Raw genomic sequence first — 57671 nt, 5'->3', positions numbered from 1 at the left:
GCGCTCGCGCTCGGGCTGCTGCGCGGGCTGTCACCGTGGCTGATCGGCGGCGCCTACGCGGCGACCGTGCTCATCGCCGTGCTGGCGTTTCGGGCTTCTCGCGCCCGCGAACTCAAGCGCGGCTTCGACGGCCTGCGCGACCTCACGATCAGCGACGAAGGCATCCGCCTCCCCGCCGGCACGCTCAGCACCCGGCTGGTCCCGTGGGGTCAGATCGCCGACATCTCCACCCGGCGCTCGGCCCGCTTCGGCGACGGCTACGTCCGCGACGCCCTCTGGCTCGACCTGGTCACCGGCGGCGGAATCGAGAGCTCGGTCCAGCGGTACACCCCACGCGGCCGGCTCGAGCCCGCGCCGCCGCAGCGAAGACAGTTCGAGCAGACGGCGATCCTCGCCCCGGCCCTGTTCGACGCGGTGGTCGAGCGGCTCCGCAAGGAGCTCCGGCACCGGCAGCTGCACGCCCAGCTCCGCAGCACCCGCCTCCGGGAGTACTGACGCAGGTCAGCCCGAGCCGCTCAGCACCATTACCTGAACATCCAAACCTGCCCCCTCCTGCCGCCGAGACTCCTGAGCCGATTCAGCCGAGCCGGCCCAGCAGTTGCCTGGGCACGATCCGCACCGGGAACGGCCGCTCGAGTTCGGCCGCCTCGTCGCCCGCAGCCTTGGCCACCTGCTGGTAATGGCCCTCCTCGTCCAGTTCGAAGACCGTCAACGCCGGTTCAGCCGGGTCGATCACCCAGTAGCTGCCCGTGCCGAACCGTTCGTAGACCGCCTTTTTGAGGTTCAGGTCGTAGATCGCTGTGCTCGGCGACAACACCTCGACCGCCAGCACCGGTGACGCCGGGAGGTCCTTCTCGGTGAAGTCTTCGTCCCGGCCGACCACGACATCCGGCTGCAGCTCCGTGTCGTCGCCCGAGTGCACCGCGAACGGCGCGCCGACGACCTCGAAGTCGGGCGGGCACGCAGCCTCCAGTACGCCATAGAGCCGGTAGGCGATCTTCTGGTGTCTGAGTCCCGGCGCGGGGCTCACGATGAGCACCCCGTCGATGAGTTCACGGCGGCGGCCATCGTCCGGCATCCCCTCGAGGTCGTGCACCGTCAGGGGGCCCGAATCGGCGGGATGCTCGATGTCTGCCATGACCGTCATGGTGCTCTCCTTTCGCTCTTCGCACCAGAGGAAACCAGAGACCACCGACAGAAACCACGTCGAACACGTGATCGGCGCCCATATTCACGCGGTGGCGTGAATATGGGCGCCGATGTCACATCAGCAGAACAGCTATTTCTTCTTCCCGGAGTCCTCAGTGGACAGTGCGGCGACGAAGGCTTCCTGCGGGACCTCGACCCGGCCGACGGTCTTCATCCGCTTCTTGCCTTCCTTCTGCTTCTCCAGCAGCTTCCGCTTCCGCGAGATGTCACCGCCGTAACACTTGGCGAGCACGTCCTTGCGGATCGCGCGGATCGTTTCGCGCGCGATGATCCGCGAGCCGACGGCCGCCTGGATCGGGACTTCGAACTGCTGACGCGGGATCAGCTCGCGCAGCCGCGTCGCCATCCGGTTGCCGTAGCCGTAAGCCGCGTCCTTGTGCACGATCGCCGAGAACGCGTCGACGGTTTCGCCCTGCAGCAGGATGTCCACCTTGACCAGATCCGCGATCTGCTCGCCCGCCTCTTCATAATCGAGAGACGCGTAGCCGCGCGTACGCGACTTCAACGTGTCGAAGAAGTCGAAGATGATTTCCGCGAGCGGAATGTTGTAGCGCAGTTCGACGCGGTCCTCGGACAGGTAGTCCATGCCGAGCAGGGTGCCGCGCTTCGTCTGGCACAGCTCCATGATCGTGCCGACGAACTCCGACGGCGCGAGGATGCTCACCTTCGACACCGGCTCGTGCACCTCGGCGATCTTCAGCCCGCTCGGCCAGTCGGACGGGTTGGTCACGACCACCTCACTGCGGTCCTCCAGCACGACGCGGTAGATGACGTTCGGCGCCGTCGAGATCAGGTCGAGGCCGAACTCGCGCTCGAGCCGGTCGCGGGTGATCTCCAGGTGCAGCAGGCCGAGGAAGCCGCAGCGGAAGCCGAAGCCCAGCGCCACCGACGTCTCCGGCTCGTAGTCCAGCGCGGCGTCGTTCAGCTGGAGCTTGTCCAGGGCCTCGCGCAGCTCGGGGTAGTCCGAACCGTCCACCGGATACAGTCCGGAGTAGACCATCGGCTTCGGTTCCCGGTAACCCGCCAGCGCCTCCTTGGCGCCGTGCCGCTCCGACGTCACGGTGTCGCCGACCTTCGACTGGCGGACGTCCTTCACGCCGGTGATCAGGTAACCGACCTCGCCGACGCCGAGGCCCTTGCTGGGCTTGGGCTCCGGCGAGATGATCCCGACCTCCAGCAGCTCGTGCGTGGCGCCGGTCGACATCATCTTGATCTTTTCGCGCGGCGTGATCTTGCCGTCGACGACGCGGATGTAGGTGACGACACCGCGGTAGGTGTCGTAGACCGAGTCGAAGATCATCGCGCGGGCCGGCGCGTCGGCGTCGCCCTGCGGCGCCGGGACCTGCTTGACGACCTCGTCGAGCAGCTCGCCGACGCCCATGCCGGTCTTGGCCGAGACGCGCAGCACGTCCTCCGGCTCGCAGCCGATGATGTGGGCCAGCTCACCCGCGTACTTGTCGGGGTCGGCCGAGGGCAGGTCGATCTTGTTCAGCACCGGGATGATCTGGAGGTTGTTCTCCAGGGCGAGGTAGAGGTTGGCCAGCGTCTGGGCCTCGATCCCCTGCGCGGCGTCGACCAGCAGGATCGCGCCTTCGCACGCCTCCAGGGCCCGGGAGACCTCGTAGGTGAAGTCCACGTGGCCGGGCGTGTCGATCATGTGCAGGACGTGGTCCTGCCCGCCGACCTGCCAGGGCAGCCGGACGTTCTGCGCCTTGATCGTGATGCCGCGCTCGCGCTCGATGTCCATCCGGTCGAGGTACTGGGCCCGCATGGCGCGCTCTTCGACGACGCCGGTGAGCTGCAGCATGCGGTCGGCCAGGGTCGACTTGCCGTGGTCGATGTGCGCGATGATGCAGAAGTTCCGGATCAGCTCCGGCGGCGTGAAGGTGGTGTCGGCGAACGTCGTCACTCGAATGAGTCCTCGGAAAGTCGGGGATGGCCACCTCTATGTTCCCATGACCCTCCGGGTGCGGGTGGGGGTCATCCCCGATGCGGGCCGATCCGAGAAGTGGTGCCCTCGAAGTATGAGCACTCCGCACCAGCCGGCACCTCCTCCCCAGCCGGATCCAGGCGGCTTCGCCCGCGTCCTCGACCGGGCCTTCGGCCACCCGTCCGGCGCACTCGGCCGCCTCGGCGGCTGGGTGATGGCGAGGGGCAACGCCGCCACCGAACACCGCATCGTCGACCTGGCGAAGATCGAGCCGCACGAGACCGTCCTGGTGGTCGGACCCGGCCCCGGCGTCGGCCTGGAGGCCGCCGCCCGGCTGGCCGGGCGCACCGTCGGCGTCGACCCCTCCCCCGAGATGCTCGGGCTCTGCCACGAGCGCTGCGGCGACCGCGCCGAGCTGCGCGAAGGGTCGGCCGCGCACACCGGTGAGCCGGACGCGTCCGTCGACGTCGTGCTGAGCGTGAACAACGTCATGCTGTGGGACGACCGCGCGGCCGGGTTCGCCGAGCTGTTCCGGGTGCTGCGCCCCGGCGGCCGCCTGCTGCTGTCCGCGCACGAGAAGTGGCTGCCCGTGAGCAGGCACGTCCTGGCCGACGAAGCCGCCGCGGCGGGCTTCACCGACCTGCAGACGTGGACGTGGGAGCCGCCGGGCTTCGCGGCCCTCGCGGCGCAACTGCGCGCCGGCAAGCCCGCCTAGCGCGTGTCCGTGCGGATCGGGTGGCCCTCGGGCACCTCGACCAGCACGATCCGCGTGCCGTCCGGATCGGCGATCCAGGCTTCGTCGAGGCCCCAGGGCTCGCGCCGGGCGTCCCGCACCGGCTCCAAGCCCTTGGTCTTCAGGTCGGCCAGGGTGCCGGCGAGGTCCCGGACCTGCAGCCAGAGCACCAGATCGGGTGACGCGCCGGTCTCGCCCGTACCGGAGACCTCCAGGGAGCCGTGGCCGAGAAAGAACACGGTGCCGCCCGGGAACTCCCGCTCCACGGCCAGGCCGAGGGTGTCGCGGTAGAACGCCGTGGACGCGGCGGCGTCACGCGGCCGGATCAGCACCCGGCTCTTCAGGATCTCCATCCGACCATCCCTACCGGACGGGCTCAGGCGGCCGCAATCGCGGCGATGCCGGACAGCACGATCACCGCCCCGGCCAGCCGCCGCCCGGCGTCGCGCTCGCCCAGCACCAGCCACGCGGCGAGGCTGCCGAGCACGATGCTCAGCTCCCGGGCGGGGGCGACCAGGCTGACCGGCGCCATGGTGAGGGCGAACAGCACGAGGACGTAGGCGACCGGCGACAGCACCGCGACGACGAGCACCTCACGGCGCTGCTCGCGCCAGAGCCGCGCGACTTCGGCCCGATCGGCCAGCGCACCGGGCACGAGCAGGACGCTCTGCAGTATCGAGCCGAGGCCGAAGTAGACGACCGGCGGCACGCCGAGCCCGGTGACGGAATGCGCGTCCCAGAGCGTGTAGCCCGCGATGACGGCGCCGGTCAGGAGGCCGTAGAAGACGCCGGCCTTCACCGCCTGCGGGTCTTCGGCCTGGCGGCCGGTGCTGATCACCAGCACTCCGACGATGACCAGGAACGCCCCGGCCAGGCCCAGTGGGCCGGGGCGTTCCCCGAGCACCAGGACGGCGGCCAGCACGGACAGCAGCGGCCCGGTCCCGCGCGCGACGGGGTAGACGACGGAGAGGTCGCCGACCCGGTACCCGCGTTGCAGCACGACACCGTAGGCGACGTGCAGGATCGACGTACCGATCGCGGCGCCCAGCCAGCTCCACTGTGGACGGTCGTTTTCGACGACGAGCAGCACGACCGTGACCGGCAGCAGCAGGACGGCACCGGCGGTGTAGTAGAGCCAGACGAACTGGGTCCCCCCGGAGGTGACCCGCTTGGCGGCGAGGTTCCAGGCGGCGTGCACGACGGCGGCGACGAGGACGAGGGACAAGGCGGTGGCGTTCACGGGACCCCTTCGGGTTTTCGCGCGCGCGAAAACCGGGTCCTCCAGGCTTTTGCCCCGTCAGATGAACGGCAGGCCGTCCGGGCCCGCCGACGGTGCCGCTCGGACCAGCCCCGCCGGCCCTGGTTGTGGGCTGCTGGAACGGGCCGGCGACGGAACCCTAGGCACTACCACCGCCCACCGTACTCCGGCCGCGGGCCCGGCTGTTAGAGTGGACGCTCGCTGCCCGTGCGGCATTCCGTCATGGAGGAAACCCGGCATTTCCGGGGCCACTTCAGCGCGGCGGCGATCTCACCGAGTGAAACAGGAGTTGCCCTATGGCCAACATCAAGTCGCAGATCAAGCGCATCACGACGAACGAGAAGGCGCGTCAGCGCAACCAGGCGATCCGGTCCTCGGTGAAGACCGCGATCCGCAAGGTCCGCGAAGCCGCCGACGCCGGCGACAAGGCCAAGGCCGCCGAGCTGCAGCGCGACGCCGCCCAGAAGCTGGACAAGGCGGTCTCGAAGGGCGTCATCCACGCCAACCAGGCCGCGAACAAGAAGTCGGCGCTGGCGAAGCGCGTCAACGCGCTCTGAGCTGGTTGATTTCTGGGAAGGCCCCGGCTTCGGCCGGGGCCTTCTTTTTTGTGTGACGCCAGGCCGGCCGGGTGGTTCGGGGGTTGGTCCGGCTCGCGGTGGCGATCTTCTGCACCGGCAACCCTCGCCAGCGCCGATCGGCGGTCACGTTCCGCGGCCGCCGCACCGGCAACCCCTCGTCGGCGCTCCTCAGCGGTCACCTTCCGCGGCTATCGCATCGCGACGCTCGTCGGCGCTCCTCAGTGGTCGCCTTCCGTGGTCAGCGGTCGCCCTTGGCTGCCGCTACCTCGAGGACCGCGCGCTCCAGGGCGTAGCCCGGGTCCGCTGCCGCTCCCTTGACCTCGGCGTTCAGGCGGGCGACCACGCGCATCGCCGTCGCCAGGCCGTCCGGGTTCCAGCCGCGGGACTGGCCCTGGGCCTTGCGGATCTTCCACGGCGGCATGCCCAGCTCGCCCGCCAGCTGGTTCGGGTTGCCGCGGCCGGCGCCCGAGACCCGGGCGATCGTGCGGACCGCGTCGGCCAGGGCGTCGGCGACCAGGACGTGCGGGACGCCCAGCTGCATCGCCCAGCGCAGGGACTCCAGCGCCGCCGCGCGATCGCCGCTGACCGCCTTCTCCGCCACCGCGAACCCGGTCACGTCGGCGCGGCCGCGGTGGTAACGGCGGACCGCGTCGGCGTCGACCGCGCCGCCCGTGTCCGCGACCAGCTGCGTCGCCGCGGAGGAGAGTTCACGCAGGTCGGAGCCGACCGCGTCGATCAGCGCCGCCACCCCGGCCGGGTCGATCTTGCCGCCCACCCGGCGCACCTCGTGGCGCACGAACTGCTCGCGCTCGGCCGGCTTGGTCAGCTTCGGGCACTCCGTGACCTCGGCCCCGGCCTTCTTCAGCGCCGCCGGGAGCGACTTGCCCGCCTTGCTGCGGCCACCGCCGGTGTGCACGACGACGAGCACGACCCCGTCCGCCGGGTCCTTCAGGTAGCTCGCCACGGCGTCGGCCAGCTCCTGCGAGATGTCCTGGGCCGACTCCAGGACGATCACCCGGCCCTCGCTGAACAGCGAAGGGCTGACCAGTTCGGCCAGCTCGGGGGCTGTGAGATCGGACACCCGGACCCGGGTCAGCTCCGCCGTCGCGTCCGTCGCGCGGGCGGCCGCGAGCGTCTCGCGGACGGCCCGCTCGATCAGCAGTTCTTCCTCGCCGAGCACCAGCTGCAGCGGGGCCGGGGCGGTGGCTTGCGCGGTCACCCCGGAATCTTCTCACTTGCGCTGTCGTGCCCCCGCTCCGGTGATGTCGACCGGCCACCGTGGCACGGCCCGCGCGCGATGTCGTACGGTGTAGCCGAGGCAGCCGCCCCGGACTATCCGGTGTGCGCGCACCGACAACCGAATACCGCTCATCCAGAGGGGCAGAGGGAACGGCCCGACGAAGCCCCGGCAACCGGCGTACAGCCCGTCATCCCGCGATCGCGGGGTAGCTGACGACCACGGTGCCAATTCCGGCCCGCTTCGGCGGGGCAGATGAGGAAAGGAACCTCGCGATGACCGCAACCCTCGGCACGACCTCCACCACGAAGACCCCGGATCTCGGACCCGCCGTCGAACTGGTGTCGAAGGAAGAGGGCCACCGGCAGCCGCTCGCTCCGGAGTTCGTCTCCGCCGAAGACTTCTCGCCGCTCGAGGTCGCCTACGACTTCGGCCGCGTCCGCCGCGAGGACATCGAGGCGGGTCCCAAGAACATCTGGCGCTACAAGAAGCTCCTCCCGGTTCCGTCCAACGTCGAAGAGATCCCGAACACCGAGCCGGGCGCCACCCGCCTGGTCCGCGCCGACCGCCTCGCCAAGGAACTCGGCCTCAAGCGCGTGTGGGTCAAGGACGACACCGGGAACCCGACGCACTCCTTCAAGGACCGCGTGGTCGCGGTCGCGCTGGCCGCGGCCCGCGAGTTCGGGTTCGAGGTGCTCGCGTGTCCGTCGACCGGCAACCTGGCCAACGCGACGGCTGCCGCCGCGGCCCGCGCGGGCTGGCGGTCGGTCGTGCTGATCCCCAAGACCCTCGAGCGCGCCAAGATCCTCACCACCGCGGTGTACGACGGCGACCTCCTCGCCATCGACGGCAACTACGACGACGTCAACCGCCTCGCCACCGAGCTGGCCGGTGAGCACCCGAAGTGGGCGTTCGTCAACGTGAACGTCCGGCCGTACTACTCGGAAGGCTCGAAGACGCTGGCCTTCGAGGTCGCCGAGCAGCTCGGCTGGCGCATCCCGCCGCAGATCGTCGTCCCGATCGCCTCCGGTTCGCAGCTGACCAAGGTGGACAAGGGTTTCCGCGAGCTGGGCCAGCTCGGCCTCGTGGAAGCCAGCCCGTACAAGGTGTTCGGCGCCCAGGCGACCGGCTGCTCGCCGGTGTCGGCGGCCTTCCGCGAAGGCCACGACGTGGTCCAGCCGGTGAAGCCGGACACCATCGCCCGTTCGCTGGCGATCGGCAACCCGGCCGACGGCCCGTACGTGCTCGACATCGTCAACCGCACCGGCGGCGCGATCGAGGACGTCTCGGACGAAGAGGTGGTCGAAGGCATCCGCCTCCTCGCCCGCACGGAGGGCATCTTCACCGAGACGGCCGGCGGGGTCACGGTCGCCACGGCCAAGAAGCTGGTCGAGACGGGCAAGCTGGACCCGGACGCGGAGACGGTCCTCCTCATCACCGGCGACGGCCTCAAGACGCTGGACGCGATCGAGAACCACGTAGGCCCGAAGGCGACGCTGCCGCCGTCGGCCGCCGCGGTGAACAAGGCCCTCGGCTACTGAGCCGCCGTCCGGGGCGGGCGGTGGCCCGCCCCGGACGCTCAGCGCCGCGGCGGGCCCCGGGGCTCGCCGCGGCGGGCTATGGCCGCTCCGGCGACCACCGCGGTGTCGCCGTCGACGTCGGTGCGGGTCACCCGGGCGCCGAGCGCGGCCAGGGTGTCCAATGTGGACTTGTTCGGATGCCCGTACGTGTTTCCCGCGCCCACGCTGACCATGGCCACCCGCGGGGCCACCGCCGCGAGGAACGACGGCAGCGAGTAGCGGCTGCCGTGGTGGGGCACCTTCAGCACCTCCGCTCTCAAGTCGCCGACGTCCGCCAGCAGGTCCGCCTGTGCCGCCAGCTCGACGTCACCGGTCAGCAGGACCCGGCCCGCCGCGGTTTCCGCCCGCAGCACCACGGAACTGTTGTTGATCGTGGTGCCGTCCGGCTGTTCGGCCACGCGAGCGGGTACGTAGCGCGGTCCGAGGACATCGAGGGTCAGGCCCGGCCAACCCAGCCGCTCCCCCGGGTTCAACTCCACGAGCGGTACCGCTTGCCGGGCGGCCTCGGCCGCGACCTGGCGCCACGCCCACGCCGGCGACCGCCCCGGGCCCACGGCGATCGCGCCGACCGTGCGGCCGTCGAAAACCGAGCTGAGCCCACCGATGTGGTCGGCGTGCAGATGGCTCAGCACCAGCAGCGGGATCCGGTCGACGCCGAGCCGGTGCAGGCACTCGTCGACCGGCCCCGGCTCGGGTCCGGCGTCGACCACGACCGCGCGCCCGGGTGACGCGGTCGCCAGCACCACGGCGTCGCCTTGGCCGACGTCGCACTCGACCATCGCCCAGTTCCGCGGCGGCCACGCCGGCGCCAGCACCCGGACCGGCACGAACACCAGCAGCGCCCCGACGACGAGCACCGCCATGAGCACCCGCACGCACCGGCGCCGGGCCGCGAGCACCAGCACACCGAGGACGGCGGCGGCGAGGAGCCCGCCCACCCAGCCGCCGGGCCAGGTGATGACCGCGCCCGGGGCTCGTGCGCCGTGCCGGGCCACCGTGATCAGCCACCGGGCCTCGGGATCGGCCAGGTGCACGAGGACCTTCCCGGCGCCCGGCCACCACGGACCGGTGAGCGTCGCCAGCACGCCCAGCACGGTCGCCGGGGCCACCACGGGCGCGGCGAGGACGTTGGTCAGCACCGAAACCAAGCTGACCGAACCCGCCATGCCCGCGAGGACCGGCGCCGTCACCAGGAAGGCCGCCAGTGGGACGGCCAGCCCCTCCGCGAAGCCCGGCGGGAGCCCACGGCGGACCAGCACCCCGGCCCAGCGTGGCGCGAGCAGCACCAACCCGCCGGTGGCGCACACCGACAGCGCGAAGCCGAAGTCCGTGGCCATCGCCGGATCCGCCACCACCAGCAGGCACACCGCGAACGCGAGCGCGGGCAGCGCCGACCCCCGCCGTCCCAGCGCCAAGGCCAGCAACGCCACGGCCGCCATGACGCCCGCGCGCAGCACGCTGGGCTCCGGGCCGACCAGGACGAGGAACCCGGCCAGGCACGTCCCGGCCGCCGCGGCCGACAGCCGGGGGCCGAGCCGGAGCAGGCGCAGCAGGAGCAGCACCGCCCCGCAGACGACCGCGAGGTTGCCGCCGCTGACCGCGGTGAGGTGCGCGAGACCCGCGGTGACGAACTCCTGCTCGACACGCGGCGACAGCGCACTCGTGTCGCCCAGGACCAGCCCCGGCAGCAGACCGGCGGGTTCGTCGGGCAGGACCTGGCACAGGTCGTGCAGACCGGTGCGCAGCCCGGCCGCCGCCCGCTGCCACCACGGCGCCGGGCCGGGTTCGCCCGGCGGTCCGCGCACGGAGAGCACCGCGACGGTCAGATCCGAGCCGCGCGGCGGCATCAGCAGGCCCGTCACAGCGACGTCTTGGCCCGGTAGCAGCGAAGCCCACTGCGCGACCGGGGCCAGCAGGAGGACGCGCCCGGACGACGGGACCGGCCGTCCGTCGACCGACGCCGTGAGCACGTCGGCCGCGAGCACGACCGAGCGGGCGCCGGCCTGCCGGTCGGCGTACCCCGCGCTCCGCACGGGTTTCGGGCGTTCGGCGACGACGACCCGCAACGCCGCGGGCAGCCCTTCGGCGGCCACGGAACGGAGCTCGTCCTGCTGCGCGTCGCGGATCCGCCAGGCGACCGGTCCGGCGGCCAGCAGGCCCAGCGCCAGCAGGGCTGCCGCCGCACTGCGCACCCGGGGCCGGCCGCGGGCCCGCCCGAGCACCAGCCCGGCGAACACCGCCGACGCGAGCCCGGCCGCGACGGCCGCCCACCAGCCGAGCAGCAGGCCGGTCAGAGCGGCGAGCCAGCACGCCAGCGCGGCCGGGACCAGCCGCATGTCCTGCCGGGTGTCGGTGCTGGGGACAGTGCTCATCACGCTGCCACCTCCCGCCTGCGATCCAACGCGGCTGCACCGCCGATGCCGGCCGCAGTCAGCCAGGCCACCGTCCCCGGAAAGGGACTCATCTGGGCGCGATCTCCCGCGGGCGAGCGAATCCGCCTCCACGGGGACCGCGATGGGGCTGCGTTTCCATTGGTCGGCGAGCGGAATGAGGTAACCGTGCTGCAGGGGCGGGCCACGGGCCGCTCTTCGCGGGCCGGCCCGACACAACCGGGGAGCCGCACATCCTCTCGGAGGGCGGTCACGGGGAAGGTGCTCATCCGACCGTCACCTGCTCCCGCAATTTCTCGAACTTGCTTTCCCCGATCCCGTCGACGTCCCTCAGCTGCTCGACCTTGCTGAACCCGCCGTGGTCCGAGCGCCACTGGACGATCCGCTTGGCCATCACCTCGCCGACTCCGGGCAGCGTGTCCAGCTGGTCCGGGGTTGCCGTGTTGAGGTCGACCTTGCCCCCGGCCGCTGGAGCTCCGGGGTCCGGCGCCGCCGCCGGGACGCCGACGGCCAGCTGCTCGCCGTCGGTCACCTTGCGGGCGAGGTTCAGCGTGCTCAGGTCCGCTCCCGGCTCGGGGCCGCCCGCCGCCCGCAGCACGTCCGCCACCCGGGAGCCCTGGGGCACCGTGATCAACCCCGGCGACCGGACGCGCCCGATCACGCTGACCACGAGACCGGCCGGTGGCGCCGCGCGTGCCTCCGCCGCCGGTTTCGCGCTGGGCAGGGCGGGCGGTGGCTCGGGCGCCGGACTGCCGCCGGCGAGCGCGACCGCGCCGAGGACGATCACCACGACCGCCGCGAGGACACCGGCCAGCGCCCACCGGCGGCGGCCGGCGCCGGCCGGTCCGCCCGGCAGCCAGCGCCGGATCAGCCGGCCGCCGGGCCCGACCGTGCTCTCGTCGGGCGAGAGCTGGTCGGCCAGCCAGGTGAGCCGGTCGTTGACGGGAGGGCCCGGATCCCGGGCGGTCTGCTCGAACACACGATCGACGTTAGGGCCCGCGGGGAGTGTCCGACAGGGGTGCCGCCGCGACCTGTGGACAACCGGGGTGTTGTGGATGGATTCCCGGTGCCGGGCCCGGGATCAGCCGTTTTCGTCGTACCCGGATGGCATGCTGGCGGGTTCGGCGCGCCCATTCCCCGGCGGGACCGTGCGCTGGACGACCACGCCCAGCACGCCCGGTCCGGTGTGCGCGCCGATCACCGCGCCCAGTTCGGAGACCACGCAGCCCGCCGAGCGCGGCACGGCCTCTTCCAGCCGGTTCGCCAGCTCGACCGCCCGTTCCGGCGACGCGAGGTGGTGGACGGCGAGCTCGACGTCGTCGTCCTTCGCGGCCGCGGCGGCCAGCTCGACCAGCCGCGCGATCGCCCGGTTCATCGTGCGGACCTTCTCCAGCGGCAGGATCCGGCCGTCGGACATGTGCAGCACCGGTTTCACCGCCAGCGCCGTGCCGAGCAGCGCCGCCGCCGGCCCGATCCGGCCGCCGCGGCGCAGGTGCTCGAGGGTTTCCACGACGAACAACGTCGACGAGCAGCGGGCCGCCGTCACCGCGGCGGCCTCGACGGCGGCCGCGGAAGCTCCGGCGGAGGCGGCCGAAGCGGCGTGCAGCGCGGCGAACCCGAGGCCCATCGCGGTGGTCCGCGAGTCGACGACGCGGACCCGGTCGGGCCCCACTTCCTGCGCCGCCAGCACCGCCGCTTCCCAGGTGCCCGAAAGCTCGCGGGACAGGTGCACGGACACGATCGCGTCCGCGCCGTCCGCGAACGCCGCCCGGTACTCCGCCGCGAATTCGGTGGGGGTCGGCCGCGAGGTCGTGACGATCTTCCGCTGCTTCATCGCCTCCGCGACCGCCGCCGGCCCGGTCTCGACGCCGTCGAGCGAAACCACGCCGTCGACCAGGACGTGCAGCGGCACCACCCGGACCGCGTGCCGTTCGGCGAAGCCCTCCGGCAGGTGGGCGGTGGAATCCGTGACTACGGCGACCGACACGCCGTCAGCCTACGTGCCGGGAGGCCAGCACCGGCGCCATCAACACGGACATCGCCTCGCCCACCGCGGCGTGCCCCGGCCAGCCCCAGTGCATGCCGTCGGGGTTGCCCGCGCCGCTGAGCACGTGCTCGCCCACGACGGCTTCGAGGTCCAGCAACGGAACTCCCGCCCGTGCACCCCACGCCGCCATCGCCGCCGCCGCGGCCGGGCGCGCGGTGTGCACGCCGCCGTAGGCCGCCGCTCGGTGCACTGACGGCAGCATGCCGAAGATCGGCAGATCGGGCCGCAGGACGCGCAGCGCGCCCACGGCGGTGTCGAGGTACTGGACGGTGAGCTTGGCCGGCAGCACGGCGGGCCGGCCGCGGAACGCGACCGAAAGGCGCGGTTGCGCCGCGAGATAGGCCTTGCGGACGACGCGCCGCACCGGGTCGGGGCGCAGGTACCGCAGTCCGGTGCGCAGGTAGGTGGGCAACGGCGAGGGCAGCGTGTCCATGCTGCCGATCGCGAACACCACCGCGTCGACGTGGTGCAGGTCGGCCCAGACGCGCGGGTCGCCGGTCAGCGACCACCAGGCGTCCCGGGCGTTCCAGCCGATGCCGGCGACCAGGTCGGCGGAACCCCCGAGTGCGGCGGCCGCGACGTTCGGCCACAGCCGCGGCTCGTCCGCGGCGCAGGGTCCTTCGGGACCGTGAAAGCTCAGCGAATCGCCGAACACCAGCAGGCGCGGCCCCATCGGCTAGCCGTGCATCCCCGCGTTGTAGGCGTGCAGCCGCCACTTCCCGTCGCGGCGGCCCAGCTCGACCCAGTGGCAGTTCGAGATGCCGCCGAGCGACGGCCAGATCGCGACCGGCAGGTCCAGCAGCCGCGCGGTGAGCGCGATGATCAGCCCGCCGTGCGCGGCCAGCAGCACGGTCTCGCCCGCGTCGGAGTTGGCCTGCTGCAGGTCGGTGACGACTTCGCTCGCGCGGTCGGCGACGTCGACGCGGTTCTCGCCGCCCGGCGGCGCCCAGGTCGCGTCGGTGCGCCAGCGGTCGCGCTCGCCGGGGTAGGCCTGGTCGACCTCCTCGCCGGTGAGCCCCTGCCACTCGCCCAGGTGCGTCTCGCGCAGGCGCTTGTCGATGCGGAGCGGGACGCCGATGGCGTCGGTGAGCACGGTGGCGGTGTCGGTGGCCCGGCGCAGGTCGGAGGCGATGACGAGGTCCGGGGAGAAGCGGGCCAGCGCGGGCACCGCGAACCGGGCCTGGTTCCAGCCGCGCGGGGTCAGCGCGGAGTCCAGGTGACCCTGCATCCGCCCGGCGGCGTTGTAGTCCGTCTCGCCGTGACGCCAGAGCACCAGCCGCCGCGGGCTCACGGGACGTCCGGGTCCTCGTCGGCGGGTGGCTCCTCGAGTCCGGCCACCTCGATGCGCGGGCAGTCCTTCCACAGCCGCTCGAGGCCGTAGAACGTGCGCTCTTCGACGTGCTGGACGTGCACGACGACGTCGACGTAGTCGAGCAGCACCCAGCGCCCTTCGCGCGCGCCTTCGCGGCGGACCGGCTTGTGCCCGCTCTCCCTCAGTTTCTCCTCGACATTGTCCACGATCGCGCCGACCAGGCGCTCGTTGGACGCGGAGGCGATGACGAAGGCGTCGGTGATGACGAGCTGTTCGGACACGTCCAGCACGACGACGTCGCTGGCCTTCTTGTCCGCCGCCGCGTGGGCGGCCGCTACGGCCAGCTCTCGAGCCTCGGACGTGGCTGCCACGGTGCTCCTTTTCGGGATCGGGTTCGCCCGAGAAGGGTACCCGCAGCCACCGACAGCCGTTCAGTCGCTCTTCCGGTACAGGTCCTTTTTGGCGATGTAGCGGACTACGCCGTCGGGAACGAGGTACCAGACGGGCTCCCCGCGCTCGACCCGGTCGCGGCAGCCGGTGGACGAAATGGCCATCGCGGTGACCTCGACGAGGCTCACCTTGCCGCTGGGCAGGTGGTGCGAGTTGAGCCGGTAGCCGGGCCGGGTGACGCCGATGAAGTGCGCGAAGTCGAACAGCTCGTCGGCCTTGTGCCAGGTCAGGATCTGTTCCAGGGCGTCGGCGCCGGTGATGAAGAAGAGCTCGTCGTCGGGGTACTCGGCGTGCAGGTCGCGCAGGGTGTCGACGGTGTAGGTCTGGCCGCCGCGGTCGATGTCCACCCGGCTGACGGAGAAGACCGGGTTGGACGCGGTCGCGATCACCGTCATCAGGTAGCGGTCCTCGGCCCTGGTCACCTCGCGATCGGTCTTCTGCCACGGCTGCCCGGTGGGGACGAAGATCACTTCGTCGAGCTCGAACCGGGACTGGACCTCGCTGGCCGCGACGAGGTGGCCGTGGTGCACGGGGTCGAAAGTGCCGCCCATGACCCCGATCCGCCGTGGTGACATGACCGGAGAGCCTATACAGCCGGGAGCCGCGAGGCTGGGTGCTCTTCACCACCCCGCCCGACCGGGGAATTCCTGTGATTCAAGTCACATTACGGCCCGTATCGGCCGCGAACGCTCCGTTCGCGACGGTTCCGATTCCCGATCTGTCGGTGTCATGGGGTAGACGTGGGGACGTGGACACGACCAGCACCGCCTCAGCCCTCCGCGACCGCGCCGAGACCCTCCTCCGGGCTCTGGCCGGCGACTCGGCGAAGCTGCGCGAAGACCAGTGGACCGCCATCGAGGCCCTGGTCGCGCAGCGGCGCCGCGCGCTGGTCGTGCAACGCACCGGGTGGGGGAAGTCGGCGGTGTACTTTTTGGCCACGGCATTGCTGCGCGAGCAGGGCAGCGGGCCGACGGTCATCGTCTCGCCGCTGCTCGCCCTGATGCGCAACCAGATCTCGGCGGCGGCGCGGGCCGGGATCCACGCGGCGACGATGAACTCCGCGAACCCGCAGGAGTGGGACCAGGTCCAGGCGGCGGTGGCGGCCGGCGAGGTGGACGTGCTGCTGGTCAGCCCCGAACGGCTGAACAACCCGGACTTCCGCGACAACGTGCTGCCGAAGCTGACCGCGAGCACCGGGCTGCTGGTGGTCGACGAGGCACACTGCATTTCGGACTGGGGCCACGACTTCCGGCCGGACTACCGGCGGCTGCGCACGCTGCTGGGCGATCTCCCGGACGGCGTGCCGGTCCTGGCGACGACGGCGACCGCGAACGACCGCGTGGTCACCGACGTCGCCGAGCAGCTCGGCCTCGGCACCGGCGCGGACACCCTCGTGCTGCGCGGCAGCCTCGACCGGGAAAGCCTGCGGTTGTCGGTGTGCCGGCTGCCGACGTCGCAGGCGCGGCTGGCGTGGCTCGCGGAACACCTGGCCGAGCTGCCCGGCTCGGGGATCATCTACACGCTGACCGTCGCGGCGGCGCACGACGTCGCATCGCTGCTGAAGGACCGTGGCTACCCGGTGGCGGCCTACACCGGCAAGACGGACCCGGCCGACCGGCAGGCGGCCGAGGACGACCTGCTCGGCAACCGCGTCAAGGCGCTGGTCGCGACGTCCGCGCTGGGCATGGGGTTCGACAAGCCGGATCTCGGGTTCGTGGTGCACCTCGGCGCGCCGTCGTCGCCGATCGCGTACTACCAGCAGGTCGGCCGGGCCGGGCGTGGCGTCGAGCGCGCCGAGGTCGTGCTGCTGCCCGGCGAGGAGGACAAGGCGATCTGGGCGTACTTCGGGTCGCTGGCGTTCCCAGACGAGCTGCGGGTGACGCAGGTGCTGAACACCCTCGCCTACGCCGACCGTCCACTGTCGACGGCCGCGCTCGAACCGTCGGTCGAGCTTTCCCGGTCACGGCTGGAAATGGTGCTCAAGGTGCTGGACGTCGACGGCGCGGTCCGGCGGGTCAAGGGTGGCTGGACGAGCACGGGCGAAGACTGGCAGTACGACCGCGGGCGGTACCAGCGGGTCGCCCAGGCACGTGACCGCGAGCAGGAGGCGATGCTCGGCTACCTCGCCACCGGGGGCTGCCGGATGGAGTACCTGCGGCGCCAGCTCGACGACCCCGAGGCGACGCCGTGCGGCCGGTGCGACAACTGCACCGGGAAACACTGGGACACGTCGGTGGCCGAGGAGGTCGTCGACGCGACCCGGGAACGCCTGCAGCGGCCCGGCGTCGAGGTGGCGCCGCGGAAGCAGTGGCCCACCGGGATGTCCTCTTTGGACGTCCCGGTGTCCGGCCGGATCTCGGCCGACGACCAGGCCGAGCCGGGCCAGGTGCTCGGGCGGCTCACCGACGTCGGCTGGGGCAACCGGCTGCGCGAGCTCGTCGGTCCGCAGGCCGTGGACGCCGAGGTGCCGGACTCGGTGTTCAAGGCGTGCGTGCAGGTGCTCGCCGGGTGGCAGTGGGCGCAGCGGCCGGTCGCGGTGGTGGCGGTGCCGTCGTCGACGCGGCCGCAGCTCGTCTACAGCCTCGCGACCAGGCTGGCCGAGGTCGGCAGGCTGGACTTCCTCGGCGCGCTCGACGCCGAGGGACCGCCGCCGCGCCAGGCGAACAGCGCGCAACGGCTGGCCGATCTGTGGCGCCGGATGAGCATGCCGGCGGACCTCGCCCAGACGCTGCCGGGCGGTCCGGTCCTGCTGGTGGACGACGTCATCGACACCGGCTGGACGATGACGCTGGCCGCGCGGCTGCTGCGGCGGGCCGGGGCGCCCGCGGTGCTGCCGTTCGCACTGGCCAGTACGGCCTGAGGGAGGGAGGACCCGGACACGAACGGGGTACTCGCGTACCCAGGTGGACGACTCGCGTACCTGGAGGGTCGGCTCGCGTACCTGGAGGGTCGGCTCGCGTACTTGAAGGGTCGGCTCGGTGTGGACGAGAAACCCGGGCAGTCAGGATCTTTCGCACTGCGAACGGATGTGGCAAAGTCCCGTTCCACCTTCGGGTGACGTGGAGGCCGCCATGACCGAGTCCGCCGTCCAGGTGTCACAGCGCCACCGGCTGCCCGTGCGCAAGCTGTTCGCGGCGAGCGCCGGGAACGCGCTGGAGTGGTTCGACTGGACGATCTACGCGACGTTCAGCATCTACTTCGCCAGTGCGTTCTTCCCCGCCGGGAACGACACCCTCGCCCTGATCAACACCTTCGCCACCTACGCGCTGGCCTTCTTCTTCCGGCCGCTCGGCGGCGTGCTGCTCGGGCGGTTCGCCGACACCCGTGGCCGGAAGCCCGCCATGATCCTCACCATCCTGCTCATGGCGGGCGGGTCGGTGGCGATCGGGCTGCTGCCGACGTTCGCGCAGGTGGGGTGGCTCGCGCCGATCCTGCTGCTGCTCGCGCGCGTCGCGCAGGGGCTGTCGCTCGGCGGTGAGGTGTCGAACGCGTCGGCGTACCTGGGCGAGATCGCGCCGCCGGAGCGTCGCGGCCGGTACTCGGCGTTCTTCTACATCTCGACCGGGTCGGCGGTGCTCGTCGCGACCGTGCTCGGGTTCGTGCTGGCCCGGACGCTGGACAAGGCCCAGCTCGCGTCGTGGGGCTGGCGGCTGCCGTTCCTGCTCGGCGGCGTCTTCGGCCTGGTCGGGCTGTGGCTGCGCCGCAGCATCGCCGAGACCGAGCTGTTCGAGCAGACCAAGACCAAGGCGCGCAAGATCGAACGGCCGCTGCTTACCACGCTGACGCACCACCCGAAGGCCGTCGGCCGGCTCGTCGGCTTCACGATGCTGTCGACCCTCTGCTACTACACGTTCTTCAGCGCGCTCACGTCCTTCGCGGTGAAGAACCGGCACGCCGATGCCGACGCCGTCTTCCTCGCCCTTTCGGCCGGGACGGCGTTGTTCATCGCCCTGCAGTACCCGCTCGGGGCGTTGTCGGACCGGTTCGGGCGGAAGCCGCAGCTGCTCGTCTGGTCCGGGGCGACCGCGGTCGCCGTCGTGCCGCTGTCCACTTTGATCGGTCCGGGTGTCGGCGGGCTGCTCGTCGTGTTCTGCGTCGGGCTCGGGCTGTACACGGCGATGACGTCGATCGCGCCGGCCATCATGAGCGAGCTGTTCCCCACCGAACTGCGCGGGCTGGGCATCGGGGCCTGGTACAACCTGACCGTCGCGATCTTCGGCGGCACCGCACCCCTGCTCATCACGTTGTTCGGCGCGGTGTCGCAGACGCTCTACTTCTGGTACGTCGCCGTGGGCGCGGCGATCGCGTTCGCGGTGATCCTCACGCTGCCGGAGACCAAGGGCAGCGAGCTGCGGTAAACCCTTCGTCATCGGCCGGTCACGCTCGCTACGCTGCGGGTTCGCCGTGACCGAGCCGAAGGAGGGACACCGTGCAGACCGCCGACGTTACCGAGGAGCTGGCGCGCCGCGTGGTGGCCGCCGCCGGCCGGGCACTCGATGCAGCGCTGACGCCGGAGCAGGCGCTGGTCCAAGCGTCGCCGCGCGAAGGCGTCGACTACCAGGCCAATCTCGCGATGAGCCTGGGCAAGCAGCTCGGCCGTCCGCCGCGCGAGGTCGCCGGCCTGATCGCGGGAGCGCTGGAGCTCGACGGAATCGCCGATCCGCCGGAGATCGCGGGGCCGGGCTTCCTCAACTTCGTCCTGTGCAAGGAATGGCTGGAAACGCGCACCGGCGCGCTGCTCGGCGATCCGCGGCTCGGCGTGCCGGAAACCACGGCGCCCCGGCGGATCGCGCTCGACTACAGCAGTCCGAACGTGGCCAAGGAAATGCACGTCGGGCACCTGCGCTCGTCGGTGATCGGCGACGCGCTCGCCCGCCTGCTGCGGTTCGCCGGGCACGAAGTGCTGCCGCACAACCACCTCGGCGACTGGGGCACGCCGTTCGGCATGCTCATCGAGCACCTCCTCGACGTCTCCGCCGGGCAACGCGCGATCGCCGACCTCGACGCCTTCTACCGCGAAGCTCGCCGGAAGTTCGACAGCGACGAAGCGTTCGCGACGCGGGCGCGCACCCGTGTCGTCAAACTGCAGAGCGGGGACGAAGACACCCTCGCCGTGTGGCAGGAACTCGTCGACGAGTCGACCCGGCACTTCAACGCGGTGTACGCCCTGCTCGGGATTTCCCTGACCGACAAGGACATCTACGGCGAGAGCTTCTACAACCCGTACCTCGCCGCGGTGGTCGACGACCTCGAGAAGGCCGGACTGACCGAAGTCAGCGACGGCGCCGTCTGCGTGTTCCCCGAAGGGTTCCGCAACCGGGAAGGCGACCGGCTGCCGCTGATCGTCCGCAAGCGCGACGGCGGTTACGGTTATGCCGCCACGGATCTGGCGACCGTCCGGTACTGGACGTCGGAACGCGGCGCGACCGACCTGCTCTACGTCGTCGGGGCGCCCCAGGCGCAGCACTTCGCGATGGTGTTCGCCGCCTGCCGCGCGGCGGGCTGGCTGACCGGGCACGCCGAGCACATCGGCTTCGGCACGGTGCTGGGCGCGGACGGCAAGGCCATGCGGACCCGGGCCGGCGAGACCGTCAATCTGGCCGACCTGCTCACCGAAGCCGTGGCTCAGGCTGCCGCGGTAGTCGCCGAACGCAGCGAGCTCGACGCCGCGGGTCAGGCCGAGGTCGCCCGGGCGGTGGGCATCGGCGCGGTCAAGTACGCGGACCTGTCCGGTGACCGCGAACGCGACTACGTCTTCGCCTGGGACCGGATGCTGGCGAAGGAGGGCAACACATCGGTGTACCTCCAGTACGCGCACGCGCGGACGCAGTCGATCCTGCGGAAGGCGGGCGGTCTGCCCGACGGCGACGACGTCGTGCTCGAAGCGCCGGCGGAACGTGCGCTGGCATTGAAACTGCTTCGGTTCGGCGAAGCGCTGAAGGCGGCGACAAGCGGCTACGCGCCGCACAAGCTGTGTACGTACCTGTACGAGACCGCGGTCGCGTTCTCGCGGTTCTTCGAGGAATGCCCCGTCCTGAAGGCTTCTTCGCCGGAGTTGCGCGCGTCGCGGCTGCGGTTGACTGTGGTGACGTCGCGAACGCTCGCGCTCGGGCTTTCGCTGCTCGGCATCGAGGCGCCCGAACGGCTCTGACGGGAGAACACGCATGATCATCGTGGCCGGCTGGCTCGCGGTCGCCCCCGAGGCCCGCGACGCCTACCTCGACGGCTGTGCCGAAGCCGTGCGGCTCGCGCGAGAGGCGCCGGGCTGCCTGGAGTACGCGCTGGGCGCCGACCTGCTCGATCCCGGCCGGGTCACGGTGTACGAACGTTGGGAGTCCGACGAAGACCTGGAGCGCTTCCGCGGGTCCGGGCCGTCGGACGAGCAGGCGGCGCAGATCCTCGGCGCTTCGGTGGCGCGCTACCGGATTTCGGCGGTCGAGGCGCCGTGATCCGCCAGCAGCGTCACTAGCTCGCCGGCCAAGCCACGGCCGACCGGCTCGCGCGTCGCGAGGAGCCGGTACCAGAGTGTGCCGAAGACGACGTCGAGCACCGTGCCGGGCTGGACGCCGGCCGGAAGTTCGCCGCGCTCGCGGGCGCGGTCGACGAGCGTGCCGAGCGCGTCGCGGCGGCGATGGAGGAAGTCTTCGCGGAACCGCTTGCCGAACTCCGGGTCGATCTGGGCCTGCGCCATCAGCGCCCGGAGCGTGTCCGCGACCGGTTCCTTCTGCCCCAGCTCGAAGGTGCGGTCCAGGAACTCGGCCAGGTCGGCACGGAAGGAGCCCCGGTCGGGGAGGGGGATCTGCAGGTCCGCCTTCGTCGCGAGCGCGTCGAGCAGGACGTCGGCCTTCGACGGCCACCAGCGGTAGATCGTCTGCTTGCCGACGCCCGAGCGGGCGGCGATGCCTTCGACGGTCAGGCCGCCGTAGCCGCCCTCCGCGACGAGGTCGAGCGTGGCGGCGAGGATCGCCAGCCGGCTCTGCTCGCTGCGCTTGCGGCCGGGACGGGACTGGTCGGTCATGGGATCCGATGGTAGCGTCGATTTCGAAACGAGACGTACCGGTTCGAAATGGGGAACAAGCATGAGCATCGCTCTCGTCGCCGGCGGCACCTCGGGCATCGGCCTGGCGACCGCGCGGCGGCTGCGGCAGCGGGGTTACGACGTCCACGTCACCGGACGGGGCAAGGAACGCCTCGACGACCTCGCCTCGAGCGACCCGGAGCTGACCGGGCACCAGGCCGACGGCGGCGACGCCACGGCGATGGCCGCGCTGGCCGGGTCGCTCGGAACGGTCGACGTGCTGGTGGTGAGCCTGTCCGGCACCGAAGGCACGGGGCCGATCGGCTCGCTGGACCTGGCAATGTTGCGGCGGGCGTTCGACGCGAAGTTCTGGGCGCACCTGACGACGGTCCAGGCGGTGCTGCCACACCTGGCCGAGAACGGTTCGATCACGCTGCTCAGCGCGATCACGGCCCGGGCGGCAATGGCCGGCACGGCCGGGATCGGGGCGCTGAACGCGGCGATCGAGGCGCTGGTCAAGCCACTGGCGGTCGAGCTGGCGCCGCGGCGGGTGAACGCGGTGTCGCCAGGGGTGGTGGACACGGCGTGGTGGAGCGGGTTCCCGGCGGAGATGCGGGAGGGCTTCTTCGCCCAGACGGCGGCCTCGATCCCGGCCCGCCGGGTGGCGACGGCGGACGACGTGGCGGAGGTGGTGGCATTGGCCGCGACGAACCCGAACCTGACGGGCACGATCCTGGAAGCCGACGGCGGGGCCCGGCTGGTCTCGCTGGGCTGACGCCGCCTCGCCACGCCGGCCTACGGCCGGCCGGCTGCCCGGATGAGGTCGCGGGCCGGGCGACCGACGCGCGAGCCGGAGGCATCTCGCGTGATTGAGCGGGCATCTCGCGTGATTGAAGGGACATCACCCGTGATTGAGGGGTCGACACGGCGGCGGCCGGCTGATCGCGGGTGATGCCCGTCGGCACACGCGAGGTTCCCCGCGGCGCACGCGAGATTCCCCTTGGCGCACGCGAGATTCCCCGTGGCGCACGCGAGATTCCCGCGGCGCACGCGTGATGCCCCGCGGCGCACGGGTGATGTCCGCTCGGTTGCGTGGAAGGGTGGGTCAGCGGCGGAGGGGGACCAGGTCGTCGGCGTGGACCACCTCGCGGCGCTGGTCCTCCGGGAGCTCGTGGGTCGAGCGGCCGATCAGGTCCGGGAGTTCCGGTGCGTCGAAGGCCACTACGCCGCGGGCCACTGGGCGGTCGCGGGCGTCCACCAGGTCCACCACGTCGCCGGCCTGGAATTCGCCGTCCACGCCCGTGATGCCCGCGGCCAGCAAGGACCTGCGGCGGCGGACCACCGCCGTCACCGCTCCGTCGTCGAGGCGGAGCTTGCCCGTGGTGTCCGCCGCGTAGCCCAGCCAGAACCTGCGGGCCGACAGGCGCGTGTCCGCCGGGGCGAACGCGGTGCCCGGGGAGGCCGTGGTCAACGCCGCCGAGGCTTCCGATGCCGCGGCCAGCAGGACCGGGATGCCCGCGCCCGCCGCCGTGCGGGCGGCCGCCAGTTTGGACACCATGCCGCCCGTGCCCAGGCCCGAGCTGGACATGCCGACCGAGATTCCGTCCACATCGGACTCCGAGAGGACCTCGGTCAGCTTGCGGGTCGCGCCGTTGCGGGGGTCTCCGTCGTACAGGCCGTCCACATCGGACAGCAGCACCAATGCGTCCGCGCCGATCAGGTGGGCCACCAGGGCCGCCAGGCGGTCGTTGTCGCCGAAGCGGATTTCCTCGGTCGCCACCGTGTCGTTCTCGTTGACCACCGGGACCGCGCCCAGCGCCAGCAGCCGCGAAAACGTCCGCTGCGCGTTGCGATAGTGCGACCGGCGGACGACGTCGTCGGACGTCAGCAGCACCTGGCCGACCGTCAGCGAGTACCGGCCGAACGACTCCGCGTACGCATGCGCCAGCGCCAGCTGGCCGACGCTCGCCGCCGCCTGCTGCGTGGCGAGGTCACGCGGGCGCTTGCCCAGCGACAGCGGTGCGAGGCCGGCGCCGATCGCGCCCGAGGACACCAGCACGATCTGCGTGTCGCGGGCGACGCGCTCGGCGATCGCGTCGACCAGCGCGTCCAGCCGGACCACGTCCAGCCCGCTGCCCGCCGTCGTCAGCGCCGACGAGCCGACCTTGACCACCAACCGGCGAGCGGAAGCGATCGCCTCGCGGGTGCCGCTCACGCGTCGAGGTCCAGCTCGTCGTCGTCCTCGCCGGTGCCGTCGCGGCGGATCCGGCGGGCCTCCTTGCGCTCGGCCGCGCCGATCCGGTCGCTGCGCTCCAGCCGGACGTCGGTGCCGCGCCCGGACAGGTGGACCGCCACCGAAGGAGTCGACGGCTCCCACTCGAACTGGACGTCGCCGATCGTGACCGGGCTGCCGGGCTGCGCGCCGAGCTTCGCCAGCTCGTCCTCGACGCCGAGGCGGTTGAGCCGGTCGGCGAGGTAGCCGACGGCCTCGTCGTTGGCGAAGTCGGTCTGGCGGATCCACCGCTCCGGCCGCGCGCCGCGGACGATGAACGCGCCCTCCTCCTCGGGGTCGAGGCTGACGGTGAAGCCCGAGTCGTCGACGGCGAGCGGCCGCAGGACGATCTTCTCCGGCTCCAGCACCGGCTGCGCCTCGCGGTACTTCTCGACGATCGCGGCCAACGCGAACGTCAACTCTCGCAAGCCCTTGCGCGACGCCGTCGACACCTCGAACACCTGAAGGCCGCGGGCCTCGAAGTCGGGGCGGACGAACTCGGCGAGCTCGGCGGCCTCCGGAACGTCGATCTTGTTCAGGACGACCACGCGCGGCCGCTCTTCGAGCTTCCCGCCGAGGCTCGGCGTGTACTTCGCGAGCTCCTCCTCCAGAGCGTCCACATCGGACAGCGGGTCGCGACCCGGCTCCAGGGTCGCGCAGTCGACGACGTGCACCAGCACCGCGCAGCGCTCGATGTGGCGCAGGAAGTCCAGGCCCAGGCCCTTGCCTTCGGACGCGCCGGGGATCAGGCCGGGCACGTCGGCCATCGTGAACACCGTGTCGCCGCCGGTGATGACCCCGAGGTTCGGCACCAGCGTGGTGAACGGGTAGTCGGCGATCTTCGGCTTGGCCGCGGACAGCACCGAGATCAGCGACGACTTGCCGGCGGATGGGAACCCCAGCAGCCCGACGTCGGCGACCGAGCGCAGCTCCAGCGTCAGGTCACGGCTTTCGCCCGGCTCGCCCAGCAGCGCGAACCCGGGCGCCTTGCGGGCCTTCGACGCGAGCGCGGCGTTGCCGAGCCCGCCGCGGCCGCCCTGCGCGGCGACGAACGTGGTGCCCGGGCCGATCAGGTCGGCGACCATCTCGCCGTCCTCGGTGAACACGACGGTGCCCGACGGCACCTTCATCACCAGGGTCTCCCCCGCCGCACCGGCGCGGTTGCCGCCCTGCCCCATCTTGCCGTTGCCGGCTTTGGCGTGCGGGCGGAAGTGGAAGTCCAGCAGGGTGTGCACGTTCGGGTCGACGACCAGCAGGACGTCGCCGCCGTTGCCGCCGTTGCCGCCGTCGGGGCCGCCGAGGGGCTTGAACTTCTCGCGGTGCACCGAGGCACAGCCGTTGCCCCCGTCACCGGCGGTCAGGTGGATGACCGCACGGTCCACGAACCGGGACGCCATGACTCTGCCTCACTTCACTCAACGAAAAGGTACGAACAAACAAACGAGGGGTGGCACCGGATATTCCGGCCCCACCCCTCGTCAGAGGTCTAACGACAGACCGAAGCTCAGGCTTCGACCGGCACGATGTTGACCGTCTTGCGGCCGCGCTTCTCGCCGAACTGGACCGCACCGGCGGCCAGGGCGAACAGCGTGTCGTCGCCGCCACGGCCGACGTTGACGCCGGGGTGGAACTTGGTGCCGCGCTGGCGGATCAGGATCTCGCCGGCGTTGACTTCCTGGCCGCCGTAGCGCTTGACGCCGAGGCGCTGCGCGTTCGAGTCACGACCGTTGCGGGAGCTGGACGCACCCTTCTTGTGAGCCATAGCTCAGTCCTCTTTCTACCTAAGATCCGGAGAAGTTCTTACAGCGAGATGGCGGTGACCTCGACGCGGGTCAGCTTCTGCCGGTGACCCTGGCGCTTGTGGTAGCCCGTCTTGTTCTTGAACTTGTGGATCCGGATCTTCGGACCCTTGGTCTGCTCGACGACCTTGCCGGTGACCGAGACCTTCGCCAGCGCGTCGGCGTCCGTGGTGACATCGCCACCGTCGACGTACAAAACGGCGGGGAGGATGTGCTCGGTGCCCGGCTCGCCCTCGAGCTTCTCGACCTCGACGACGTCGCCGACGGCCACCTTGTACTGCTTGCCGCCGGTCTTGACGATCGCGTACGCCGACACGGAAGTCTCCTGCATTACTCGACAATGGGTGGGGGCTTGCGCAACCGGCCCACCCGGTGGAAACGGTGGTCCTGGACTCGCGCAGGCGACCTGCTCTGGTGGCAGGCCGTACTACAGGTTACGTGGGGTGCCCCGGTGCGTTGGCACCGGGGTCCCCCTAGTCGTTCACTGGCTCTGGTCGGAGGCGTGCACCGGCGGGCCCGCCGGCCGCGACGCCGCCCGGCGCGGACGGCGCCGGGTGGAGCGCACCGCCGGTTCGGGCACGCTGACCTCGGGGTCGGCGGCCTCCGGAGCCGCCACGGCCGCGGTGACCGGCTCTTCCGCCGGTTCCGGCGCCGGGGACTGCTCGACCTCGGGCTCGTCGTCCTGCGGCACCGGCACCTCGTCCGCTTCGGTGGTCACCGGGGTGCCGGCGACCTCCTGGGCGGGCTCGGCGGGCGGCTCGGCCGCCACCGGCGTCTCGTCCGCCTCCGTGGTCGCCGGGACGTCCGCGACCTCCCTGGCCGGCTCCGGAGCGGGCCCGTTGCCGTTCAGCGCGCCGTGGTCGTGCTCCTTGGCGGCCTTCGACGCGTTCGCCATCGCCGCCACCGCCGAGGCGATCGACTCGCGCTTCTCGGGCGGCGGGACGGCGTGCACCTCGGCCTTGGCGGCGCCCTCGGTCTCCGCCTTGGCGGCTTCGTCACCGCGGCCGCGGCCGCGCGACCGGCGGGAACTCTTCTCCCCGCCACCGCCGTTGCCGCCGTTGCCGTTCCCGCCGTGCGACTGCGCCGAGTTACCGGCCGTGCGCTGCACCTCGGTCGAGACGAGCACGCCCCGGCCCTTGCAGTGCTCGCACGGCGTCGAGAACGCCTCCAGCAGGCCGGTGCCGATCTTCTTGCGGGTCATCTGCACCAGGCCGAGCGAGGTGACCTCGGCCACCTGGTGGCGCGTGCGGTCGCGGCCGAGGCACTCGGTCAGGCGGCGCAGCACCAGCTCGCGGTTGGACTCGAGCACCATGTCGATGAAGTCGATGACGATGATGCCGCCGATGTCCCGCAGCCGGAGCTGGCGGACGATCTCCTCCGCCGACTCCAGGTTGTTGCGGGTCACCGTCTCTTCGAGGTTGCCACCCGATCCGGTGAACTTGCCGGTGTTGACGTCGATCACCGTCATCGCCTCGGTGCGGTCGATGACCAGGTAACCGCCCGAAGGCAGCCAGACCTTCCGGTCGAGGGCCTTGGTGATCTGCTCGTCGATCCGGTGATCGGCGAACGCGTCGCCGGTGCCGGTGTAGCGCTTGAGCCGGTCGGTCAGCTCCGGCGCGACGTGGCTGACGTAGCCGTTGATGGTCTCCCAGGACCGGTTGCCCTGGATCTCCAGCTTGGTGAAGTCCTCGGTGAAGAGGTCACGCACGACCTTGACCAGCAGGTCCGGCTCTTCGTAGAGCATGGTCGGCGCGCCGCCCTTCTTGCCGGAACCGGCGGCGGCCTTCTCCTTGATGACGTCCCACTGCGCCTTGAGGCGGTCGACGTCGCGGCCCAGCTCCTCCTCGCCGATGCCCTCGGAGGCGGTGCGGATGATGACGCCCGCGTCCTCCGGGACGATCCGCTTGAGGATGTCCTTCAGACGGCGGCGCTCGTTCTCCGGCAGCTTGCGGGAGATGCCGGTGGCGCCGCCCGCGGGCACGTAGACGAGGAAGCGGCCGGGCAGCGAGATCTGCGTGGTCAGCCGGGCGCCCTTGTGCCCGACCGGGTCCTTCGTGACCTGGACCAGCACCGAGTCGCCGGTGGACAGCGCCTGCTCGATCTTGCGGGCCTTGCCCTCCAGGCCGGCGGCGTCCCAGTCGACCTCGCCGGCGTACAGCACGGCGTTGCGGCCGCGGCCGATGTCGATGAACGCGGCCTCCATGCTCGGCAGCACGTTCTGGACGCGGCCGAGGTAGACGTTGCCGACGATCGAGCCGGAGCCCGACTGCGTCACGAAGTGCTCGACCAGGACACCGTCCTCGAGCACCGCGATCTGGGTGGAGTCGCCGTGCTCGACGACGACCATCGTGCGCTCGACCGACTCGCGCCGGGCCAGGAACTCGGCCTCGGACAGGATCGGGGCGCGGCGGCGGCCCGCCTCGCGGCCGTCGCGGCGGCGCTGGCGCTTGGCCTCGAGCCGCGTCGACCCGCGGACGCTGCGCACCTCGTCGCGCGCCGGGCGCTCGGCGGGCTGCTCGGCCTTCGCCTGGCGGACGTGCGTGACGGTGTTGGGCGGGTCGTCGGTGGTCTCGGCCTCGTCGCCGTCCGAGCCCTTGCGGCGGCGACGGCGGCGGCGACGGCGGCTGCCGCCTTCGCCCTCGTCGGCGTCGCTCTCGGCTTCCGAAGACGCCTCGGCGGCGTCCTCGGCCTCTTCGGTGTCCGCTTCGGGCTTTTCGTCCCCGCCGCGGCTCTTGCGGCGCGGCTGCTCCTCGGCCTGGTCGTCCTCGGTTTCGGCGGTCTCGTCGCCGCCCTCGGCGCCCTTGCCCCGGCCCCGGCCGCGACGGCCACGGCGGCGGCGACGGCGGCTGCCGGCGTCCTCGTCGTCGTCGGCCCCGGCGTCGGTGGCCGGCGTCGTGTCCTCGGCCTCTTCCTCGGCCACCTCGGGCTCGGGACGCGCCGGCGGCTCCGCGAACGGGTCGGCCGGCTTGCGAGCCGGCTTGGCCGCGGGTTCGGCCGGCTCCGGCGGCAGGAAGACCGGCGACGGCGCGGCGAACACCGGCAGGTGCGCGCGGGTCTTCTGCCGCGGGCGCGGCTTCTCGGCCTCGGCCGTCTGTTCGGTGGCTTCGCCGGTGGCGGCCTGCTGTGCGAAGGGCTGGCCGGCGCTGCCCCGGCCGGCGCGCTGCCGGGCGGGCGCGCGCTCGGCGCCGTCCTGGCCGGCGGTGTCCTGGGCGGCCGGCTGGTCCTGGCCGGTCGCGGCCGGCTCGGCGGGCTGCTCGCCCTCGGCGGGCGCGAAGGCTTCCGCGACCTTGAGCGCCACTTCCCGCGTGACGCTCGACTGCGCGCTGCGGACGCTTTCGCCCAGTTCGGCCAGCTTCGCGAGGACGTCCCGGCTGTGCGACTCGAGCAGCTTGGCCAGCGCGTGCACCCGGATCCGGGCGGGCAGGTCGGCCAGCGGGCCGCTCGGGGGTGTGGCGGGATTCCCGCCGGCGTGCTCGGCGGGTGTTTCCGCGTTCGACATGTGTCTCCTCCGCCCCCGGGCGCGTCTGCCGGTTCGCACCGGCAGGGACGCGGCCGCGCAGGGGCCCCTTTCTGTTCGTTCCGCCCTGGTGGTCACCAGCAGCGGGAATCCTTGCCCGACGACCGGGCGCCGCCCACCACCGCTTCCGGTGGCGCGCGACCCGGTCAAAGGTCTGCTCGGCGGCGTGCATAAGGCACTCGCGGCCCCCGGGCCGCCCGCCACGTCGTCCAGCCGCCCGGTTCGCGGGCGGCGACGCGCGTCGCGGGAGTCCACGCACTTCACCGGGCCACAACGCCGCAGGCAGCACCTCTCACATGCGCCCCGCGGCCCAGCGGCCACCCCGAGTATCCCACACCGGGTGACCGCTCCGGTGTACTCGGTACCCCGGCCCACGCCGCCGGGCGCGCCGCGAGCCCCACCGGCCGGGGGAACTTGGCCGCAGCGCTTGTCCGCCGGGCACGGGGTGGCTACCGTGCGGCTCGGGGTGACCGGGATCTCGCGCGCCGGCACCCGCGGTTCCTGCATCCGGTGGGAGGTCCGGTGTCCCTGCTGGCGCGGCCCCTGCGGGCGGCCGTGTGCACCGTCCTGGTGCTTTCGGGGTGCGTCACCGCCGGTCCCGCGGCGGCCGGCGAGCCCGGCTGCGCCCACGGCCGGGTCCTGCGGTACGTCGTCACCTTCGACCGCGGCACCGCCGAGCCCGCGGCCCGCTCGGAGATCGCCGCCGCCTGCGGCGCGACCACCGTCTACTACCCGCAGATCGCCGTCGCGGTCGCCACCTCCGGCGACCCGGGCTTCGGCGGGCGGATCGGCCTCGACCGGGCGTTCAGCGCCCAGGCCGAGCGGCTCGCCGCGCAGCGCGCCACCGAGGTGCGGCCGCAGCCGGTGCGGACGGCGCTGCCGGCGACCGATCCCGCGAAGGTGCCCACCGCGGACCTGAGCGGGCAGCAGTGGGACATGGCGATGATCAACGCCCACCGCGGCGACGGCGGCCGCCGGGACGTCGTCGTCGGCGTCCTCGACTCCGGGATCGACCCGGACCACCCGGACCTCGCCGGCGCGCTCGACCGCGAGGACTCGGCCGGCTGCCTGACCGGCGCCCCGGACCGGTCGGCGCCGGCCTGGGCGCCCACGACGTCGGTGCACGGCACGCACGTGGCGGGGATCATCGCGGCGGCGGACGACGCCCGCGGTGTGACCGGTGTGGCGCCGGGGGTCAGCGTGGCGTCGGTGAAAGTGATCGACGACCGCGGCTACGCCGACCCCGAAGCCGCGGTGTGCGGCCTGATGTGGGCTGCGTCACGGCACATGCGGCTGACGAACAGCAGTTTCTTCGTCAACCCCTGGACGCTCTCGTGCATCCGCGGCAACGACCGCGGCGTCGTCCACGAGGTGCTGGCGCGCGCGGTCGAGTACAGCACGTCGGCGGGGACGCTGAACGTCGCGGCGGCGACCAACGAGGCGGTCGACCTGACCCCGTCGGCGCGGTCCGGCGCGCCCGGGGCGGGCAGCGGCTGCGAAGCCCTGCCGGCCGGGCTCCGGGACGTCGTCGCGGTGTCCGCCGTCGGCGCCGACCGGGTGAAGGCGGGCTACAGCTCGTACGGGTTGGGGGTGATCGACGTCACCGCGCCCGGCGGGGAGGCGGGCGAGTGCGTGCTCTCGACGGTGCCCGGCGGATACGCGCCGCTGTGCGGGACGTCGATGGCCGCCCCGCACGTCACCGGCGTGCTGGCACTGCTGGCGTCCGCCGCGGAGCAGGCCGGGCCCCGGCAGCTGCGGCGCACGCTCGACGCGCGAGCGATGCCGATGCCCTGCCCCGCCGATTACGACCTGACCGGCGACGGGCTGCAGGACGCGTACTGCGCCGGGTACGAGGGCTACAACGGGTTCTACGGACACGGCATGGTCAACGCGCCGGCAGCCGCCGTGGCACCGGGCGGACGGCCGGATCCGGCGCGCTGACGCGTCACGTCAGGAGCAGTTTGGCGATCCGCCGCGTCGACGCCCAGAGACCCACCGCGCCCAGGACCAGCAGGTACGCCAGGTTGACCAGCATGCCGCCGGAGAGGATGCCGGTCGACAGGCCGCGCATCAGCTCGATCCCGTGGTAGAGCGGGAGGCAGCGGACCACCCACTGCAGCGGCTCCGGGTAGACCGACAGCGGGTAGAACGTCGTCGCGAAGAGGAACATCGGGGTCAGGATCAGCTGGATGTAGTCGAACTGGGCCGTCGACCGCAGGAACGTCACCAGTGCCATGCCGATCGCCGAGAAGGCCAGGCCGATCAGGAGCGCCGCCGGGACCATCAGCAGGGCCCACCACGACGCCAGCAGCCCCATCGCCGCCGCGATCGCCAGGAACGCGACCGCGTAGATGCCGCCGCGGGCGATCGCCCAGCCGATCTCGCCCAGTGCCACGTCCAGCGGGCCGATCGGGGTCGCCAGCATCGCGTCGTACAGCTTCGCGTAGCGCAGCTTGAAGAACAGGTTGTACGTCGATTCGAAGACGGCGCCGTTCATCGCCGACGTCGCCAGCAGCGCCGGCGCCACGAACGCGACGTAGCTCATCGGGCGCCCGTCCGGGCCGGCCACCTCGGTGACCAGCTTGCCGAACCCGAGCTGGAACGCCAGCAGGTAGAGGAACGGCTCGAGCGCGCCGGAGGCGAACAGCAGCCAGTTGGTGCGGGACACCATGACCGAGCGTTCCACGAGCATGCGGGCCCGGCCCGCGTACAACGCGGGCGGGAGGATGCGCAGCAGCAGCCCGGCGCGGGCCTCGACGGTCGTCATTCAGACCACCAGCCTCCGGTAGAAGGCCCGGTGCGCGAGCACCCACCCGGCCGCGAACAGGGCCGCCAGCACGGCGAGGTGCCCGAGCATCGCCCAGCCGCCGACGCCGCCGATGCTCACGCCGCGGGACAGCTGCGTGCCGTGCCACAGCGGCGAAAGCCAGGCCAGCCAGCGGATCGCGGCCGGCAGCTGGGAGATCGGGAAGAACGTGCCGGAGAACAGGGTCATCGGCATCACCACGAAGCGGAAGATCAGCCCGAAGCGCTGGCCCTCGTCGAAGGTCCGCGCGGCCAGCGCGGCCATCAGTGTGGTGCAGGCGAGCCCGGTGATGGTGCCGGCCAGGATCACCAACAGCACCTCCGGCCCGGTCCAGGCGCCGAAGAAGAGCGCGACGAACGCGTAGATCGCGCCCGCGAGGGTCAGCCGCAGGGCCGACCAGATCAGGTGGCCGCCGAAGACCTGGCCCGGTGACACCGGGGTGGCGGTGACGGCCAGGTACTCCTTCTGCCACTTGAACCCGGAGAGCACGGGATAGCTCGACTCGCCGACGGCCTGCTGCGCGGCGCCGGCGGCCAGCAGCGCGGGCGCGATGTACTGGAGGTAGGAGAGCCCGCCGGTGACCGTGCCGGGCCGCACCTGCGAGCCGAACCCGAGCCCCATCGCGGCGAGGAACAGCACCGGTTGCAGCCCGGTCGAGTACAGAGTGGACACCCAGTGGCGGCGGTACCAGGTCCAGCGGCCCTCGACCAGCAGCCAGGCGCCCCGCCACTTGCCGACCACCCGGCCGGTGGAGATCGTCGCCATCAGTCCACCAGCGTCCGGCCGGTCAGCCGGAGGAAGACGTCCTCCAGCGAGCTTCGCCGCACCAGGCTCGACAACGGCCGCACCCCGCGGGAATGCGCGTGCTCCAGGGTGTCCTCGCCTTCGTCGCTGTACAGCAGCACCCGGTCCGGCAGCACCTCCACGCGCTCGGCCAGGCCTTCCACCTGCTGGGCCGCCGCCACCTGCTCCCCCGGCGCGAACCGCAGCTCGACCACCTCGCGCGTCGAGTACCGCCGGATCAGGTCGGCCGGGGAGCCCTCCGCCGCGATGCGGCCGTGGTCCATCACCACCAGCCTGTCGCACAGCTGCTCGGCTTCGTCCATGTAGTGCGTCGTGACGATCAGCGTGGTGCCCTGGGCCTTGAGCCGGAACAGGCGGTCCCACAGCAGGTGGCGGGCCTGCGGGTCGAGGCCCGTCGTCGGCTCGTCGAGCAGGAGCAGCTCCGGGTCGTTGACCAGGGACCGCGCGATCGTCAGCCGCCGCTTCATGCCGCCCGAGAGCGGGTCGACCTTGTCCTCCGCGCGGTCGCTCAGCTGGGCGAACTCCAGCAGCTCCGCCGCCTTCCGGCGCGCCGCCGCGCGGGACAACCCGAAGTAGCGGCCGTAGATCAGCAGGTTCTCCCGGACCGTCAGCTCGACGTCCAGGTTGTCCTGCTGCGGCACCACGCCGAGGCGCGCGCGGATCCGCGGCCCGGCGACCTCCGGGTCCAGCCCCAGCACGCGCAGGTCACCGTCGGTGCGGGGCGACACGCACGCGATCATCCGCATCGTCGACGACTTGCCGGCGCCGTTCGGGCCGAGGAAGCCGAACGCCTCCCCGCGCCGCACCTCGACGTCGATCCCGCGCACGGCCTCGAACTCGCCGAAGCGCTTCACCAGTGCCTTGGCCTGCACCAGTGCCGGTTCCCGGTCCTCCGATTCGTCCACGTCCCCGACGATAGGACCCACCACCGACAAAAACCGAACGCTTTAGCCGCGCACCGTCACGACCAGCGACTGCGTCACCCCGTTGACCGTCACCGAAAGCCGCGCGACCCCCGGCCGCAGCGCGGTCAGGACGCCGGAGGCGGGATCGAACGAAACGACGCCCCACGTGGCCGTCCAGTCCGCGCTCACCGGGTACGACACCGGCACGTCCCGCGTCCCCTGCCGCAGGGACGCGCGCACCTGCGCACGTTCGCCGGGCGTCAGGGACGACGGCCCGGTGAGCGTCAGCGAGTCGACGTTCGGCCGCGTCTCGAAGCGCACCGGCTGGGCGCGGTCGGCCGGGTCCACGCGCAGCAGCGTCCAGCCGACGAACCCGCCGTCACCCGGTGCGGCCGCCGGTGCCTTGCCCGAGTTGCCGTTGACCAGGTACGGCACGCCGTCGACCCGGGACAGCGAGAACACGCCCGCGTGCGACGCCACGGCCGCAGCGGGCTTGCCCGACGCCTGCTCGAACCCGGTCAGCCACTGGGTCAGCAGGGCCGCCTCCTTGCGGTCGCCGAGCTGGGAGTTCCCGGTCGGGCTCGGGTCCTTCACCGGGTGGTGCATCGCGACGACGACCCCGCGCACGGACCGGTCGGCGGCCGCCGAGTCGAGGGCCGAGCGCAGCAGCCGGACCTGGTCGAAGCCGCCCGCGCGCAGCGAGCCGCGCGAGGAGTCCAGGAGCACGAGCCGGATGCCGTGCACGTCGACGACGCGGTGGGTCTCCCCGAAGGCGGCCTGGAAGTTGGCGAGCCCGTTGCCCGCCTCGGCCTCGTGGTTGCCCGGGACGTAGTACCAGGGCACCAGCTCGCCGAGCTCGTCGGTGATCACCTGCCGGGCGAGCACGAAGTCGGGTGCCGTGCCGCGGTCGACGAAGTCGCCGTTGATCAGCACCAGGTCCGGTTTCGCCGCGACGGCTTCGCGCAGCGCCCGCCGGGCCTGCGCGACCAGCGGCCCGGCCGGGTCGTCCGCGGTGAACTGCGCGTCGCTGACCACCGCGACCCGCAGGCCGCCGGTCAGGACGCCGTCGGTGACCAGGGCCGGGTCGTGCGGGGCCGGGTCGGCGGGCACGGCCGTCGCCGGCGCCACCTCGAACGTGAGGTCGTCGAACACGAGCCGGCCTTCGTACTGCTGGTCGGGCACGTTTTCGACGGCGTAGAACCGCGCCAGGCGCTGGCCGGCGGGCAGCCCGGCCGGAACCGCCGCCGTGACGTACCGCCAGCCCGTCCAGTCCACGCTCAGCGAAAGGTCCACAATGGACGCCACGTTCGCCGCGTCGCGCAGTTCCGCCCGCAGCCACGCGCCCTTGCCGTCGCCGTTCACCCACAGGCCGATCTTCTGCGTGCCGTCCGGGACCGGCAGCGGGGCCGACGGCGTCACGTAGGCCGCGCGGGTGGCCGTCGTGCCGGTGAGCCGGTAGTCGAGCGCGAGCCCGGCGCCCCCGTCGCGGCCGGGCGCCGCCGACAGGGCCGCGCCGACGACCGCCGGGAACACCGTCGCCGTCCAGCCCGCCGGGCCGTCCAGCGGGGACGCGATCCGCGGCACCGTGCCGACCGACGCGGCCAGGTGCGTGGTGAGTCCCGCCGCCGACGCGGTGATCGCCGTCGCGCCCGACGCGGTCAGCGCGGTCACCGCGTAGCCGTCCCCAGCCGGCTCGATCCGGACGACCGAGTGGTCGTAGTCCAGCTTGACGTCGTCGGGCTCGAGCCAGGTGCCGTAGCCGTCGGCGTCGTAGCCGTAGACCTTGAACGCGCTCTTCGCGCCGGCACCCGAGAGGGCGACCTGCTCGGTGCTCGTGCCCAGCCGGACCGGCTTGCCCAGCACGGAAAGCGCCGTCTTCCCGGACGCGCGGCCGGAGCGCGCGACGACGTCGACGGCACCCGCGCGGTGGCCGGTGACGACCCCGCGCGTGACGGTCGCCCGCCGCATGTCCGACGTACTCCACCGCGGGTCGGCGGCCACCGCGGCACCGGTTTCGTCGTGGCCGTCGGCGACCAGGTGCCTGCTCAACCCCGACAGCACGCGGTCGGCGCCGTCCGCCGCCACCGCGGGGGCCGGCGCGAACCCGGTGAGCCTGCCGCTGCCAGGCACGGTCGTGAAGCCGATCCCGTTGGGCACCAGGCGTTCCCCGCCGTCGGAGGGGGCGTTCCGGACGCTCGGCGCCGCTTCGCCTTCGTTGCGCGCCAGCAGCGTCGACGACCCGCCGCCGTCGAGGTTGATGGCGTCGTCGGCGCCGAGGCTCTTCATGTGCCGCGCCAGTTCGAGCTCGGTCATCCCGCGGCTGTCGGCCTGCCGCCCGTCCACGGTGGCCAGCCACAGCTTCCGGCCGTCGGCGGAGAAGCCGACCGCGGTCCGCGGGTGCATGGCGACGTTGTCGACCGGCTGCACCACGCCGTCGCGGAGCAGGACTTCGTTGCCGCCCACCGCAACCGCGATCTTCCCGGCGTCCGAACGCGGCGCATACGTGACTCCGACCGCGTCACCCGGCTGCAGCGCGGCGAGCGCGTCCGCGCCGGCTTCGCGGGCGAGCAGCACGGTCGTCCCGGCCGCGATCGGGCCGGGCGCCGGCTGCTCGCGCACCGCGGTGACCACCCCGTCGCGGAGTTCGACCTCCCGCACCCGGGACGCCCCCGCCACCGAGGTCGCCCGCCCGGACGCGCCCCACAACGGCGTGTAGACGCCGATCGCGTCGGGGCCGAGGACAGGGCTGTTGAAGTTGGTCGCCTGCACCGCGCCACCCGGCAGCGTCACGGTGGCTTCGAGGAAGACCGAAGCGAGCGCGGCCTTGCCCTGGTCGGTGATCGACGCGGTGAGGTTGTGCCCGGCGGCCGGTGCGGTCTGCAGCTGCCCGCGGTCGATGCCGACGCCGATCGGCGCACCGGTGGCGCTGATGTCGAAGAAGTCGCCGTTGACCCCGGCCACCGCGCCTGTCCGGGCGAGCTGCTGCGACAGCGGCGTGCGCGCGGAAACCGTGCCGGGACTCAGGTACGCCGGCTTCAGCACCTTGCTGCCCAGGTCGACGGCCAGGGTGTCGCCGCGGATCCAGCCGGCCGGGTCGAAGCGGTCGAACTGGGTGAGGTTCAGCCCGGGCGCCACTTCCGTGGTCGCGCTGCCGGTGACCAGGCCGTCGTCGGGGTCCGTGGTGGCGAAGGCGGCCGGGCCCTCGTAGGCCGACGACGCGGCGGGCGCGGCCTCGACCGGGGGCGTGCCCAGCGGTGCTTTCAGCGGGTCGGCGTGGGCGGGAACGACGAACACCGTCGCGAACAACGCGGCGAGCGGCAACGCAGTGCGTGACTTCTTCACCAGGTACCCCAGTATCGAGTGAGAGCAATCCGCATCAGCACAGCGCAGCGGCACGGCCGGGGGAAGACTTCCCGGTGAACGCCGCCTGAATGGTCTAGAACACCATCAAGGGGTGAGGGGTGCGGCGAGGAGCGCTTCAGCGGCCTCGCCGGTGACGCGCGGCTCCGGTCCGGTGCGCTTCCACAGGCGCAGCAGCAGATCGCGGGCCGGCGCTTCGACCGTCGCCCCGGACGCGGCCGGGCCCAGCGCGGGCGGCTCGCCGGGGTGCACGGTCCAGACGTCGCCGGTGTCGGTGGCGCGCAGGGTGACCGGCCCGGGCAACCGGGGCACGGCGTGCCACCGCGTCACGCGGGGCAGCATCGCACCGAGGACCTCGTCGACGCCGTCCGCGGCGACGGCCGGGTCGAGCACGTGCTCGCTGCCGAGGTCGGCGAGGTGGATGGCGGTTTCGTGGACCTGACGGCGGTACCAGAACGCCTTCGTCTTGTCCGTGCCGCCGAAGTGCCAGCAGGGATCGCCGGGCTCGGCGGCCTCGAGCTCGCCGAGCAGGAGCCGCGCGCTCTCGGCGTACCACGGCACGAGGTCGCCGTCCGCCGCGGTGGCGAAGTCCTGCGGGTGCACCTCGCCGGTGCGGACGACCGTCGCGGCCCAGCGGTGGACGTTGCCGAGGTGCGTCGCGAGGTCGGTGACGGTCCAGCCGGCGCAGTCGGGCACCGCCGCGGCCGGGTCGGCCGTGCGCAGGGCTTCGGCGAACGCGCCGGTCAGCTCCTCCAGCACCGGGAGGTAGGCGCGCGAGGCGAAGGGCATCGTCGTCATGCGGGCTCCGGAAAGGAGAACCGGGGCCACGCGGACGCGCGGCCCCGGTCCGGGAGGATCACAGGTCGGGGAACCAGAGCTTCAGCTCGCGCTCGGCCGACTCCGGCGAGTCCGAGCCGTGGACCAGGTTGTACTGGGTCTCCAGCGCGAAGTCGCCGCGGATGGTGCCCGGGGTGGCCTTCTCGACCGGGTCGGTGCCGCCGGCGAGCTGGCGGAACGCCGCGATGGCGCGGGGGCCTTCGACGGCGAGCGCGACGAGCGGGCCCGAGGTGATGAACTCCAGCAGGTCGCCGAAGAACGGACGCTCCTTGTGCTCGGCGTAGTGCTCCTCGGCCAGCGCCTGCGGAACGGTCCGCAGCTCGAGCGCGGCGAGCTTGAGGCCCTTGCGCTCGATCCGCGAGACGACCTCGCCGACGAGGCCGCGCGCGACGCCATCGGGCTTGACCAGGACCAGCGTGCGTTCAGTCACGACGGTGTTTCTCCTTAATGCTGTTTCGGGGGTCCGGGTGGCGAAGCCCCCGGCCCGGGGCGAAGCCCCGGATGTCACTGCGGTTTTCGGTGCGCGCGAGCCTAGCCGACCCTGCTCAGCGGCCTTGCGGGTGCAGCTTCTTCGACCACAGCGACGCCCCGGTGGCGTCCCGGAGGTCGACGGTGAGGTCGCCGCTCGCGCCGTCGACGTTCAGCTCGCCGAAGTGCTGGAAGCCGTCGATCGGGGCGGTGTTCGCCGCCGGCGGGGCGTGCACGAACACCGCCTCCGGGCCGAACGTCGGGTCCAGCGTGTTCGGCCCGAACGCGCCCGCGTTCAGCGGCCCGGACACGAACTCCCAGAACGGGTCGAAGTCCTGGAAGGCCGCCCGGTCGGGCGAGTAGTGGTGCGCCGCGGTGTAGTGGACGTCGGCGGTCAGCCAGACGACGTTGCGGACGCGGCGGCGCTGGATCTCCCGCAGCACCCAGGCCAGCTCGGTTTCCCGCCCGCCCGGCGCGCCCGGCAGGTTGTTGGCGACGGCTTCGATGTTGGCGCCGTCCGGGACGACCAGGCCCAGCGGCATGTCGGCCTGGACGATCTTCCACGTCGCCGTGCTGCGGCCGAGCGCGTCGGCCAGCCAGCGGGCCTGGGCGTCGCCGAGGATGTAGCCCGGCTTCGTCTGGTCGGCCGTGTTGGCGTTGCGGTAGGTCCGCATGTCCAGCACGAAGATTTCGACGCGGGAGCCGTAGGTGAAGCTGCGGTAGACGCGGCCGTCGACGGCCCGGCGCGGGTCGATCGGGTGCCACTCGTGGAAGGCCTGGTAGGCCCGCGGCGCGAGGACGTCGACGCGCTTCTCGGTGTAGGCCGGGTTGTCGAGGATCTTGCCCGGGTACCAGTTGTTCAGGACTTCGTGGTCGTCCCACTGGACGTAGGCGGGCACCTGCGCGGCGAAGCGCTTGAAGTTGTCGTCCAGCCGGTTGTAGGCGTGCTGGCCGCGGAACTCGTCCAGCGTCTCGGCGACCTTCGCCTTCTCGGGCGTGACGATGTTGCGCCAGGTCCGGCCGCCGGGGAGGGTGACCGTCTCGGTCAGCGGGCCGTCGGAGTACACCGTGTCGCCGCTGTGCAGGAACAGGTCCGGGCAGCGGGCGGCCATCGCCGAAAAGATCGTCATCCCGCCGAGAGCCGGGTTGATGCCCCAGTTCTGGCCGACCACGTCACCCGACCACAGGATGCGGGCGTCGCGGCGGCCCACCGGCGCGGTGGCGAACCGGCCGGTCAGCGGCTCGCTCGTGGCGCGCCCGTCGAGGGCTTCGGCCGTGACGCGGTAGTGGTACTCGGTGCCCGGCTGCAGCGCGGGGACGCGCACGCGGCCGGTGCCGCCGCTGTCCGGGCCCACCAGCGGGCCGGGGACGCGGCGGGCGTGCCGGAACGACGGGTCCCGCGCGATCTCGACGACCAGGCGCGACGGCCGGTCCGCGCGGGACCAGACGATCGCCGAGCCCGGTGTGACGTCGCCGGACTGGACGCCGTGGGTGAGCACCGGCCGGTCGCGGCGGACGAGGGGGACCGCGGCGAACGCCGTGGACGGCACGACGAGGCCGGCGGCCACGGCGGAGGCGCCGGTGAGCCCGGCCTTGAGGAGGGTGCGGCGGGAGTGTTCGGTCATGCGCGGTTTCTATCCCGCCGCAGCCAACACCGGCTTGCGCGCGGGTGAACGAATACCGGGGGTTTCCCCCATGTCCGGACGTCATCGCCGTCGGTAGCGTGGCGATCACGACAAGGGGGTACGAATGATGCACTTCCGGAAGGCGCTGGCCGTTTTCTCGGCCGCGCTGGGGTTGACCACACTCGGTGCCGGGGTCGCGGACGCCGGGGAGGACAGCGCGAAAGCCGTCCTGCGCTACACCGAACACGGCATCCCGCACATCGTCGCCAAGGACTTCGCCGGCCTCGGCTACGGATACGGCTACGCGGCGGCGACCGACAACGTCTGCGAGCTCGCGAAGATCTACGTCACGGTGAGCGCGCAGCGGTCGCGGTACTTCGGCCCGGACGGCGAGGGCTACCGGTCGCTGTCCGAGGCGAAGGACAACCTGCACAGCGACCTGTTCTTCCAGCAGCTCAACGACTCCGGCGTGGTCGACCGGCTGGTCGCGCAGCCCGCGCCGCAGGGACCACGCCCCGAGGTCCGGCAGGTCGTTTCGGGCTACGTCAAGGGGTTCAACAGCTACCTCGCCCGCACCGGCCGGTCCGGGATCACCGACCCGGCCTGCCGCGGCGCGGACTGGGTCCGGCCGATCACCGAACAGGACTTCTACCGCCACTTCTACGCCATCGCCGTCACCGGCGGCCTGGGCTTCGTCACCGAGGGGCTGTTCGCGACACCGCCGTCCGGCACCGCGGCCGCGAGTCCGGGCACGGCCGCGCAGCTGTCGGCGAGCCTGCGCGACGGGCTCGGCAAGGGCGGCCTGGGCAGCAACGGCATCGCGGTCGGCAGCGACGGGACCGCGGCGGGCAAAGGCAGCGTCCTGCTCGGCAACCCGCACTACCCGTGGCACGACGGACGGCGGTTCTGGCAGAGCCAGCTGACCATCCCGGGCCGGGTCGACGTGGCCGGCGCGAGCCTGCTCGGCATGCCGTTCGTGATGATCGGGCACACCGCCGACGCGGCCTGGACGCACACGGTGTCCACGCCGGTCACGTTCGGCCTGTTCGAGGTGCCGCTGACGCCCGGCGATCCGACGACGTACCTCGTCGACGGCAAGGCCGAGAAGATGACCTCCCGCGACGTCACGGTCCAGGTGCGCCAGGCCGACGGCTCGCTGAAGCCGGTCCGCCAGACGTTCTGGGCGACGCGGTACGGGCCGGTCCTGAACGACGTCGGCGGCTTCCCGGTGCCGTGGACGGCGAAGTCGGCGTACGCGCTGCGGGACGCCAACGCGACCAACATGCGCGGGTTGAACACGTGGTTCGAACTCGACCAGGCCCGCAGCACGGCCGACATCGTCCGCACGCTCAGCAGCACCCAGGGCGTGCCGTGGGTCAACACGATCGCCACCGACCGGGCGGGCAACGCCCTCTACGCCGACATCCAGGTCGTCCCGCACGTCACCGACGAACTGGCCGCGAAGTGCAGCACACCGGTGGGGCAGGCGACCTTCGCCGAAGACGGACTGCCCATTTTGGACGGTGGAAGGTCGGCGTGCCGGTGGGGTTCCGACCCGGGCGCGCTGGAGCCGGGGCTCTTCCCGCCGTCACGGCTGCCGCAGCAGCAACGCCGGGACTACGAGCTGAACACGAACGACAGCGCATGGCTGGCGAACGCCCGCGCGCCGATCACCGGCTACCCGCGGATCGTCGGCGACCAGGCCACCGAGCGCAACCCCCGCACCCGGGAAGCGTTGCTCACGGCCGAAAAGGGCGGCTTCAGCACGGATTCGATGAAGAAGATGCTCTTCACCGACCACAGCTTGATCGCCGACCTCGCGGCGGCGGACCTGGCGAAGCTGTGCGCATCGTTCCCGGACGGCCAGGCGCCGTCGTCGACCGGCCCGGTGCCGGTCGGGCCGGCGTGCACCGCGCTGGCGAACTGGGACCACACGTACTCGCTCGACAGCCGGGGTTCGCTGCTGTTCCAGCGGTTCGCGGTGCGGCTGGGCGGAGTGGCGCGGTTCGCCGTGCCGTTCGACCCGAAGGCGCCGCTGACCACGCCGAACACGCTCAACGTCGGCGATGCGGGCGTCCGGCAGGCGTTCGGGAACGCGCTCGCCGAGCTGCGTGCGGCGGGGCTCGCCCCGGACGCGCGGCTGCGCGACGGCCAGTCCGTCACCCGCAACGGTGAGCGCATCCCGATCCACGGCGCCCAGGGCCTCCTCGGTGTGCTCAACGTGATGACGCCGGTGTGGGACCCGGCGCACGGGAACACCGAGGTCGCGCACGGGTCGAGCTACCTCCAGGTGGTGGGGTTCAGCGGGCACGGGTGCCCGGACGCCTCGACGTTGCTGACGTACTCGCAGTCGGCCAACCCGGCGTCGCCGTACTTCAGCGACCAGACGAAGCTCTACAGCCGCGGTGAGTGGGTGAAGGGCCGGTTCTGCGAGGCCGACATCCTGCGCTCCCCCGCGCTGCGGGTGGTCGTGCTGCGCTGACCGTCTCGGCGGAGGCGGGCGCTCAGCCGCCTGCCTCCGCCGACAGCGCGCGCAGATCGGCGAAGGCCTCGTCGAGGTGCTCGTCCAGGCTGCGCGCGGATTCCCGGATCCACGCTCCGGCCGCGTGGTGGAAGGTGACCCAGCCGACGTGGGCGGCCAGCGCGGCGAGCCGGTCTTCGACCCCGCGCTCGCCCAGCGCCGCCGCCAGGGCATCGGCCATCGCCGCGGCCTTGGCCAGATCGCGCTCGCGCAGCGCCGGGGTCGCGGCGATGACCGCCAGCCGCGGTTCGGCGAACGCCCGGTTCCCCTCGAGGATCCCCGCCGCCTTCCGGAAGGCGCGGAACAGGACTTCGAGCGGCGGCAGGTCCTCGGGCGTGTCGGCCACCGTCCGGGTCAGGTCCGCGCGCAGGGCGGCTTCGCCGTCGAACAGCACTTCGCGCTTGTCCGGGAAGTGCCGGAAGAACGTGCGCTCGGTGACGCCGGCCCTGGCGGCGATCTCGGCCGTGGTGGTCCGGTCGAACCCGCGCTCTCCGTACAGCTCCAGGGCCGCCTGCTGGAGGCGGCGGCGCGCTTCTTCTCCGCTGCGTGGCACGGTCTCAGCCTACCGGTAGCGGCAGTGACTGACACTACGCGGTAGAGTTCGTAGCGTCAGTCACTGTCACTACCCCGGGGAGAGCCCCATGCACGTCTTCGTCACCGGCGGGTCCGGCCTGACCGGCCCCACCGTCGTCGCCGAGCTGATCGCGGCCGGCCACACCGTCACCGGCCTCGCGCGTTCGGCCGCGGCCGCCGCCCGGCTGGCCTCGCTCGGCGCCACCCCGCACCCCGGCTCGCTCGACGATCCCGGCAGCCTGCGCGCGGGCGCCGAAGCCGCCGACGGCGTCCTGCACATGGCCTTCGGCGGCGACTTCAGCGATCCCGAGGACATGATGCGCCGCGACACGACCGCCATCGAAACCCTCGGTGGCGCACTGGAGCACACGGGAAAGCCGTTCGTGAGCACGTCCGGCACGCTGGTCATGCCCGCCGGCCGGGAAAGCACCGAGCGGGACGAGCCCGACCCGGCCGGGCTCGCGGCGTTCCGGATCGCGGGCGAGCGGGCCTGCCTGGCCTTCGCCGGGCGTGGCGTGCGGGCGAGCGTGGTCCGCCTCGCGCCCACGGTCCACGGCCCCGGCGACTACGGCTTCATCGGCATGCTGGTCGACACCGCCCGCAAGACCGGCAAGTCGGCCTACGTCGGCGACGGCGCCAACCGCTGGCCGGCGGTGCACCGCCTCGACGCGGCCGCGCTGTTCCGCTTGGCTTTGGAGGCCGCGCCGCCGGGCCGCGTGCTGCACGGCGCAGCGGAGAACGTCCCGTTCCGGAGCATCGCCGAGACGATCGGCCGCGGTCTGGACCTGCCGGTGGTTTCCCTGACGCCGGAGGAGGCCGCCGGGCACTTCGCGAGCCCGTTCATGGCGCGGGTCTACGGCTTCGACGCGCCGGTCTCCAGCGCCTTGACGCGGGAGCTGCTCGGCTGGTCACCCCGCCACCCGTCGCTGCTCGACGACGTGGCCGGCGGCGACTACCTCTGACGGGTCACGGCTGGGGCTGCTGGCTCGCCAGCGTCCCGGCCGCCATCCGGCGCGCGACATCCCGGCGCAGCCACAGCAGCCACAGCCACACCGCCAGGAAGATCACGCCCAGCACCGCGATCGCCGGCAGCCAGAACACCAGCGCGACGAGCACCACCTGCAACACCAGGATCAGCGGCACCGCCCACGGGCGCTTGACGAACCCGCAGGTCACGATCAGCAGGACCGCCACCGCGATGACCGTCCAGCCGGTGCCCGTCGAGATCCCGCCGCCCAGTTTGTTCACCACCGGGAGGGCGAGGGCGACCGTGATCGCCTCCATGATCAGCGTTCCCGACATCACGCCGCGGAAGCCCTTCATCGGGTCCTTGGGCTTCTGCGCAGGCGTCGTCACGCCGGCTCCTTCCCGAAGAGCGTGCGCGCCTCACCCGCCGTGACCACCGAGCCCGTCACCAGCACGCCGCCGCCCGCCAGGGGTTCCTCCGGGTCGTCGTTGGTCTCCACCAGCGCGATCGCCGTCTCGATCGCCGTCTCCAGGTCCGTTTCGGCGACCACGCGGTCCTCACCGAACACCGAGATCGCCAGCTCGTTCAGCTCCTCCAGCGGCATCGACCGGGGCGAGGAGTTGCGCGTCACGACGATGTCCGAGACCACCGGCTCCAGCGCGTCGAGGATGCCGTGGGCGTCCTTCTCGGCCATCACGCCGACCACCGCGACCAGGCGGCGGAAGGCGAACTCCTCGGACACCGTCGTCGCGAGCGCGCGGGCGCCGTGCGGGTTGTGCGCCGCGTCGAGCAGGACCGTCGGGGCCGAGCGGACGCGCTCGAGCCGTCCCGGCGTCTCGACCTCGGCGAACGCCTCGCGCACCGCCTCGACGACCAGCTGCTTGTCCTTGCCCGCGCCGAAGAACGCCTCGACCGCGGCCAGCGCCAGCGCGGCGTTCGCGGCCTGGTGGGCGCCGTGCAGCGGGAGGAAGATCTGGTCGTACACGCCGCCGAGGCCCTGCAGCTTCAGCAGCTGCCCGCCGACGGCGATCTCCTTCTCCAGCACGCCGAACTCGCTGCCCGCGCGGGCGACCGCGGCGTCGACCTCGACCGCGCGCTCCAGCAGCACCTTCAGCACCTCGGGGTCCTGCTCGGCGATCACCGCGACCGAGCCGGGCTTGATGATGCCCGCCTTTTCGCGCGCCGCGCTCACCGCGTCGGGCCCCAGGTACTCGACGTGGTCGAGCCCGATCGGCGTGATGACGGCGACGTCGGCGTCGGCGACGTTCGTGGCGTCCCAGGCGCCGCCCAGGCCCGCTTCGAGCACCGCCGCCTCGACCGGGGCGTCGGCGAACGCGGCGAACGCCATCCCGGTGAGGATCTCGAACTTGCTCATCTCGACGCCGTCGGCCGAAGCACCGTCCACCATGGACACGTACGGTGCGATGTCGTGCCACAGCTCGGCGTAGCGCGCGGCGGAGATCGGCCGGCCGTCGAGCGCGATCCGCTCGGTGACCAGCTGCAGGTGCGGGCTCGTGTAGCGGCCGACGCGCAGGCCCATCCGGGTCAGCAGCGCGTCGATCATCCGGGCCGTGGAGCCCTTGCCGTTCGTGCCGGCCACGTGCAGCACCGGGTAGCCGCGGTTCGGCTCGCCCAGCAGCTGCGTCAGCGCCGAAATGCGGGTCAGCGACGGCTCGATCTTCGTCTCCGGCCAGCGCTGGTTCAGCTCGGCCTCGACGGCCATCAGCTCGCGCCGCGCTTCGGGGCCGTCCGGGTCGCCGTACTCGACCTGTTCGCCCTGGTCGTCCAGCTCGTGGAGCTCGGTGTCCTCGGGCACGGTGAGGTCGGGCACCGGGCCGGTGGCGAGGTTGTCGCCCAGCTGGCCGACCCCGCCGATGCCGCCGCGCGAGCCGCCGCCGGCTTCGAACGCGGTGTCGCGGACGTCCAGTTCCGGGTCGTGGTCGTCGGACTCCTCGTACCCCGACGTCCCCAGTTCGTCGACGCCCGCGAAGCTGTCCAGATCCGACAGGTCCGGCTTGCGACCTGTCTCATCCTGCGGCACTGAATCTCCTCCGGCCTGGGGTTTTCGCACTTGCCTTCCGAGTCTACGTGCGTGCGGAGGTGGCACTCTCGACGCATGCCGTTCAACCACAACGACCACTACCACCCGCTGCTGCTGGACCTGCTGCCGCCGGGGCCGGGCATCGCGCTGGACGTCGGCTGCGGCACCGGCCGGTTCGCCCGGCGGCTGGCCGCGACCGGGATGGCGGTGGAGGCGGTCGACGTCTCGGCGGCGATGGTCGAGGCGGCGGCCGGGCTGGGCTCGCCGGGGCCGGGCGAGATCGTCTACCGGCAGGCCGACATCACCACCGACCCGCTGCCCGAGGCCCACTACGACTACATCTCGTGCATCGCGTCGCTGCACCACGTGCCGTTCGCGACGGTCACCAAGCTGCGCCGCGCGCTGGTGCCGGGCGGGGTGCTCGCGGTGCTCGGCCTGGCCCGGCCGAGCACCCCGGTGGACTGGGCGCAGGCGCTCGCCGCGGTCCCGGTCAACGCGCTGGCGCGCCTGGTCGTCTACGCCGGCGAGCGGCTGAACGGCGGCCCCGAGGAGGGCCCGACCGCCCCGGTCGCCGACGACTACCCGACGCTGGCCGAGCTGCGCCGCGAGTCGGCCCGGCTGCTGCCGGGGAGCACGGTCCGGCCGCTGCTGTTCTGGCGCACGTTGATCACTTACCGTGAGCAGGGCGACGGTGACCCGGCTGACGGGTGACGTCCGTCGCGGTGACTCAGGGCGTCGAACGGACGAAGTCCAGGACGACCCGGGCGAACTCGTCCGGCAGCTCGGCCGGGGCGCCGTGCCCCGCGTCGATCTCGGCGGCACGCGCGTCCGGGATCGCGGCGACCAGCGCCCGCTGCTGGCCGGCGGTGACGATCCGGTCGTGCGCGCTGCCGAGCACGAGGACCGGCGCGGTGATGTTCCCGAGGACGGGCCGCAGGTCGACGGCGCGGTCGGCCGCGATCTGCCGGTCCGCGCCGGGCTGGATCACCGTTTCGAGGGTCTTGACGAACTGTTCGTTGCTCTCCGCGGTCGCTTGTTCCCAGTAGCGCGGGCCGAAGGCCATCAGCGGGAGCATCCGGGCGAAGGTTCCCGTTTCGAGCAGGTCCAGCCAGTAGCGGAACTCGGCGTCCTGCCGGGTGTCGGTGACCGGCCACGCGGCGTGCAGGACCGCGTTCCGGACGCGGTCCGGGTGAGTGCCGGCCAGCTGCGCCGCCACGACCGCGCCGAGCGAGTGCCCGGCGACGTGGGCGGTCCCGAACCCGGCGTGGTCCAGGACGGCCGTCGCCTGGGCGGCGAGGGCTTCGACGGTGATCGGGCCGCCGTCGTCGGTGGTCAGGCCGGAGCCGGGGAAGTCCGGGGCCAGGACGGTGAAGCCGTGCGCCTGCGCGGTCAGCGGCGCCCACTGCTCGCGGGAGGCGGCGGTGCCGTGGAGCAGGAGCAGGGCGGGGCCGTCGCCGGTCCGGTCGTAGTGGACGACGGCGTCTTCGAGGGTCACTTTCGGCATGGTCGTGTCCTTCAGGCGATCTGGCGGAGGGCGGCGGTGAAGGCGCGCGGCTTTTCCTGGTGGGGCAGGTGCCCGCAGCCGGCGAGGACGTGCACGCGGGCGCCGGGTGTCCGGGCGGCGCAGGTGCGCGGCACTTCGAGCGGGATTTCGGCGTCGAGCTCGCCGTGCAGGTAGGTGATCGGGACGGCGAGGTTCGCGAGCCGGGGCCGCGGGTCGTAGGTGGTGCACTCGGTGAACAGCTCGTCGATGTAGACGCCGGAGTCGAGCAGCTGGCGGATCGTCCAGTCGACGAGCCCGCGCGCGGTGCCGGGGGCGAACCAGTTCGGCACCCAGTCCTCGAGCGTGCCCGCCCGGTCGTCGACGAGCCGTTTTCGCAGGTCGTGGACCTTGTCGAGCATGCCGGTGCCGGGCCAGTAGCCGGGGCTGCCGACGGCGACGACACGTTCGACGAGCTCGGGCCGGGCGAGCGCCAGCTCGGTGGCGAAGATGCCGCCGATGCTCGACCCGACGACCGCGGGGGTGATACCGAGCCGTTCGATGAGGCCGGCGACGTCGGCGGCGATCCGGGCGATGGTGTTGCCCTCGGCGGGGTGGTCGGATCGGCCGCAACCGCGCCAGTCGAGCGTGACGACGCGGTGGTCGCGCACGAGGTCGGGCAGGCACGACTGCCAGACACGGGCGCTGGTCCCCCAGCCGTGCAGGAACAGCAGGGCGGGGCCGGTGCCGGCGTCTTCGTAGTGCAAGCGGGTGTGGTCGATTTCCAGGAACGGCATGCAGGTGATGGAACCGTGCTCGCTCGCGATCATCGATGAGCAATCCGCTCCTACACTGATCACGGATACTGATGAATGGGGGCGGTGTGGAGCTGCGTCAGCTGAAGTACTTCGTGACGGTGGCGGAGGAGCTGCACTTCGGCCGCGCGGCGGAGCGGCTGCACATCGTCCAGCCGGCGGTGAGCCAGCAGGTGCGGCGGCTGGAGCGGGAGCTGGGGGTGGCGTTGTTCACCCGCACGACGCGTTCGGTGGTGCTGACGGAGGCGGGGCAGCGGTTCCTGCCGGAGGCGCGGGCGGTGCTGGCGGCGGCGCGGCGGGCGGAGGATTCGGTCGTGTCGTCCCGGCCTTCGGAAGCGTTGGTCCGCCTGGGGACCAGCGAGGGACTCGGCGACCGGCTGGACGGGTTGCTTCGGGCGTTCGCGCGGCTGTGCCCGTCGGCGTCTCTGGAGTTGCTTCACGCGCCGACCCTCGACCGGCTTCAGCGGGTTCGGGACGGTGCTTTGGATGCGACGATCGTGCGGGGGTCTTGGCCCGCTTCGGGGCTTGACCTCACTCCGTTGTGGATGGACGAGGTCGTGGTGGCGTTGCCTTCAGCGCATCCTCTGGCTGCGGGCGACGTGGTCGCTTTCGAGTCACTGGCCCCGCTTCCGGCGCGGTTGAGCCCGCCTTCGCGGAACCGGCCGCTGTACGACCTGGTGATGTCCTGCTGCCGGGAGGCGGGCTTCGAGCCGGTGCTGGGCAAGGAGTTCACGACGGCGCAGGACACGTTGGGAACGCTGGGGTTCGGGCATCCACACTGGACGGTGTTCTACCGGGCGCACGCGAACCTGCTGCCGATACCGGGGGTGGCGTTCCGCCCGCTGCGGAACCCGACCCCGCGGATGCAGACGTACCTGGCAACGCCTTCGGACCGGCGGCTGACTCCGGAGCTGGTGGCGTTGATCGAAGCCGCGCGGGAAACGGAAGGGGGCTGAGCGGCCCCGTTTCCCCGCTGCTCGAGCTGACCACGACAAAGCCCGGCACCCCACGAAGGAGCGCCGGGCTTCGGCCGAACGACCTCAGGAAGCCGGCAGAGCCGCCAAGCGAGCGGTGATCCGCTCGATGTCCGCCGCCGCGGTCTCCTGGCGGGTCTTGATCTTGGCCACCACCTGCTCCGGGGCCTTCGCGATGAACGCCTCGTTGCCCAGCTTCGCCTCCGTCTGGGTCAGCTCCTTCCGAGCCGCCGCCAGGTCCTTCTCCAAACGCTTGCGCTCGGCGGCCACGTCGACCGTTCCCGACAGGTCCAGCTCCACCGTCACCACGCCGTCCGCCAGGGCCACCTCCAGGGACGCACTCGCCGCGAAGTCGTCCGAAGGCGCGGTCAACCGGACCAGCGAACGGATCGCCGATTCGTGGCCGCCCGCGTAACCCGCCAGGCGGGCCGCCACCTTCTGGCCCGGCTTCAGGCCCTGGTCCGCGCGGAAGCGGCGGATCTCCGTCACCAGTTTCTGGACGTCCGCGATGCGGGCGTCGGCCGCAGGATCCGCGTAACCCTCGAACGGGACCGGCCAGGCGGCGATCACCAGCGACTCGCCGCCGGTCAGGGCCGTCCAGAGCTTCTCCGTGATGAACGGGATGAACGGGTGCAGCAGCCTGAGCACCGTGTCCAGCACGTGCCCCAGCACCGACCGGGTCGCGGCGACCCGGGAGGAATCTCCTTGGTACAGCTGGACCTTCGCCAGCTCCAGGTACCAGTCGCACAGCTCGTTCCAGGTGAACTGGTAGAGCGCGCCCGCCACCTTCGCGAACTGGAAGTCCTCGAACAGGCCGTCCACTTCGGACACCAGCGCCGAGAGGCGGCCCAGGATCCAGCGGTCGGACTCCGTCAAATCAGCGGCAGGAGGCAGCGGCGAAGCGACCGAAGCCCCGTTCATCATCGCGAACTTCGTCGCGTTCCACAGCTTCGTGCAGAAGTTGCGGGAACCCGCCGCCCACTCGTCGGCCAGGGCCATGTCCGCGCCCGGGTTGGCGCCGCGGGCCAGGGTGAACCTGGTCGCGTCCGCGCCGTACGCGTCCATCCACTCCAGCGGGTCGATCACGTTGCCGCGGGACTTCGACATCTTCTTGCCCTGCGCGTCGCGGATCAGCCCGTGCAGGTACACGTGGTCGAACGGCTGCTTCCCGTGCATCTGGTGCACGCCGAACATCATCATCCGGACCACCCAGAAGAACAGGATGTCGTAGCCCGTCGACAGCACGCTGGTCGGGTAGAAGCGAGCCAGGTCGTCGGAAGACGACGGCCAGCCCAGCGTCGACATCGGCCACAGGCCCGACGAGAACCACGTGTCCAGCACGTCCGGGTCCTGCGTCCAGCCCTCCCCGGACGGCGGCTGCTCGTCCGGGCCGACGCACACCACTTCGCCGTCCGGGCCGTAGTACACCGGGATGCGGTGGCCCCACCACAGCTGGCGCGAGATCGTCCAGTCGTGCATGTTGTCGACCCAGTCGAAGTAGCGCTTGCCCAGCTCCGGCGGGTGGATCTTGGTCCGGCCGTCGCGGACCGCGTCGCCCGCGAGGCGCGCCAGCTCCTCGACCTTCACCCACCACTGCAGTGACAGCCGCGGCTCGACCACCGTGTCACACCGCGAGCAGTGGCCCACCGCGTGCACGTACGGCCGCTTCTCGGCGACGATCCGGCCGGCCTCCCGCAGCGCGGCGACGACCGCCGGGCGCGCCTCGAACCGGTCGAGACCCTCGAACGGCCCCGGCGCGGTGATCTCCGCACGCTCGTTCATGATCGTCAGCATCGGCAGGTCGTGGCGGCGGCCGATTTCGAAGTCGTTCGGGTCGTGCGCCGGGGTGACCTTCACCGCACCCGTGCCGAACTCGGGGTCGACGTGCTTGTCGGCCACGATCGGGATGCGGCGGCCGGTCAGCGGCAGCTCGACCTCGGTGCCGACCAGGTGCGCGTACCGCTCGTCGTCCGGGTGGACGGCGACCGCGGTGTCGCCCAGCATCGTCTCCGCGCGGGTGGTCGCCACCACGATGGCGTGGTCGCCGTCGCCGTAGCGGATCGAGACGAGCTCGCCGTCGTCGTCGTTGTGGTCGACCTCGATGTCCGACAGCGCCGTCTGGCAGCGCGGGCACCAGTTGATGATCCGCTCGGCCCGGTAGATCAGGCCCTCGTCGTAGAAGTTCTTGAACACCGTCTGGACGGCCTTGGACAGGTTCTCGTCCATGGTGAACCGCTCACGCGACCAGTCCACGCCGTCGCCGAGGCGCTTCATCTGGCCGAGGATCTTGCCGCCGTACTCGGCCTTCCACTCCCAGACGCGCTCGACGAACTTCTCGCGGCCCAGGTCGTGGCGCGAAAGGCCCTCGCCGGCCAGCTGCCGCTCGACGACGTTCTGCGTCGCGATGCCGGCGTGGTCCATGCCCGGCAGCCACAGCACCTCGTAGCCCTGCATGCGACGGCGGCGGCTCATCGCGTCCATCAGGGTGTGGTTGAGGGCGTGGCCCATGTGCAGCGAACCGGTGACGTTCGGTGGCGGCAGTACGATCGAGAACGGCGGCTTCCCCGACGAGGCGTCGGCCGTGAAGTACCCGGCCGCTACCCAGCGGTCGTACATCGGTGCTTCCTCGGCGGCCGGGTCCCAGGCACCCGGAAGGTCGGTGGTCTGCTGCGGAGCGTTCTCGGTCACAATGGACAAGTCTACGAACCCGTCACCGCGGGTCACCCAGGGGGAAGGCACTCGGGATGGCAGAGCCTCGGCAGCCGCAGGATCCGGACGACCGGCGCCTCGAAACGCACCCGGACCTGATGAACCCGGACTGGCAGAAGTACGCCGAACGGGACGCCTGGCTGGGCGCGAAGAAGGACTTGAAGAAACGCCGCAAGCGGGAGCGCCGCGCGGGCGGCTTCCGGCAGCCCGGGCCCAGCCGCTGGCCGGGCGTGCTCGCCCTGCTGATCGTGGTCGCCCTGGTCGCCGCGGCGGTCGTCGTGCACCAGCTCCAGGGCGTCGGCGTCAACGAATTCGTCTACTTCGAGTAACGCCCGTCCCCCGTCGCCGATGATCAGTCATCGACCCTGGGGGAACGCACGTGGACGAGGACAACCTGCTCGACTCGCACCCGGACCTGATGGACCCGGACTGGCGCAAGCACGCGCAGACCGACGCCTGGCTGGGCGCGAAGAAGGATCGCAAGCAGTTCCGCAGGCAGCAGAAACGCGCCGCGCGCGGCCCGCGCCGCCGGTGGTGGGTCTTCGCGGTGTTCGTGCTGATCCTGGCCGTCACGACGGCGGCGATCGTGCTGGTCGGCCGCCACCCCGCCCAGGAGGCCGCGCCGCCGAACCCGACGTCGGTGCCGGACGTCGCCCCGGTCGACCTGGCCCGGCCGTACGCGCACACCCCCGCCGACACCTGGCCGAAGGGCCTCGACGGCATCACCTCCCCGGCCGCCGCGGCGATCGGCTCCTTCAAGGCCGACGCGGTCGCTGACGCCTACGCGAAGGTCCGGCAGGCCATCGCGGCCGCGAACCTCGACCCGGCCGTGCTCTACCGCCACGACACGAGCGCCTACCTCGCCGCGTTCGCCCCCGACCAGCGCGAACAGCTGGCGCCGAGGCTCGCCGAGAAGCCGTCGAAGGACGGCGGCTTCGACGCCTACGTGACGGAGATCGCCGACGGCTACCACCTCCTCGACGCGGGACCCCGCACGTTCGGCACGCTCACCGCGCGGGCCGGCGACAAGCCCGGCGAACTGGCCGTGGAGGCCAAGTACGTCATCGCCTACGCCTTCGACAGCCCGCACCCCAAGTCGCTGAGCAGCCCGAACGAGATCGTCAGCTTCCTGCGGGTGGACGAGACCTACGCGGTGGTCACCGGGTCCCGGGTCGCGAAGTCCAGCGTGGGCCTGTGGCTCGACGGCGGGCAGAGCGCACTCTCGTCGGTCGGCTGCGCCGCCGCCAAGGAGGGCTACCTCGCCCCCGGCTACGCCAACCCGCCGTCGGCCACGCCGGCGACCGGCGATCAGGACGCGCCCGGCTACTACGACCCGAAGTACCCGGTCCCGACGCTGGACGGCTGTCCCGCCTGACTTCCCGAGATGCACAGTCTGGACTGCACAGTTAGACTGTGTGCATGGGCGAAGTACCTCCGCACGTGGCCGAGAGCGCGGGCTGGATCCGCGGGGTCGTCGGGCAGCTGCACCGACGGCTGCGCCAGGTCGACAACGCCGGGATCCTGACGCCGTCGCAGTCCGCCGTGCTGAACCGGCTCCTGCGCGAAGGCCCGGCCACGCAGGGTGAGCTCGCCGCCGCAGAGCACGTGCGGCAGCAGTCGATGGCCGCCACCCTCGGCGTCCTCGACGAGCTCGGCTACCTCGCCCGCACGCCCGATCCGGCCGATCGGCGCCGCGTGGTGATCAGCCTCTCCGACACCGGGCGCGACACCGTGCGCGGGATCCAGCAGCACCGCGACGAGTGGCTGGCCCAGGCGCTCATGGACGAGCTGTCCCCCGCCGAACTCGACGCCGTCACCCGCGTGCTGCCGCTGCTGCAGCGCGTCGCCGAGCACTGAAGACTCAGGGAGTTCTCACGACCACCGTCTCCGCCCCCGCCAAGTTCGGCGCCCGCCTGGTCACCCCGCTGGTGGCCGGCGCGGTGCTCAACCCGATCAACTCCACGCTCATCGCCGTCGCGCTCGTGCCGATCGGGCAGAGCTTCGGCGCCGGCCCCGGCAAGACCGCCTGGCTCATCTCCGCGCTCTACCTGGCCACCGCGGTCGGGCAGCCGGTGGTGGGGCTGCTGGTGGACCGCTACGGCGCCCGCCGCGTCCTGCTCGGCGGGGCGGGCCTGGTGATCGTCGCCGGGATCGCGGGCCTGATCCCGATCTCCGTCGGCTGGCTGACCGGGGTGCGGGTCGTGCTGGGCCTGGGCACGTGCGCCGGGTTCCCGGCCGCGATGGCCGTCCTGCGCCACCACGCCGAAGCGCACGGCCAGGGCGTGCCCGCCCGCGTGCTGTCGGTGCTGTCGATGTCCGCGCAGACGGTGATGGTGATCGGCCCGACGCTGGGCGGGGTGCTGATCGGGCTGTTCGGCTGGCCGGCCATCTTCGCGGTGAACATCCCCCTGGCCGGGTTGTCGCTGGTGCTGGCCCTGCTGTGGGTGCCGAAGGACGAGCGCGGCGCACGCACCGCCACCCGGATCGACGTGCTCGGCATCGCGCTGTTCTCGGCGACCCTGCTCGCGTTGCTGTTCTTCCTGATGGACCCGGGTGCCGACGTCTGGCTGCTCGCCGTCGTCGCCGCGCTCGGGACCGCCTTCACCCTGGTCGAGCTGCGCCGCGACGCGCCCTTCCTCGACCTGCGGATGCTCGCGGCCAACCGGGCGATCCTGCGGACCTACCTCCGGCAGGCGCTCAGCTTCATGGCCATCTACGCGATCATGTTCGGCTACGTCCAGTGGCTGGAGACCGCGCGGCAGCTGTCCGAGGAGGCCGCCGGGCTGATGCTGCTGCCGATGTCGGGCACCGCCGTCTGCGCCGCGGCCTTCTCGGGACGCGCGTCCGGGATCAAGGCGCGGCTGGTCACCGTCGCGGTGGCCCTGGTCGGCGGCTCGGCGCTGCTGCTGCTCGTCCACGACGGCACCTGGGTGGGCGCGCTGCTCGCCTTGGCCGCGTTGTTCGGCTTGGCCCAGGGCCTGACCAGCGTCGCGAACCAGACGACGCTCTACCGCGAGGCCCCGGCCGAGCAGATGGGCACGGCGAGCGGCCTCTTCCGCACCGCCCAGTACCTCGGCGCGATCGTGGCGTCGACGCTCATCGCGCTCTGCTACGGCTCGCACGCCGACTCCGCGGGCCTGCACCGGCTGGCCGTCGCGCTCGTCGTCATCAGCGGCCTCCTGCTCGTCGTCACCCTCGCCGACCGCGGGCTGCGCGCCGGAAAGGCGTGACCCTCGTGGCGCCACGCGATCATCGAGGCGCACGATGAACGCATGACCCGTGAAGCGCCGGCGCAGGACGTGGACGAAACCCGCCTCGAGGTGGGCAAGCCGAAGGGCTGGGCGGCCGGGATACCCGGCGTCGCCGTGTCGCTCGCGCGCAGCGTCGAGCAGATGGGCACCGGGCGGACCATCAAGGCGCTGCGGCTGCTGAACCAGCGCGAAGGCTTCGACTGCCCGGGCTGCGCGTGGCCGGAACCCCGCGAGGTCGACGGCGAGAAGCGCAAGCTGGCCGAGTTCTGCGAAAACGGCGCCAAGGCCGTCGCCGAGGAGGCCACGAAACGGCGGGTGGACCGCGAGTTCTTCGCGCGGCACCCCGTCCGGGAGCTGAAGACCAAGACCGACTACTGGCTGGGCCAGCAGGGCCGGATCACCGAGCCGTTCGTGCTGCGCGCGGGCGCGACGCACTACGAGCCAATCTCCTGGGACGACGCGTTCGAGCTGGTCGCGGGCGAGCTCAAGGCGCTCACCGACCCGAACGAGGCGATCTTCTACACCTCCGGCCGGACCAGCAACGAGGCCGCGTTCCTCTACCAGCTGCTGGTGCGCTCCTTCGGCACCAACAACCTCCCCGACTGCAGCAACATGTGCCACGAGTCCTCGGGCGCGGCGCTGTCGGCCACCACCGGCGTCGGCAAGGGCTCGGTGAGCCTGGCCGACATCCACCGGGCCGACCTCATCGTCGTCGTCGGGCAGAACCCGGGCACCAACCACCCGCGGATGCTCTCGGCGCTCGAGGAGGCCAAGGGGAACGGCGCGAAGATCATCGCCGTCAACCCGCTGCCCGAGGCCGGGCTGATGCGGTTCAAGAACCCGCAGAACGTCCGCGGCGTCGTCGGCCAGGGCACGCCGCTGGCCGACGAGTTCGCCCAGATCCGCCTCGGCGGCGATCTGGCGCTGTTCCAGGCCGTCGGGCACCTGCTGCTGGCCTGGGACGCCGAAGCGCCGGGCGCGATCGTCGACCGCGACTTCGTCGACCGGGTCACCGAGGGCTTCGACGACTACGCCGAGCACCTTCGCGAACTGGACTGGACGGCGGTCGAGCGCGCGACCGGCCTGCCGCGCGAGCAGATCGAGCGCGTCGCCCGGATGATCGCGTCGTCCGAGCGCACGATCTACTGCTGGGCGATGGGGCTCACCCAGCACAAGCACGCCGTCCCGACGATCTCCGAGATCGCCAACCTGGCCCTGATGCGCGGCATGATCGGCAAGCCCGGCGCCGGCCTGTGCCCGGTGCGCGGGCACTCGAACGTCCAGGGCGACCGGACCATGGGCATCTGGGAGAAGATGCCGCAGTCGTTCCTCGACGCCCTCGCCGCCGAGTTCGGCATCGAGGTCCCCCGCGAGCACGGCTTCGACACCGTCGACGCGATCCGGGCGATGCGCGACGGCCGTGGCAAGGTGTTCTTCGCCGTCGGCGGCAACTTCGCGTCGGCCACCCCGGACTCGGAGCTGACCGAGAAGGCACTGAGCTCCTGCTCGCTGACGGTGCACGTGTCCACGAAGCTGAACCGGTCGCACGTCGTGCACGGCACCACGGCGCTGGTCCTGCCCACGCTCGGGCGGACCGAGCGGGACGTCCAGGCGTCGGGCGAGCAGTTCGTCACCGTCGAGGACTCGATGTCGCAGGTGCACACCTCGCGCGGGCGCCTGAAGCCGGCCAGCGAGCACCTGCTGTCCGAGGTCGCGATCCTCTGCCGGCTGGCCGAAAAGCTGTTCGGCGCGGGCCACGCCGTCCCCTGGCGGACGTTCGAGACCGACTACGACCTGGTCCGCGACCGGATTTCGCGGGTCGTGCCGGGCTGCCAGGACTACAACCGCCGCGTCCGCGAGCCGGACGGCTTCGTGCTGCCGCACGCCCCCCGCGACTCCCGCGAGTTCACCGGCACCGCGAACGGCAAGGGCAACTTCACCGTCTCGGAGCTGGAGTACCCGCAGGCGCCGGCGGGCCGGCTGCTGCTGCAGACCCTGCGCAGCCACGACCAGTACAACACCACGATCTACGGGCTGTCGGACCGCTACCGCGGCATCGAGAACGCCCGCCGGGTCGTGCTGGTGCACCCGGACGACCTGGCCGCGCTCGGCCTCGCCGACGGCGCCGTGGTCGATCTGGTCTCCGAGTGGCGCGACGGCGACCGGCGCGCGCCGGCGTTCCGGATCGTGGCGTACCCGACCGCC

At 72.3% G+C, this 57671-nt stretch carries 50 protein-coding genes and 1 riboswitch (2 of these 51 only partly in view); of the genes, 19 read left to right on the top strand and 31 right to left on the bottom strand.

The annotated features are described in order from the left end of the window. Window positions 1-495, top strand: the 3' portion of a protein-coding gene (locus tag AB0J55_RS26520) for a PH domain-containing protein (protein WP_364253744.1). It extends 84 nt beyond the left edge of the window; only the last 495 of its 579 coding nucleotides appear in the window; its start codon lies beyond the left edge, outside the window; its stop codon occupies window positions 493-495. Window positions 496-577: 82 nt separating this feature from the next. Here the strand turns inward: AB0J55_RS26520 and AB0J55_RS26515 are convergent, their stop codons facing one another. Both AB0J55_RS26515 and lepA read right to left on the bottom strand, forming a co-directional pair. Beyond that, window positions 578-1147: a Uma2 family endonuclease gene (locus tag AB0J55_RS26515; protein ID WP_364253843.1), complete on the bottom strand. Its 570-nt coding sequence runs from the start codon at window positions 1145-1147 to the stop codon at window positions 578-580. 132 nt (window positions 1148-1279) lie between these two features. Beyond that, on the bottom strand, window positions 1280-3118 hold the full coding sequence (lepA, locus tag AB0J55_RS26510) for a translation elongation factor 4 (protein ID WP_364253741.1): 1839 nt from the start codon (window positions 3116-3118) through the stop codon (window positions 1280-1282). Between the two features lie 115 nt (window positions 3119-3233). Between lepA and AB0J55_RS26505 the strand changes: the two genes are divergently transcribed. Continuing rightward, window positions 3234-3854 (top strand): class I SAM-dependent methyltransferase, encoded by a 621-nt coding sequence (locus AB0J55_RS26505; RefSeq protein WP_364253738.1) that lies wholly within the window; start codon window positions 3234-3236, stop codon window positions 3852-3854. On the opposite strand, the gene AB0J55_RS26500 is transcribed toward AB0J55_RS26505, so the two are convergent. Both AB0J55_RS26500 and AB0J55_RS26495 read right to left on the bottom strand, forming a co-directional pair. Next, entirely contained in the window at window positions 3851-4225 is a 375-nt protein-coding gene (locus AB0J55_RS26500) for a VOC family protein (protein WP_364253735.1), read from the bottom strand. The two genes, AB0J55_RS26505 and AB0J55_RS26500, sit on opposite strands and share 4 nt — an antisense overlap. Before the next feature lie 23 nt (window positions 4226-4248). Beyond that, window positions 4249-5112, bottom strand: coding sequence for a DMT family transporter (locus AB0J55_RS26495; RefSeq protein WP_364253732.1), 864 nt, complete (start codon window positions 5110-5112; stop codon window positions 4249-4251). Window positions 5113-5426: 314 nt separating this feature from the next. On the opposite strand from AB0J55_RS26495, the gene rpsT reads away from it, so the two are divergent. Then, window positions 5427-5687 (top strand): 30S ribosomal protein S20, encoded by a 261-nt coding sequence (rpsT, locus tag AB0J55_RS26490; RefSeq protein WP_284742036.1) that lies wholly within the window; start codon window positions 5427-5429, stop codon window positions 5685-5687. Between the two features lie 259 nt (window positions 5688-5946). On the opposite strand, the gene holA is transcribed toward rpsT, so the two are convergent. After that, the gene (gene holA / locus AB0J55_RS26485) at window positions 5947-6927 is read right to left on the bottom strand and encodes a DNA polymerase III subunit delta (protein ID WP_364253728.1); all 981 of its coding nucleotides are present in this window, start codon (window positions 6925-6927) and stop codon (window positions 5947-5949) included. A gap of 146 nt (window positions 6928-7073) precedes the next feature. Next, window positions 7074-7207: riboswitch (SAM riboswitch) on the top strand. A 13-nt stretch (window positions 7208-7220) separates the two neighbouring features. On the opposite strand from holA, the gene thrC reads away from it, so the two are divergent. Then, window positions 7221-8486: a threonine synthase gene (gene thrC / locus AB0J55_RS26480; protein WP_103348795.1), complete on the top strand. Its 1266-nt coding sequence runs from the start codon at window positions 7221-7223 to the stop codon at window positions 8484-8486. 38 nt (window positions 8487-8524) lie between these two features. On the opposite strand, the gene AB0J55_RS26475 is transcribed toward thrC, so the two are convergent. The 7 genes from AB0J55_RS26475 to nadD all read right to left on the bottom strand — a co-directional run bounded on the left by AB0J55_RS26475 (window position 8525) and on the right by nadD (window position 15275). Beyond that, complete coding sequence (locus tag AB0J55_RS26475; protein WP_364253725.1) at window positions 8525-10897, bottom strand: ComEC/Rec2 family competence protein; 2373 nt, start codon at window positions 10895-10897, stop codon at window positions 8525-8527. Window positions 10898-11180: 283 nt separating this feature from the next. Further along, window positions 11181-11894 (bottom strand): ComEA family DNA-binding protein, encoded by a 714-nt coding sequence (locus AB0J55_RS26470; protein WP_364253722.1) that lies wholly within the window; start codon window positions 11892-11894, stop codon window positions 11181-11183. A gap of 102 nt (window positions 11895-11996) precedes the next feature. After that, window positions 11997-12902 (bottom strand): DegV family protein, encoded by a 906-nt coding sequence (locus AB0J55_RS26465; protein WP_364253719.1) that lies wholly within the window; start codon window positions 12900-12902, stop codon window positions 11997-11999. A 4-nt stretch (window positions 12903-12906) separates the two neighbouring features. Beyond that, window positions 12907-13635: a diglucosylglycerate octanoyltransferase gene (gene octT / locus AB0J55_RS26460; protein WP_364253716.1), complete on the bottom strand. Its 729-nt coding sequence runs from the start codon at window positions 13633-13635 to the stop codon at window positions 12907-12909. Between the two features lie 3 nt (window positions 13636-13638). Beyond that, on the bottom strand, window positions 13639-14253 hold the full coding sequence (locus tag AB0J55_RS26455; protein ID WP_364253713.1) for a histidine phosphatase family protein: 615 nt from the start codon (window positions 14251-14253) through the stop codon (window positions 13639-13641). Beyond that, window positions 14250-14645 (bottom strand): ribosome silencing factor, encoded by a 396-nt coding sequence (rsfS, locus tag AB0J55_RS26450; RefSeq protein WP_003067112.1) that lies wholly within the window; start codon window positions 14643-14645, stop codon window positions 14250-14252. The genes AB0J55_RS26455 and rsfS overlap by 4 nt, the downstream gene beginning before the upstream one ends. Before the next feature lie 60 nt (window positions 14646-14705). Next, window positions 14706-15275, bottom strand: coding sequence for a nicotinate-nucleotide adenylyltransferase (nadD, locus tag AB0J55_RS26445; protein ID WP_364253840.1), 570 nt, complete (start codon window positions 15273-15275; stop codon window positions 14706-14708). A 197-nt stretch (window positions 15276-15472) separates the two neighbouring features. Between nadD and AB0J55_RS26440 the strand changes: the two genes are divergently transcribed. The 4 genes from AB0J55_RS26440 (at window position 15473) to AB0J55_RS26425 (ending at window position 21173) form a co-directional block, all read left to right on the top strand. Further along, on the top strand, window positions 15473-17584 hold the full coding sequence (locus AB0J55_RS26440) for a RecQ family ATP-dependent DNA helicase (protein WP_364253710.1): 2112 nt from the start codon (window positions 15473-15475) through the stop codon (window positions 17582-17584). Window positions 17585-17795: 211 nt separating this feature from the next. Continuing rightward, on the top strand, window positions 17796-19082 hold the full coding sequence (locus AB0J55_RS26435) for an MFS transporter (protein WP_364253707.1): 1287 nt from the start codon (window positions 17796-17798) through the stop codon (window positions 19080-19082). Between the two features lie 71 nt (window positions 19083-19153). Then, window positions 19154-20875, top strand: coding sequence for an arginine--tRNA ligase (gene argS / locus AB0J55_RS26430; protein ID WP_364253704.1), 1722 nt, complete (start codon window positions 19154-19156; stop codon window positions 20873-20875). A gap of 13 nt (window positions 20876-20888) precedes the next feature. Further along, complete coding sequence (locus tag AB0J55_RS26425; protein WP_364253701.1) at window positions 20889-21173, top strand: antibiotic biosynthesis monooxygenase family protein; 285 nt, start codon at window positions 20889-20891, stop codon at window positions 21171-21173. Here the strand turns inward: AB0J55_RS26425 and AB0J55_RS26420 are convergent. After that, on the bottom strand, window positions 21143-21742 hold the full coding sequence (locus AB0J55_RS26420) for a TetR/AcrR family transcriptional regulator (protein WP_364253698.1): 600 nt from the start codon (window positions 21740-21742) through the stop codon (window positions 21143-21145). The genes AB0J55_RS26425 and AB0J55_RS26420 overlap by 31 nt on opposite strands. 61 nt (window positions 21743-21803) lie before the next feature. Here AB0J55_RS26420 and AB0J55_RS26415 point away from each other — a divergent pair, with 61 nt between their 5' ends. Beyond that, the gene (locus tag AB0J55_RS26415; protein ID WP_364253695.1) at window positions 21804-22517 is read left to right on the top strand and encodes an SDR family oxidoreductase; all 714 of its coding nucleotides are present in this window, start codon (window positions 21804-21806) and stop codon (window positions 22515-22517) included. 330 nt (window positions 22518-22847) lie between these two features. Here the strand turns inward: AB0J55_RS26415 and proB are convergent, their stop codons facing one another. The 5 genes from proB to AB0J55_RS26390 form a co-directional block, all read right to left on the bottom strand. Beyond that, window positions 22848-23957 (bottom strand): glutamate 5-kinase, encoded by a 1110-nt coding sequence (gene proB / locus AB0J55_RS26410; RefSeq protein WP_364253692.1) that lies wholly within the window; start codon window positions 23955-23957, stop codon window positions 22848-22850. Then, window positions 23954-25411, bottom strand: a complete 1458-nt coding sequence (gene obgE, locus AB0J55_RS26405; protein ID WP_364253689.1) for a GTPase ObgE — start codon at window positions 25409-25411, stop codon at window positions 23954-23956. The genes proB and obgE overlap by 4 nt, the downstream gene beginning before the upstream one ends. Before the next feature lie 107 nt (window positions 25412-25518). After that, window positions 25519-25776, bottom strand: a complete 258-nt coding sequence (rpmA, locus tag AB0J55_RS26400; protein WP_361095558.1) for a 50S ribosomal protein L27 — start codon at window positions 25774-25776, stop codon at window positions 25519-25521. Between the two features lie 38 nt (window positions 25777-25814). Then, window positions 25815-26129: a 50S ribosomal protein L21 gene (rplU, locus tag AB0J55_RS26395; protein WP_003067132.1), complete on the bottom strand. Its 315-nt coding sequence runs from the start codon at window positions 26127-26129 to the stop codon at window positions 25815-25817. Window positions 26130-26294: 165 nt separating this feature from the next. Next, window positions 26295-29312, bottom strand: coding sequence for a translation initiation factor IF-2 N-terminal domain-containing protein (locus tag AB0J55_RS26390; protein WP_364253685.1), 3018 nt, complete (start codon window positions 29310-29312; stop codon window positions 26295-26297). Between the two features lie 540 nt (window positions 29313-29852). Between AB0J55_RS26390 and AB0J55_RS26385 the strand changes: the two genes are divergently transcribed. Then, a complete protein-coding gene (locus tag AB0J55_RS26385) occupies window positions 29853-31271 on the top strand; it encodes a S8 family serine peptidase (RefSeq protein ID WP_364253682.1) in 1419 nt (472 codons plus the stop codon). Window positions 31272-31275: 4 nt separating this feature from the next. Here AB0J55_RS26385 and AB0J55_RS26380 read toward each other — a convergent pair whose 3' ends face one another. The 7 genes from AB0J55_RS26380 to AB0J55_RS26350 form a co-directional block, all read right to left on the bottom strand. Then, window positions 31276-32097 carry an ABC transporter permease gene (locus tag AB0J55_RS26380; RefSeq protein WP_364253679.1) on the bottom strand — a complete coding sequence of 274 codons (822 nt, stop codon included), beginning with the start codon at window positions 32095-32097 and terminating at the stop codon, window positions 31276-31278. Continuing rightward, window positions 32098-32901 (bottom strand): ABC transporter permease, encoded by an 804-nt coding sequence (locus AB0J55_RS26375; protein ID WP_364253676.1) that lies wholly within the window; start codon window positions 32899-32901, stop codon window positions 32098-32100. It lies immediately after the preceding gene. Continuing rightward, window positions 32901-33857 carry an ABC transporter ATP-binding protein gene (locus AB0J55_RS26370; RefSeq protein WP_364253837.1) on the bottom strand — a complete coding sequence of 319 codons (957 nt, stop codon included), beginning with the start codon at window positions 33855-33857 and terminating at the stop codon, window positions 32901-32903. Before AB0J55_RS26370 ends, AB0J55_RS26375 begins: the two co-directional genes overlap by 1 nt. A gap of 30 nt (window positions 33858-33887) precedes the next feature. Further along, window positions 33888-37166: a phosphodiester glycosidase family protein gene (locus AB0J55_RS26365; RefSeq protein ID WP_364253834.1), complete on the bottom strand. Its 3279-nt coding sequence runs from the start codon at window positions 37164-37166 to the stop codon at window positions 33888-33890. A gap of 126 nt (window positions 37167-37292) precedes the next feature. Then, window positions 37293-38003 (bottom strand): maleylpyruvate isomerase family mycothiol-dependent enzyme, encoded by a 711-nt coding sequence (locus AB0J55_RS26360; protein ID WP_364253673.1) that lies wholly within the window; start codon window positions 38001-38003, stop codon window positions 37293-37295. 58 nt (window positions 38004-38061) lie between these two features. Next, window positions 38062-38472: a nucleoside-diphosphate kinase gene (ndk, locus tag AB0J55_RS26355; protein ID WP_043777641.1), complete on the bottom strand. Its 411-nt coding sequence runs from the start codon at window positions 38470-38472 to the stop codon at window positions 38062-38064. Between the two features lie 115 nt (window positions 38473-38587). Beyond that, entirely contained in the window at window positions 38588-40135 is a 1548-nt protein-coding gene (locus AB0J55_RS26350; RefSeq protein ID WP_364253670.1) for an alkaline phosphatase D family protein, read from the bottom strand. 124 nt (window positions 40136-40259) lie between these two features. Here AB0J55_RS26350 and AB0J55_RS26345 point away from each other — a divergent pair, with 124 nt between their 5' ends. Then, window positions 40260-42617: a penicillin acylase family protein gene (locus tag AB0J55_RS26345; RefSeq protein ID WP_364253667.1), complete on the top strand. Its 2358-nt coding sequence runs from the start codon at window positions 40260-40262 to the stop codon at window positions 42615-42617. A gap of 22 nt (window positions 42618-42639) precedes the next feature. Here the strand turns inward: AB0J55_RS26345 and AB0J55_RS26340 are convergent, their stop codons facing one another. Further along, window positions 42640-43209 (bottom strand): TetR family transcriptional regulator, encoded by a 570-nt coding sequence (locus tag AB0J55_RS26340; RefSeq protein WP_364253664.1) that lies wholly within the window; start codon window positions 43207-43209, stop codon window positions 42640-42642. An 88-nt stretch (window positions 43210-43297) separates the two neighbouring features. Here AB0J55_RS26340 and AB0J55_RS26335 point away from each other — a divergent pair, with 88 nt between their 5' ends. Next, window positions 43298-44191, top strand: coding sequence for an SDR family oxidoreductase (locus tag AB0J55_RS26335; protein WP_364253661.1), 894 nt, complete (start codon window positions 43298-43300; stop codon window positions 44189-44191). Between the two features lie 4 nt (window positions 44192-44195). Here the strand turns inward: AB0J55_RS26335 and AB0J55_RS26330 are convergent, their stop codons facing one another. Both AB0J55_RS26330 and AB0J55_RS26325 read right to left on the bottom strand, forming a co-directional pair. Then, window positions 44196-44585 (bottom strand): DUF4233 domain-containing protein, encoded by a 390-nt coding sequence (locus tag AB0J55_RS26330; protein ID WP_364253658.1) that lies wholly within the window; start codon window positions 44583-44585, stop codon window positions 44196-44198. Beyond that, on the bottom strand, window positions 44582-46237 hold the full coding sequence (locus tag AB0J55_RS26325; RefSeq protein ID WP_364253655.1) for a folylpolyglutamate synthase/dihydrofolate synthase family protein: 1656 nt from the start codon (window positions 46235-46237) through the stop codon (window positions 44582-44584). Before AB0J55_RS26325 ends, AB0J55_RS26330 begins: the two co-directional genes overlap by 4 nt. 75 nt (window positions 46238-46312) lie before the next feature. Between AB0J55_RS26325 and AB0J55_RS26320 the strand changes: the two genes are divergently transcribed. Continuing rightward, a complete protein-coding gene (locus AB0J55_RS26320; protein ID WP_364253652.1) occupies window positions 46313-46948 on the top strand; it encodes a class I SAM-dependent methyltransferase in 636 nt (211 codons plus the stop codon). A gap of 16 nt (window positions 46949-46964) precedes the next feature. Here the strand turns inward: AB0J55_RS26320 and AB0J55_RS26315 are convergent, their stop codons facing one another. Together AB0J55_RS26315 and AB0J55_RS26310 are read right to left on the bottom strand one after the other, a co-directional pair. Continuing rightward, window positions 46965-47741, bottom strand: coding sequence for an alpha/beta hydrolase (locus AB0J55_RS26315; protein ID WP_364253649.1), 777 nt, complete (start codon window positions 47739-47741; stop codon window positions 46965-46967). A gap of 11 nt (window positions 47742-47752) precedes the next feature. Then, on the bottom strand, window positions 47753-48514 hold the full coding sequence (locus AB0J55_RS26310; protein ID WP_364253646.1) for an alpha/beta hydrolase: 762 nt from the start codon (window positions 48512-48514) through the stop codon (window positions 47753-47755). An 86-nt stretch (window positions 48515-48600) separates the two neighbouring features. Here AB0J55_RS26310 and AB0J55_RS26305 point away from each other — a divergent pair, with 86 nt between their 5' ends. Next, window positions 48601-49488 carry a LysR family transcriptional regulator gene (locus AB0J55_RS26305; RefSeq protein ID WP_364253643.1) on the top strand — a complete coding sequence of 296 codons (888 nt, stop codon included), beginning with the start codon at window positions 48601-48603 and terminating at the stop codon, window positions 49486-49488. An 84-nt stretch (window positions 49489-49572) separates the two neighbouring features. On the opposite strand, the gene AB0J55_RS26300 is transcribed toward AB0J55_RS26305, so the two are convergent. Continuing rightward, window positions 49573-52194, bottom strand: coding sequence for a valine--tRNA ligase (locus tag AB0J55_RS26300; protein ID WP_364253640.1), 2622 nt, complete (start codon window positions 52192-52194; stop codon window positions 49573-49575). 56 nt (window positions 52195-52250) lie between these two features. Here AB0J55_RS26300 and AB0J55_RS26295 point away from each other — a divergent pair, with 56 nt between their 5' ends. The 5 genes from AB0J55_RS26295 to AB0J55_RS26275 all read left to right on the top strand — a co-directional run. Then, the gene (locus AB0J55_RS26295; RefSeq protein WP_364253638.1) at window positions 52251-52544 is read left to right on the top strand and encodes a hypothetical protein; all 294 of its coding nucleotides are present in this window, start codon (window positions 52251-52253) and stop codon (window positions 52542-52544) included. A 50-nt stretch (window positions 52545-52594) separates the two neighbouring features. Beyond that, window positions 52595-53590, top strand: coding sequence for a hypothetical protein (locus tag AB0J55_RS26290; protein WP_364253635.1), 996 nt, complete (start codon window positions 52595-52597; stop codon window positions 53588-53590). 44 nt (window positions 53591-53634) lie between these two features. Then, a complete protein-coding gene (locus tag AB0J55_RS26285) occupies window positions 53635-54072 on the top strand; it encodes a MarR family transcriptional regulator (protein ID WP_364253632.1) in 438 nt (145 codons plus the stop codon). A 71-nt stretch (window positions 54073-54143) separates the two neighbouring features. Beyond that, window positions 54144-55445: an MFS transporter gene (locus AB0J55_RS26280; RefSeq protein WP_364253629.1), complete on the top strand. Its 1302-nt coding sequence runs from the start codon at window positions 54144-54146 to the stop codon at window positions 55443-55445. 42 nt (window positions 55446-55487) lie between these two features. Then, a protein-coding gene (locus AB0J55_RS26275) for an FdhF/YdeP family oxidoreductase (protein WP_364253627.1) crosses the window boundary here: on the top strand, window positions 55488-57671 show its 5' portion. Its footprint extends 123 nt past the window's final position; 2184 of the gene's 2307 nt are visible here — the first part of the coding sequence; its start codon is at window positions 55488-55490; the stop codon falls past the right edge of the window.

The sequence above is a fragment of the Amycolatopsis sp. NPDC049688 genome (genome assembly GCF_040674975.1).
Taxonomy (GTDB): Bacteria; Actinomycetota; Actinomycetes; order Mycobacteriales; family Pseudonocardiaceae; genus Amycolatopsis.
The sequence above is the reverse complement of the archived record's forward strand: the minus strand, read 5'-3'. Positions and strand labels throughout refer to the sequence as shown.

Excerpts from the sequence above, each read along its gene's own strand:
- AB0J55_RS26350 (WP_364253670.1), bottom strand. The coding sequence starts at position 40,135 with ATGACCGAACACTCCCGCCGCACCCTCCTCAAGGCCGGGCTCACCGGC.
- AB0J55_RS26475 (WP_364253725.1), bottom strand. The coding sequence starts at position 10,897 with ATGAGCACTGTCCCCAGCACCGACACCCGGCAGGACATGCGGCTGGTC.
- rpmA (WP_361095558.1), bottom strand. The coding sequence starts at position 25,776 with ATGGCTCACAAGAAGGGTGCGTCCAGCTCCCGCAACGGTCGTGACTCG.
- obgE (WP_364253689.1), bottom strand. The coding sequence starts at position 25,411 with ATGGCGTCCCGGTTCGTGGACCGTGCGGTCATCCACCTGACCGCCGGT.
- AB0J55_RS26505 (WP_364253738.1), top strand. The coding sequence starts at position 3,234 with ATGAGCACTCCGCACCAGCCGGCACCTCCTCCCCAGCCGGATCCAGGC.
- AB0J55_RS26420 (WP_364253698.1), bottom strand. The coding sequence starts at position 21,742 with ATGACCGACCAGTCCCGTCCCGGCCGCAAGCGCAGCGAGCAGAGCCGG.
- nadD (WP_364253840.1), bottom strand. The coding sequence starts at position 15,275 with ATGGGCGGCACTTTCGACCCCGTGCACCACGGCCACCTCGTCGCGGCC.
- AB0J55_RS26335 (WP_364253661.1), top strand. The coding sequence starts at position 43,298 with ATGCACGTCTTCGTCACCGGCGGGTCCGGCCTGACCGGCCCCACCGTC.
- AB0J55_RS26390 (WP_364253685.1), bottom strand. The coding sequence starts at position 29,312 with ATGTCGAACGCGGAAACACCCGCCGAGCACGCCGGCGGGAATCCCGCC.
- thrC (WP_103348795.1), top strand. The coding sequence starts at position 7,221 with ATGACCGCAACCCTCGGCACGACCTCCACCACGAAGACCCCGGATCTC.
- AB0J55_RS26310 (WP_364253646.1), bottom strand. The coding sequence starts at position 48,514 with ATGCCGTTCCTGGAAATCGACCACACCCGCTTGCACTACGAAGACGCC.
- AB0J55_RS26360 (WP_364253673.1), bottom strand. The coding sequence starts at position 38,003 with ATGACGACGATGCCCTTCGCCTCGCGCGCCTACCTCCCGGTGCTGGAG.
- AB0J55_RS26425 (WP_364253701.1), top strand. The coding sequence starts at position 20,889 with ATGATCATCGTGGCCGGCTGGCTCGCGGTCGCCCCCGAGGCCCGCGAC.
- AB0J55_RS26315 (WP_364253649.1), bottom strand. The coding sequence starts at position 47,741 with ATGCCGAAAGTGACCCTCGAAGACGCCGTCGTCCACTACGACCGGACC.
- rpsT (WP_284742036.1), top strand. The coding sequence starts at position 5,427 with ATGGCCAACATCAAGTCGCAGATCAAGCGCATCACGACGAACGAGAAG.
- AB0J55_RS26435 (WP_364253707.1), top strand. The coding sequence starts at position 17,796 with ATGACCGAGTCCGCCGTCCAGGTGTCACAGCGCCACCGGCTGCCCGTG.
- AB0J55_RS26415 (WP_364253695.1), top strand. The coding sequence starts at position 21,804 with ATGAGCATCGCTCTCGTCGCCGGCGGCACCTCGGGCATCGGCCTGGCG.
- AB0J55_RS26320 (WP_364253652.1), top strand. The coding sequence starts at position 46,313 with ATGCCGTTCAACCACAACGACCACTACCACCCGCTGCTGCTGGACCTG.
- AB0J55_RS26375 (WP_364253676.1), bottom strand. The coding sequence starts at position 32,901 with ATGGCGACGATCTCCACCGGCCGGGTGGTCGGCAAGTGGCGGGGCGCC.
- AB0J55_RS26285 (WP_364253632.1), top strand. The coding sequence starts at position 53,635 with ATGGGCGAAGTACCTCCGCACGTGGCCGAGAGCGCGGGCTGGATCCGC.
- octT (WP_364253716.1), bottom strand. The coding sequence starts at position 13,635 with ATGGGGCCGCGCCTGCTGGTGTTCGGCGATTCGCTGAGCTTTCACGGT.
- AB0J55_RS26345 (WP_364253667.1), top strand. The coding sequence starts at position 40,260 with ATGATGCACTTCCGGAAGGCGCTGGCCGTTTTCTCGGCCGCGCTGGGG.
- AB0J55_RS26515 (WP_364253843.1), bottom strand. The coding sequence starts at position 1,147 with ATGACGGTCATGGCAGACATCGAGCATCCCGCCGATTCGGGCCCCCTG.
- AB0J55_RS26295 (WP_364253638.1), top strand. The coding sequence starts at position 52,251 with ATGGCAGAGCCTCGGCAGCCGCAGGATCCGGACGACCGGCGCCTCGAA.
- AB0J55_RS26380 (WP_364253679.1), bottom strand. The coding sequence starts at position 32,097 with ATGACGACCGTCGAGGCCCGCGCCGGGCTGCTGCTGCGCATCCTCCCG.
- AB0J55_RS26500 (WP_364253735.1), bottom strand. The coding sequence starts at position 4,225 with ATGGAGATCCTGAAGAGCCGGGTGCTGATCCGGCCGCGTGACGCCGCC.